This is a genomic window from Spirosoma daeguense (genome assembly GCF_054776875.1).
Genome location: NZ_BAAHBF010000001.1, coordinates 1,210,181 through 1,255,248 on the forward strand (window position 1 = coordinate 1,210,181; position 45,068 = coordinate 1,255,248).

Sequence of the window (45,068 nt, forward strand, 5' to 3'; positions counted from 1 at the left end):
GTACTTATGGTAGTGGTATCCCTAACCGATCCGGCCAGCCAGAAAGCGAATGATACAATTATTGTTGATAAAAGTATGTTTCGGGTAACACCTTCGTTTGTGGTTGGTTCTGTCATAATTTTCAGTATTTTAGGAATATTGTACACCGTTTTCTGGTAATTCCTTATGCCGAGAGTATTCGTAGCAATGCTTCTGTTTCTATCGACTGAGGCCGTCGCACAATTGCAGGTGAAGCTTGATTCATTAATGCAGACCACTACGCAAGCAACACAGCCCGGAGCGGCTTTATTGGTTGAAATAGACGGTAGGATCGTTTACAAAAATGGATACGGCTTGGCGAACGTAGCAACAAAGAAAAACATCAATGCAGAAACGAATTTTCGCATGGCCTCGGTAACGAAGCAGTTTACGGCCATGGGAATTCTATTGCTCGAAAAAGAAGGCAAACTGTCGCTCGATGACCCATTAATACGTTTCTTTCCGGAACTGAATAGTCAGATAGCCCGGAAAGTACAGGTCCGAAACTTATTGACGCATTCGTCGGGTATTCTCGATTACGAATCCCTGATGAATCCGAAGCAGAAAAAGCAACTGCTGGATGAAGACGTATTAACGCTTCTGCAAGACCGGGATTCACTCTATTTTGAACCGGGAAGTCAGTTCCGCTACAGTAATTCCGGTTATTGCTTACTGGCTCTCCTAATCGAACGCGTATCGGGCGATTCGTTTGCTGCGTTCCTCAATGAGCGAATTTTCAAACCGCTGAAAATGACCCAAACAGTTGTTTATGAGTCCGGCAAACCAATCATAAACCGGGCAATGGGTTATCGAAAAAAGGGTGCTAAGTTCGTTTTATTTGACCAGAGCCTGACCAGCGCAACTAAAGGCGATGGTGGTGTTTATACGTCGCTAACCGATTATCAGAAATGGACCGAAGCACTACGTAACAATACGTTGCTTAACCTTAAAACCGTTTTGGCGCGAACGAAGCAAACCATTCCTACAAAGGCCGGTAGTTATTATACCGCTGGCTGGTTTTTTCGTGAGCCTAATAGCCCCGTTTTGTTTCATTCAGGCAGCACCAGCGGTTTTAATAATTTTGTGGTATCAATTCCTGATAAAAAGTTTTTAATGGCTTATTTTTCAAATAAAGCCGATAATAAAGCCAACGCTGCCGCCGTATTAAAACTGCTGGCTGCCAACAACCCGGAACTTGGCGATATACTAGCGTTGGATACGTTGACTCAGTAACAATTTTTCTGGTTGAACCGAAGTCGTATCTTATTGGTTTTCAGCAGTAATTTTAAGAGATTTGTTGCCTAAATTTTATTAACCATGATAAGCGAAACCGCCCCTCTTAGCAGTCTTGATGTATGGGAAGATGATGTATTGAGCCGTTATCCCCAACCCGAACATAAATCGAAGGAAGATTACCGGAACTACGATACGCCAGAACGCGACACGGTTCGGGAATTTTACCGGCTGAATCACACGTATCAGACCTACGATTTCGTGCGGGAGAAAGAACGTGAGTTTCTGAAGTTCGACAAGAAAGAATTACCTGTTTGGGGGGCAATGGAATTCCTGAATACGCTGGTCGATGATTCGGACCCTGACACCGATCTTGATCAGCTTCAGCATTTACTGCAAACCGCTGAATCTATCCGTGCCGACGGTCATCCAGACTGGTTTGTGCTGACAGGTTTCCTGCACGACATGGGTAAAGTACTGTGTCTGTTTGGCGAACCGCAATGGGCTGTAGTAGGGGATACGTTCCCGGTAGGTTGTAAGCATTCCGACAAGATTGTTTATCCTGAGTTCTTCGCCAACAATCCGGATAGTTACGACGAGCGTTATAACACAAAATATGGTGTTTACGAGCCAAACTGCGGTCTACGTAACGTTCATATGTCGTGGGGGCACGATGAGTATCTGTATCAGATCATGAAGCCTTATATGCCAGAACCGGCGCTGTACATGATGCGGTACCACTCCTTCTATTCGCAACACCGCGAAGAGGCCTACAATCACCTGATGGATGAGCACGACCATGAGATGTTCAAATGGGTTCGGAAATTCAATCCATATGATCTGTACTCGAAGAGCCCTAAACCACCGGTTGTAAGCGAACTGAAGCCTTATTACGAAGAGTTGATTGCCAAATATCTGCCTGCTACGTTGAAACTGTAACGGTTTCTCGATAAGATACGTAACGTTCCGTAAGTAGTTGTTTTTCTTTCAGCTACTTACGGAATTTTTATTGCTGGATTATGTAGTTTTGGTTGTACTACGTATCCTTATGCTCCTCTTTTGTATCGCCGTTTATCTTCTATCGAACGTAGCAGTTGGTGTCTGGGCCGCTCGTAAAGTAACTACATCGCAGGATTTTGTGCTAGCCGGGCGCGGATTGCCGCTTTTTCTGGCGGCATCTGTTACGTTCGCCACCTGGTTTGGCTCCGAAACCATTATGGGCGCACCGGCCATGTTTGTTGAAGGTGGGTTTCTAGCCGTAATTGAAGAACCATTTGGTTCGGCCTTATGCCTTTTTCTGGTAGGCGCTTTCTTCGCCCGACCGCTCTACAAACTCAATATCACTACGTTCTGCGATTATTTTCGAATTCGATTTGGGCGTTCGGCTGAATTACTATCCGCGCTGATGGTGATTCCGTCTTACTTTAGTTGGATTGCGGCTCAACTTGTGGCTATTGGCATTGTTCTGAGCGTTGTAACCGACATTCCGCGTGAATACTGCGTTATTGGCAGTGCGGCTATTGTGATGATTTACACGCTGATGGGAGGGATGTGGTCGATTTCAGTAACCGATTTTTTTCATAATCTCATCATCATTATCGCTCTTGCCGTGTTAGCCGTTTTGCTCTGGAATGACGTTGGCGGCTGGCAGGTGATTAAACAGCGAACACCGGATGGTTTTTTCCGACTTCTACCCCATAATACGAGCAAAGACTGGCTTGAATATATTGCCGCCTGGATTACGATTGGACTAGGTTCTATTCCGCAACAGGACGTATTTCAGCGGGTTATGTCGGCCAAAAGCGAAACCATTTCGGTGCGGGCGTCTTATTTAGCGTCGGGCATGTACCTGACCATCGCCATGTTGCCGCTGTTTATTGCACTAAGCGCGAAATTGCTTCACCCCGATTTACCCAAAGATAATCAGCTCATTATTCCAAATATGGTGATGCAACATGGGGGACTGTTTCTGCAAATCCTGTTTTTTGGCGCTGTTACGTCGGCAATTCTAAGCGTATCGAGCGGGGCAATTTTGGCTCCATCGACTGTTTTTGGCGAGAACGTAATGAAATTTTTCCGACCTGATATTAGCGACAAAGACCTGCTAAAAACGATACGTTGGGCCGTAGTTGTGATTACAGTTGTGTGCGTACTGATGAGCACCACTCGTGACACCAATATTTTCGATCTGGTAGGCGAATCATCGGCTTTCAGTCTGGTTTCGCTTTTCGTGCCTCTGGCAACCGGTATTTACTGGAAACGGGCCAATATGACGGGTTGTCTATGGTCGATGGCTATTGGCTTCGGGGTGTGGATCGTTTGTCTGTGGCTGAAAACAGACTACCCAGCCCTTTTATGGGGTTTGTTAGCGAGCCTGATTGGGATGATAGCCGGAAGTTTACTCAGTTCGTCCGCTACGTATCCAGCAACCGACGGTGGTAATTAATCTGACCAAGGTGATACGTTAAGTGGGTGGTTAAATGCGTTAGGAAATAACCTGTCGACGTCGGTTTATCGAAAACCAGCATCGGATATTCTTCATTCAATTGTTCTTCTGTTACGTTCGCCAGACCTTTTGCCACAGCAGCTTTCGTTTCGTCTATTTTGGTTAATAACTCTGCTCGTGGAATATTTTTGAGCGAAAATTCAAGATCACGGTGGCGAACGTAACCCGTTTTGCCAAACTCTCCGCCAATGTATGTGTTCAGATTACCGACCAGATGCAGGCATAAGTTTCCCGCCGAATTGGCAATGTTTTTCTCAACGTACCAGATTTTCTGCTCGTCTTTGTAAAGACTGATTTCCGCTTTCAACTTCTCAAGATCGCGTTGAAATAGCGTGTTCACTACGTCTATCAGCATAATTAATTGCTATGAATACGTTGAATATCTTTATAAATTTTATTGAGAATGAATTTTATATAATGGCTAAAGCCTGTTTATGACTGAAGTACGGCAAATACGCAATTTTCTTTATCATAATACGAACCTTCGAGCCGTCATTCCCTTAATTTTGCTTTTATGCTATTATCCGATACTCCGACATTTACGCGTAAAATTCCCCAGATCTTAAAAGAGTCTGGATATAAAGACGACTGGTTTAAACCTGAATATATTGACATTCTTGAAAGCAAAATCACTGAACATGAAGGGAAAACAGGGAAAATTTCTTACAAGACGTCCTGCCTAATTCGCCAGAAAGAAATTGTTTTAACACCTGAAGAGATAGTTCGGCAACTATTCTTGCTAGTACTTACGAAAGACTATAGTTACCCTAAAGACCGAATTCAGTTAGAGTATCCTGTTACGTTTGGCTCTGATAAACGCCGGGCGGATATTGTTATTTCGCAGCGGGAGCGTATTGATACGCCGTTTATTATCATTGAACTCAAAAAGCCAAAATTCAAAGACGGAAAAGAACAGCTTAAATCATACTGCAACGCTACAGGTGCGCCCATTGGCGTCTGGACGAATGGTGGTCAAATATCCTATTATCACCGCAAAGACCCGAACTATTTTGAGCCAATACCAGACATTCCAAATGCTAACCAGTCGCTAACGGATATTCTGACAGAACGCTGGACAATGGCCGATCTCGTTAAGCATGATAAGCTTGTAAACGAGGGTAGGTCATTAAAAGACCTGATTCTGGAAATGGAAGATGAGGTGTTGGCGAATGCCGGGGTGGACGTATTTGAAGAGCTTTTCAAGCTCATATTTACCAAACTTTATGATGAGCTGGAAAGTGGACGTAATGCCCGGCGATTTCTAGAATTTCGGAATTATGGCGAAACTGATACAGATTTAAAAACCAAAATTGAGAAACTCTTCGAACGGGCCCGCAACCGTTGGGAAGGTGTGTTTCCTGTAGGCGATAAGCTCGAATTAACTCCTTCGCACTTAGCTATTTGCGTAGCAACGCTCGAAGGGGTTAAGCTATTTAACTCAAACCTCGACGTAGTAGATGAGGCTTTCGAGTACCTCATTAATAAAACAAGCAAGGGCGATAAAGGCCAATATTTCACTCCACGCTACGTGATTGACATGTGCGTGAAAATGCTTAACCCGCAAGAGCATGAGTACATTATCGACACGGCGGCTGGGAGTTGTGGTTTCCCTGTGCATACCATTTTCCATGTCTGGAATCAGATTCTGGAAGAGGAAGGTATTCCCAAAAGTCATCTTTTCACGACGGATAAAAAGCCTGCCCGCTGCGAAGACTACGTGAAAGAACGAGTTTTTGCTATTGATTTCGATGAGAGAGCCGTTCGGGTAGGACGCACGCTGAACCTGATTGCAGGTGATGGACAAACCAACGTACTGCACCTTAATACGCTAGACTGGGGCCGATGGAAAGAACGTACTGACGATGACCAGGCCTGGATTGATACGTATTACGAAGGCTGGAAACGACTCAAAAAACTACGACGCGACAGCAACAGCAACAAGGCGTTTAATTTCGACGTATTGATGGCAAACCCACCATTTGCGGGCGATATTAAGGAAACGCAAATGCTGACTAAATACGACCTCGGCAAGAAAGTAGTGTTTGATAAACTCAAACATACACCCGTCTTTGTCGACAAGGTTTTTGGTGGTAAAGACCCAGCGTTCCCCGATTTTCTGGGCATTAAAGGCGAGGAAGTTATTCAGATGGCCGATGGTTCATTCCGCAAGGTAAAATTGAACCAGAATACCTCGATGGGACGCGATGTGCTATTTATCGAGCGGAATCTCGATTTTCTGAAACCCGGCGGACGTATGGCCGTTGTTTTGCCACAGGGCCGATTCAACAACAGTAGCGATAAGTTTCTGCGCGAGTACATTGCCGATCGTTGCCGCATTCTGGCCGTAGTAGGCTTGCACGGCAACGTGTTTAAACCGCATACCGGCACCAAAACCAGCGTACTGTTTCTGCAAAAGTGGAACGACGACCCACAGGCGGGCGTACTCTGCCCCCGCCTAGAAGATTATCCGATTTTCTTTGCTACGATGCAGGAACCCAGCAAAGACAACAGTGGCGACAAAGTCTATCTAAGCAAACCCGACGGCGACGGCCCACTGCTTGACGAACACGGTCATTTAATTGTAAAACATGACCTTTTTAACCACGATGGCTTAACTTCAGATGGCATTGCAGAAGCATTTATTGAGTTTGCCAAAAAAGAAAAACTCCCGTTCTGGCTGGGAAAGGAAGTAGCCCTTTCAATGAAATAACGTACTCACGTTTATTGGAAGGGCTGGAGATATCAGAATTAAGTTTAGGAGAGGTCTTGAAAAGTGCTGAAACTCTGAGATTTGATAGTGATTTTTATGCGAAAGATTACTTACGTATTGCACAATTGATTGAACAGAGAAGCGATGAATTTATCAAGTTTGATAATCTAAAGTTAGTGGTAGATGGAAGTGCATTTTATCCCGCTCTTGAACCTTATTATAACACAGGTAACTATCCTTTTCTCAGAGTAGGGGATGTAAAGCAATACGTTGATTTTGGAGGGTGTGTTAAAATTCCACAGTCAATTCTTCCTGATTTTCCTACTCTCAAGAGCGTAAAGAAAGGCGATATTGTTCTAACTAAAGGAGGAACTATTGGTAATGCTGGTTTAATAACGCAGGATGCTTGCGTAAGCAGAGACCTTATTTTTATAAATTCATCTGTTTTACCAGAGCATGAATATGTGTCATTGTATTTATTCTTCCGCTCTGACTTTGCATATAAACAGTTAGTGAGGTCAAGTTCACAATCTGTACAACCACACTTAACCATAACATTAGTACGGAATCTAGATATTTTTCGCTTTAGCGAGCTATTTAAGCGAAAACTATCCTCTCTTTACGAGCTAGCCACCCAAACACAGGAGGGAAGCAAAGTTGCATACATCCGCGCCGAAAACTTGCTCCTAGATTCTTTAGGCTTGGATGCCGCTACGTTAGCCGAACTACAAGCGCCTTCACAAACGGTAAATGCTAACGTAAAATCATTTGCCAACTCGTTTTTGTCGTCAGGACGTCTGGATTCTGAGTTTTATCAGACGAAGTATGATGCTATTTATGAGATTATTGAGCGATCAAATCCAGAACAGATCGTTCGGCTAAAAGATATTTTACAATTTTTGACCAATGGACAAACTCCTTTACACCATGATCTTAGTATAGGCGAAGTTCCATTCCTTACAGCCGAACACGTATTTGATTTCAGAATTAATTACGATTCTGATAAGCGTATTACGTTAGAGCAACATTTAAAATTTAGAAAGACCGCTTTCAAAAAAAATGACGTATTAGTAACGATTAAAGGAAGAGTTGGCAATGCTGCTGTTGTCGACGAAGAAAACGTAGGTTTCTTTAATATCAACCAAGACGTAGCATTGTTACAGTTAATGCCTGGTATTCATCCCCACTACGTAGCAGGTTTTATAAATTCGCCGATTGGTAAATTACTTACTGAACGTATAAGTACAGGTCAAATAAATCCATTTCTTGGATTAGGTAATTTAGAAAATCTACTAATTCCAATTTATACAAATTCTAATGCTCTTGGAGAGCAAATAAAAACAGTTGTAAACGAAGCCCGCCAAACGGCTGATAAATCAAAATACCTCTTAGACCTTGCCAAACGCGCCATTGAAATTGCTATTGAAGAAGGTGAAGAACAGGCAATGGCACTAATTGACTCGCAAGAATATTAACCAATCAAACGCATGATTACGTCCGTCCAGATTACCAATTTCAAATCGCTGAAAAACGTCCAGTTAGAAACCCGTAACCTGAATCTACTTACGGGCCTAAACGGGTCGGGCAAAAGCTCGTTGATTCAGACACTTTTGCTTCTTCGACAAAGTGCAAGCGAAATTAGGCAAGGACGGCTATTGCTTAAAAATGAAAGTAATGACTTATTCGATGCGGGCGTAGCACAGGATGTGTATTATCAATGGGGTATTGAAAAGGAGATTAACATCGATTTGGAAATTGATCATGAGTCGCGATTAGACTGGCATTTTTTCTGCGATCCAATCGCTGAATCAGACACAAACGTATTAATCGCCCCTGAGCGCTATACAAAAGAAGCACTCGCTACGTGTTCCATCTTTTCTGGAACGGCTTTCCAGTATCTGAAAGCTGAGCGGACGAGTCCACAGAATAGCTATGCCAAAAATATTGATGTAATTGAAAATCAATTAAGTATTGGTACAGCCGGTGAGTATGCCGTACATTTTCTAAATCAGTATGGCAACTGGCAACGTGTTACAGACCCCGCTCTGCAACATCCGCACGCCAAATCAGAATTGCTTATTCATCAGGTAGATGCTTGGATGAGCGAAATTGCTCCCGATGTGCAGATTATTACCGAAGAAATTTCTAATGAAGAAGTTCGTCTAAGCTTCCAATTCGGCACTCGGAATGGAAAAACCACGCCAATAAAGCCAAAAAATGTAGGATTTGGTCTTACTTACGTATTACCAATCATTGTATCGCTACTATCGGCGGCACAAGCTGATAAGCTTATTCTGATTGAAAACCCCGAATCCCACATTCACCCACGCGGGCAGGTGGAACTGGGACGACTATTGGCTGGTTGTGCTCAAAGTGGAGCACAACTGTTTATAGAAACCCATAGCGATCATATTTTGAACGGTTTACGAATAGCCGTCAAAGAAGGGGTAATTGACCACAATAAAGCTGTTGCTTTCTATTTTAAGCGGGATGATGAAGATAATGCATCACAAGTTACACCCATCGTAATAGATACTAAAGGTAAACTCCATCGTCAAACTCAAAACGGCACTACAGCTCAGCTTCCGAAAGGCTTTTTCGATCAGTGGGTTAGTTCTATGGCTAAGCTTTTCTAGCTAAATGGAAGTATTTTTTAACGAATTATCGGTGCGCCCTGCTTCATCTGACGCTGAAGCTCATTACTGGATTGAAGTGTTGGCCGATTTACTTCAATTGTTACAAAAAGTAGTTGAATCTATTAGCGATGATCAATTCACCTTTAGGCGCAATGATGAATTTGGAATATTGCAAATAAGGCCATCGCAAACGATATATGAGTTCGTGCATGAACACTACGAACCACTTGATAAAGAATATGTGCTTTTGATTAGTTTGTTCAGTTCTCCGTGTATATCTGAAGATGACCCGCAACGAAGTGAGTTTGAATATACGTCGCTAGAATTTGCAGGGGAAGAGCAAGGAGTTACAGGTCTAGCAGCAGCTTATTTAAAAAATGCATTAGCTATCAGTTTTGGTAGTGATCCTATTTGGGACAAGTGTCATTATACCGCACAAATTAATCGGCTTGATGCCACTCATACAATAGTTTCAAGTTCAGAGCCAATTTCACACGCCAGCCAGAAACAACATATCTTAGATTGTCATTTAAACCTGTTAGCTAATCTGTTTAATTGGCAGAACCATCATCTTAAGTTCGATAGCACGACCAAAATACAGACTATACTTTCACTTATTGGATTATATAGTCTGCATGTTGAAAGTTGGCCATCATTTTACAACGAGTTATCACAGCTTAATGAAGGAGAAAGAGTAGCGTCCATCAACGTAATAGCAGAAAAAATTGCTAATGTCCAAAGATGGCAGCCAGCTACAGGCGGTTTAAAAAACCAAAACTCTAATCGAACAATTTATACAATTCCGAACTCCGATTTTATTGTCTCTGTAGACACACAACACGGTGAGTTTGAAATCCATAAGAATCAAAAGGGGAATAATCACTTAGGATCACTTTCATTTGATGGGAGAAGATTTAAACCCGCCATCAGTAATCGCTCCTTAAAAATTTAATTCAACAAAAAGCCAGAGCCTGTTTTCGCCCTAGCCAAAATATTGTTGTTCGATACGTCCAACGTAACCTAGATACGTTGCAGAGTTGAACCAAGGCTGAAGTTTGGCACCGATATTCGGATACAGATTCAGGGTATTTAGTTCAGAAACCGGCTTCCAGGCTAGTTCGAGTGCGGTTGTTTCGGCCGGATTCAATGTGGGCGTACCGATTATATTTCGGCCGGCAAAAATTACGTGTAATACGTCGTCGTTACGTTGCGAAAGTAGCATTTCGCCAGCAAGAACCATCTCACCAACCTCAACATCAACACCTAACTCTTCCTGAACTTCCCGGACAATTGTTTCGGGTAAAGTTTCTCCCCGGTCGGGACTGCCTCCGGGCAAGGCAAATACATCTTGTTCACCGTAGTGATAACGCATCAATAAGATTTCTACCTGACTATTGTTTTGTCTCCAAAGGAGAACGGCGGGACGAACTTTCATACTGCCAACTTAAAAAAAGCGGCTGGCTTTCCCAATTGATTTTTGGAAAACCAGCCGATAGATAAATCCAGCTATGTTTAAAGAGCATGTCTGGAGATTGAAATTAATTCAGATCACGCGAAGTTTCGAATAGGAACCAGATACGTTGTTCTGTTTCATCGATAAAGTTTTCGAGTACACTGGCTGTTGCTACGTCTTCTGCATCGTCGGCTAGTTTATGCGCATCACGCAGATGTTTCACCATTTTTCGATTTTCATGCTCCAGCTCTTTGAGCATATCCAACGGTTTTACAAAATCCTCGTCGTTGTCGTTCACCCGCTGTAACTGCGCAACGTGTGCAACAGAACGTAGTGTATTTGCACCTAATTTCCGAACTCGTTCGGCTAATGGATCTATAGTGGCAAAAATCTGTGCTGCCTGTTCATCGAACAGCAAGTGATAATCACGAAAATGTCGACCCGATACGTGCCAATGGAAATTTTTGGTTTTTATATAAAGTGCAAAAGCATCGGCAACTAGCCTGTTCAGTGCTTCTGCAACTTTTTCGCGCTCTTTGCCTTTCAGATCTGATGGGGTCTCGAGCTCTTCGATTTGATTAATAGCTTTCATAAACGGTTTTATTTGAGGTCAAAAGCCCATACCAAAATAACACCCGTTTACAGTCAATTGTTCGCCAAATGTATGCCTAAAAGCGTTTAAACAGTCTTCATTAAATATGATTAGGCCAGATGGCCATATAACCAGAAACGAAACTGTTTTTGCCAGTAATAGAGCCTTAATATAACCGTAAGTGCTACGTTTTTTAGTGGATTTTTCAGATGCCGCGAGCGAATCAGATTAATCTCATTATAAGACTTTTCCGTTGGCCCTGCACTATTGCCGCCAAGCATATAATTCGCAATACGCACTGGTACGTACTTACCGGGAGAACCTTTCAGATAAACAATTAGATTTAGCTCATAATCAGCCTGAATTGGCAATGCTACTTGATCATATTTAAAATCATCGAAGAGCGAGCGGTGATAAAATGTACCCTGATGATGCAAGGTATTTTGCATCAATGTTCGTGAACTAAGAAATGAACGGAATAAGTGGCCATTACTAAACACTACGTCGCCGAACACCACTTTATACGGGGAGGCCAGATGCTGGCTAATTTGAGCTAAAGCATCAGGGTAAAGTGTGTCGTCTGCTCCCAAAAAATAAATCCATTTACCTTTAGAGCGCTCGACACCTTTATTCATGGCATCAAAGATTCCCTTATCCCGTTCGCTTATCCACGTATCAATCTGACTATCGTAGCTTTGAATAATTTCCAAAGATCCATCTTTGCTACCTCCATCAATTACGACATATTCGAAGAGGTTTTTATCCTGATTTACTACGCTCTCGATAGTCGCTTTTAAGGTTGCGGCTGAGTTATAAACAACTGTAATGACAGAAATAAGCGGATTATTCATGTTTACTTCAAAAATTCAGTATTAATACCGGGGCTATTTTAAAAAAATGGAGACCGATTTACCATTATATCAATCTAAATATCAACTATTTACATAGTATTGGAGTTACATATAGAATCTGGCATTTTCTCATTTGTACATGAGCCACTACAATCAACGTTCATTGATCATAGTGGCTCATATAGGTTACCTAGTTCTATATTTTTTAATCTGTAGCAACGCCAAAGTATACGTATTCGAGAGGTGTTGGGCTGGTTGCTTCTAGCCGATGTAGTGTTCCGGCAGGGATACGTACGAATACGCCAGACTCCAATAGAATTTCCTGTTCTCCAACTACGTATCGGCCGGTTCCGCTCAAAAAATAGAAAAACTCTTCCATGGTTGCATGGGCATGCATTTCACAATAATCGCTACTGGAAAATTTGCCATAAGCAACCTGAGTTACATTTGTCGGGGTATCACCATTTGCCAAAAACACTTGCTTTACGCCTTGTGCGTGTGAAGTAAGAATAGGCTCCAGTGTTGCCAGAGATGCAGTTATTCGCTCCATTAAGCTTCGACGGCTTTCAGCGATTTCTCCTGAATTTGCTGAGAAATCCATGCGTAGGTTTGCTCAACACCATCGCGAAGAGGTGTTGTTGGTTGCCAACCCAACTTCTCCTGAATTAGTCGGTTATCTGAATTCCGTCCCCGAACGCCTAACGGACCAGGAATATTATTGATCGTCAGGCTTTTACCCGATATATCAATTACCATTTTGGCAAAATCATTCAGCGAAATCATCTCTTCTGAGCCAAGGTTAACAGGTCCAGAGAAATCAGAACTCATTAACCGGCGAATACCTTCAACACATTCGTCAACAATCAGGAACGAACGTGTTTGCAAACCGTCGCCCCAAATTTCGATCGAACCACCATCTTCGGCTAACGCTACTTTCCGACAAACAGCAGCCGGTGCTTTTTCGCGTCCGCCATCCCAGGTGCCCTGAGGGCCAAAAATGTTGTGGAAACGAGCAATACGAGCTTCTATACCGTGATTTTTCTGATAGGTTAAAAACAAACGCTCTGAAAATAGCTTCTCCCAACCATACTCACTATCAGGAGCAGCCGGATAAGCCGAATCTTCCGAGCATTTTGGGTTATCAGGGTCCATCTGATTGTACTCGGGATACATACAAGCCGAGGATGAATAGAAGATCCGTTTAACACCTTTATTTTTAGCCGCTTCGAGCACGTTCAGGTTGCAAAGCACCGAATTATGCATAATGGCCGCATCGTTCGTTCCTGTAAATACAAAACCAGCCCCGCCCATATCAGCAGCAAGCTGGTAGATTTCATCAAGATCGGCGGTAACAACTTCTTCTGCTATATTCGGATCTCTTAAATCGCCGATGATAAACTCGTCCGCATTATTATTGCCGTACTCATTTTCTTTAATATCAACTCCTCTTACCCAGTATCCTTCCGATTTGAGTCGATTTACCAAGTGGCCTCCTATAAAACCTCCGGCACCGCAAACAAGTGCTTTTTTCATAAATATAATCCGCTATGGAAAATAGTTTTGTACGTCAAAGTTGCCACCAAGATACAGGGATTTATCCAATTTTTGGCTATAACACAGCCTTTTTCGATCTAACTGCCCCAAAATAATCCCTTTACGGCTGTATTCGCCAAGTTGTGTTATATCAGTACATTAGGTGCTAAAACAAATTAAAATCGTGCCAGAACCTTTTCCGAAATAGTCTTCCCGATCGATAATGACGACGTAGCAGCAGGCGATGGCGCATTCACTACGTTAACAGCCTTGTCGGTTTCAAGAATGGCAAAATCGTCGAGCAAGCCACCTGTCCGGTCGCAGGCCTGTGCACGAACGCCAGCACCGCCCGGTTCCAGATCGGCTTCCTGAATATCGGGAATAAGTGCTTGGAGGGCTTTTGTAAATGCTGATTTCGAGAACGAACGGTACATTTCGCCCAAGCCCGTTTCCCAATATTTGGCAGCTACTTTCTGAAATCCCGGCCATGATAGCGTTTCAAACAGCTCTTTCAGGTTAATTGCCGATTTAGTGTATCCTTCGCGTTGAAATGCGAGGACCGCGTTTGGGCCAGCCTCGACGCCACCGTGAACCATACGGGTAAAGTGAACTCCCAGAAATGGAAAATTAGGGTCAGGAACCGGGTAAATGAGATTTTTAACCAGATATTCCTTATGTGGTTTTAGCTTAAAATATTCTCCGCGAAAGGGAACAATCCGCACATTAACACCATCTGGTTGAGTAAGTTGTGCAATTTTATCAGAATACAGTCCGGCACAGTTAACTACCAGTTTGGTTTCGTAACGTCCTTTATCAGTAACGACAATGCTTAGGCTATTACCGGGTGTTACCTGAGTTACCCGTTCATTGAACCGGATTTCTCCCCCTAACTCCTGAAATTTGAGTGCATACTTTTCGGTAACCTGCTTGTAGTCAACAATACCGGTTTGCGGAACAAACATACCGGCAACGCCATTTACGTATGGCTCAATTTCCCGCATTTCGGCTAACGTGAGTTTTTTCAAACCGGTTAAGCCGTTTTGCTGACCACGCTGGTGTAAAGTTTCCAATTGCGGAAGTTCTTCCTGTTTGGTCGCCACAACAATTTTACCACAGAGGTCGTAGGGAATCTGTTCCGCATTGCAGAAATCGATCAGCATCTGATAACCCCGGATACAATTGGTTGCTTTCAGGCTTCCCGGTTTATAATACAGTCCGGAGTGAATTACTCCGCTATTATGGCCTGTTTGATGACGGGCAACTGACGATTCTTTCTCAAGCAGGATGATACGTAAACTGGGGCGTTGTTGTTTCAACTGTAAAGCGGTGGCTAATCCCACAATACCTCCGCCAATAATCACTACGTCTGTCATGTTGGTGTTCGTCAGCGGGTTGCTGGCGGCATATCAAGTATATCTGGTAGCTGTATATTCCATTGCTACGTTCCTACAAAGTTACGGGTAACTACAAAAAAATGGACGTAGCAGAATTATTGCTACGTCCGTTCCTTCCTTTAGCTGTTGTTTACCATTCTGACCAACCCGTTCGCTGAGGTTTTACTCGCAAAAGGTCAATACGGCAGGGATTCTGTCAATTCGGTTGTATTTGTCTGAAAGATGCAGAATCGCTCTGGTCAGTTGGCAGATTGGGATGAAAGGCGTATAGGATAGACGAACGGTTTCTAACGAAGCTGCCCTTCGATCCACTCCAGCCCTCGACCATAGAGCGCATAAGCTAATCGAACCCGATTATCGAAATCATCATTCGCTGTTTTCTCAAATTTCATGTATTGACGTATCAGTCTCGCATTATCAACAGCCAAAGGCTGATCGTATTCAGGTTCTGTTTCAGTGCGGAACGTAGCAAATGCGGATGCATCGGCTTCGAAATGCTGATAAAATAAATGTCCACGAGGAGTTCGAACGGCGCACAAAATACCACTTGCCCGGCTGGTGGATGGTGCCAGACTGCCTTCCTGACCGCGTTTGAGTACAATAACGGCATCGAAACCGGCCATTAAAGCCAGTTCAGCCATCTTCATTTGATACGTAATATGAAAAACCGACGTAACCAGAATCTGGGCGTGGCAGGGATTAAGCACTTTTTCGAGTGTGGCCAGAAAAGGTCGTTTAATCATTATATGCCGTCGGTCGACCCACCGGTTCAGCGAAGGTGACAAAGCTTTCTGATCGAGCACCCAGCCGTACGAATCGAGTGGTGTATCGAGTTCATGATTGCTTTGCAGAAACTGGCAACCCAGATGCAGAAACACATCGAGTGCATTCAGCGTAAACTTTGGTCCACCTGAACGCCCTACCAATGACACCGCCCCATAGCCTTTCTTCTGGAAAAACTGAGCCAGCAAGGGAGTAATCATATAGCTATTCTCAACTCCGTCGAAGGGTTCCGCTAGTTGAACCAACGGTCGGTCGGCGCAACTCATCTGACGGAAACCCGGCGAAAATGTTCGCTCAGCGGCCCGCATTAATCCCAGATATTCGTCGTTGGTTTCGTGACGAACGCGCATAATACTCGCAGCCAGTGCTCGAAACAGCTCGCAATTTTCGTGACTGTATAGGTAATCCCCCAATTGCTCGGCCTCGGTCACTTGCAGATGTCCGCCCCGCACCAGTTTGGTCGCAATGGGCAAGAGTCCGCCAGGTAAATCAGGGCAGAGTTTATTGATAAAAAAAGTTGGGTGTGCGAAAGCACCTTTCCCTATTACATCTTCAAGTGTTCGCTCTTCGGGCGTGGGTCCTTTGGCAATCAACGAGCCCAGAAAAGCCCCTTTTTGAAGCGGATGAGCCGTTGGGTCAGCTAATGCAGTTCGACATTCAGCCAGCAATTCGGGCGTAAGCGGTTTGCTTCCATACTTACCAATACCAATATGTTTGATACCCCGGCCAAGTGGCGTATCGGTAGGAGGTACATCCATCACCATACGAATGACAGGTTTAAAACGGGAGAAAGGGATCTAAGTAAAAGTAACAAAAAGCGGCTATTTACCATCGGGGCAACTAACTCTAAATCAATTTTTTCGGCCACTTTCTTCGGACGTTTATGCCAAATCATGTTAGGGTGCTATAGCGGTTAAGCCAAATTCCGGCTTTCCTTAAAAACTATAGTTGCTACGTTCTGTTTCGACGATTCTGTTACGTACAACCGTCGAAACAGAAAACAATTTATATGCCGATGCACCTTTTTTTACGTTATTAATCCAATGAGGATACGGTTGCGGACTGGTTTATGCGGCTTTGGATAACGTATCGTTACGTAATAACAGCAGTTAAGTTAGCTCCACCGTTTAGGCAATTTCGGTGCCTATCTAGTTAATCCTTTATTTTTGTACTCAAATCAATTGGCTTCGGTTTATATGGCAGAACGTATCGCCTATGGAAAAACCTGGTGGGGTCAGGAGTGGCTCAAAGCCCTGACAAGCATCGACATGGCGAATCGGCTGCCACGTGGAAAAACGTATGCTAATCAGGGAGCCGTTCATAGTTTAACGATCAACCAGAATCAGATTAGTGCGTCGGTTAAAGGCAATGCGCCAAGGCCTTACAAAACCAAGCTTTCGGTACCGTTGCTGACCGATCAGGAGAAAGAATGGCTTTTGACCGAAATCCGCGAGAACCCTGCTACGTTGGCACAGCTTCTAAACCGCCAGCTTCCGCCTGAGTTAACCGAGTTTATGAATCGCCGGGGTATTCAATTGTTTCCCCGTTCGTTTCGCGATTTGTCGATGGGTTGTTCTTGTCCCGACGAAGCCGTACCCTGTAAGCATTTGGCGGCTGTTATCTACATTATAGCGAATGAAATTGATCGAAATCCGTTTCTGGTTTTCCAGGTTAAAGGTCTTGATATTCTGGGTGAACTTCAGAAAAGTCAGCTTGATCGGGTAGGAGGGGCGTTAGATGCGGTTCTATCACTCAAAGAATTAGGTACGGATGAATTGCCCGATGATGAAGACTGGCAACCTGACGAAAAAGCACGTGCTGGTCTCGATTTTGCCACCATTCCACTCCTGACGGAACAACTGCTGGAGCTTCTTTCCCCCGACGTTACGTTCGCTAAGGGCGATTTTCACAAATCACTCACAAAAGCATATAAGCTATTCAGCAAAGCCTCGATTACCGAATCAGCAAAAGAAAAATCGTCAACGGATGACGATGATGAATGGCAGCTCGATTTCAGCGATAGTGTTGAAATGCAACTCGACGAAACGATGTCTGTCAAGAAAATCAGCATGTTCAGCGAACATGGTGAACAACGGTCGTTACGTGGTTTCAGCCTGAGCGATTTAATTGCCTGGCTCGGTACGTTAACTGAAGCCAACTGGCCCGAAATGAGTGATTCGGTACGTGGTCTGTACCTGACTCAGCAATTTTCGGCGGCTTTACTACGTAGGGGAGCAGTTGTGCCTCAGTTGCTTCGTGTTGGCCCCAATGAAGAGTTATACCGGGTTCGATGGATACCTGCTACGTTGAACGAAACCATTAAACGATTGACCAATCTGGTTGCTACCCAGCTTCCTCCGGCGTTGTTAACGATTCGTTGGCAAAAAGAGTGGTTAGCCTTACCCAATGAGCAACAGGTGCTTACGCTGTGTTCACTTTTTTTACGACGGGCTATAAAACCGGCAACTATCGAACTTTGGGAACGCTGGCCGCTTGAAGATGCCGATCGGCTTTTTTTTGGTATTGAAACACTACGTTTCGAAGGATTTGGGCGGAAGGAAATGCCGTTGGCCATGCAGTTGTGGCTCAACGATTTCTTTCTGACTCATAAGCGGTTCGTACCAATTCTGGCGGTAGAAGACACCGAACTTGGTGATGAATTTCACCTGCGTCTACTCGTTCGCGACCGGGAAGCGAAAGCAACCGATGCGCCAATTCCGCTCCCCGATCTATTGACCAAAAAGAAACATGAGCCAATTCGGATGGCTGTTTTACAGGATTTGCTGGTGCTCTCGCGCCATTTTCCTGATCTGGCCCGGCTTACAAAAATGGGTGGACCCTCTTATCTGACTTATTCGCCCAGCTTATTTGTCGATGTGTTGCTCGATACCTTGCCACGAATGCAGTTGTTAGGTATTGCGCTCTGGTTACCTAAGTCACTTCAACACTGGGTACGTCCGCAGGCAGGTGGTCGGTTGAAAGCAAAAGTGACTGCTGAAAATGCTTTTATGCGACTCGACGATATGCTTACTTTCGACTGGCAGGTAGCGCTCGGAGACGAAATGGTTAGTTTGAACGAGTTTCAGCAATTGGTAGGACGTAGCACGGGGCTGGTCAAAATAAAAGATCAGTACGTATTGATTGACCCTAATGAGCTGAACAAACTTTATAAACAACTCGAAAATCCACCTGAGTTAACGGGTTCTGAACTACTCAAAGCAGCTTTATCAGAAGAATACAAAGGTAGCCGTCTGGGTTTATCTGCTGATGTACAGAAGCTTCTGAAACAATTCACCGAAAGTGCTGCGCAACCATTGCCTGAATCACTAAACGCTACGTTACGTCCGTATCAACAGCGGGGTTACGACTGGTTACTCAAAAATACGTCGTTGGGTATGGGAAGCCTTTTGGCCGATGATATGGGATTGGGTAAAACCCTACAGGTTATTTCGGTTCTACTGAAATTCAAGCAGGAAGGTCGCTTCGGTAAACAAAAAGGGCTTATTGTGTTGCCCACCACGTTATTGACGAACTGGCAGAAAGAAATTTCACGGTTTGCCCCGGATTTACAGGCCCGGATTTATCACGGCTCAAACCGAAAACTCCCTGAAGACAAAGCTGATACGTATGATTTGATGCTCACTACGTATGGCATCGTACGTAGCGATCTCGATAAATTGAAGAAACAAAACTGGGCCATCGTAATTATTGATGAAGCACAAAACATCAAAAATTCGGATACTGAGCAAACCAAAGCCGTAAAATCGCTCAAATCGCCGATTCGTATTGCGCTTAGCGGAACACCCGTCGAAAATCGATTGTCAGAGTTCTGGAGCATTATGGATTTTGTGAATAAAGGCTACTTGGGTGGACTTACCAAGTTCAATGAAGAGTTTGGAAAACCAATTCAGCAGGAGCGTGACCACCAGAAACTCGATTTATTCCGGCGTGTAACCAGTCCCTTTTTGCTTCGTCGGCTAAAAACGGACCGTAGTATTATTAGTGATCTGCCCGATAAAATTGAGAATAATCAATTTTGTTCGCTCACTACCGAGCAGGCTGCGCTCTATGAGAGTGTGGTTCAGCAAAGTTTGCGGGCCATTCAGCAAAAAGAGGGTATTACCCGGCGCGGTTTGGTATTAAAGCTAATGACAGCGTTGAAGCAAATCGGGAACCATCCACGTCAATATCTGAAGCAGGGAGCCGATGCGCCTTCGCTTTCCGGAAAGACCACGATGTTACTCAACTTGCTGGAAAATATATATGCCAGCCACGAAAAGGTCCTGATTTTCACGCAGTACTACGAAATGGGTGAATTGTTGAGCCAGATTATTCAACAAACGTTTGGCACGCAGCCGCTCTTTTTACACGGTGGTACGTCGCGCCCGGATCGGGATGAAATGGTGGAACAATTTCAGAAAAACCGTTCCGACCAAACCTTTATTTTATCGCTTAAAGCAGGGGGAACTGGCTTGAATTTAACTCAGGCAAACCACGTAATACATTACGATTTGTGGTGGAATCCGGCCGTTGAAGCCCAGGCAACCGACCGGGCTTTCCGGATTGGTCAAACCAAGAACGTATTGGTTTATCGACTGATCAACCAAGGCACAATGGAAGAAAAAATCGACGCTATGATACGTAGTAAAAAAGAACTGGCCGACCTCAGCGTAAAAACCGGCGAAACATGGCTAGGCGACCTTACCGACGCTGAACTGAAAGAATTAGTAGCGTTAGGGTAACTTTTAATGTAAATCAATTCAGACATTTATTGGTATAAATAGCCAAACCGTCAATCAATCATCCGTCTTAGGCTATCATATTCCGAACGTTCCAGAATATCTATAGCTCCATCAGTAGCCAACCGGATTTGGTCACGACACTTATTAATACGTGATAAAAGTGGTTGAATGATTGTATTGCTGTGGTTAACAAAATCAAAAAGATCACGCTCGCTAGCAGGGAGCTTATATCCTTTTGAACTACTGGCAATTAATACGCCCGCATCACGTAAGGGAGCAATTACGCGTGTCTGAAAGTAGTGCAGCGAAATGGCAACACCGCGTCGGTCTTCAACGTGTTTAATCAACTCTCGACTTGAAATGTAGCGTGTAGGATCAATATGTCGGAAATGAAAAAGCAGGTAAGTTAAACAGGTGAGTTGGTCAATTTCTTGGTGAGAGCGGCTAGTCAGCTTTCGGTGAACAAATTCTTGGGCCAGATTTACGCCTAAATCAGCTAACACAGGATGGTATTGTTCTTGGTTTAGAGAAGTTTTTACCAACGAAGGAGCAAATACATCAGGCCAGTATTTCAATGCAAGCAGTTTCGGACGTAACAATTCAATGAATCCCTGCCGCTGATCAGAAATAACGGTTTCATCATAGCAGCGAGCCAATGTCCCTGCTACAAAATCGGCAGCCTGAACAAGCACACTACCCTTATCGTTGACAAAGCCGAAACTGGATTGATTAAATAAGTTGGGAATATGTTGATCCTGAACGTATCGAATAAAACCATCCATAAAGGTTTCACTACCATGCGTGTCTGCGATTAGCTCCAGATTCGGAAATGTTTTGTATAATTCACGGTCAGCTAAGCCGTGCAAGAATTTATAGAACGATCCTTTGTAACGCAATCCCTCTCCAGTCAATTGACGTTTGTCGACAACCAGAGCAAAAATTTGGAATGGGCTATCTAACAGAGCTGCCAATATCAGCTTTCGCCGTTTGGCGTCATCACCAACTTTAGACGATTTGATTGGGCCATTCTGGAAAAATCGTTTACGAACTGCTTCTATTTTTTCTTCAGCTTCGGGCAATTTATCCTTGGGCAACGTAAGGGCAGCTATAATAAAGTGGGTAGAAACCTGTCGTTTAGTGAAGTCAAGGCCATTATTACCCCATTCGTCCAAAAAGGCAATATGGTTGTGCATAGTTTGTTAGCTTCTATAAATACAATTACTCAATTTAAATCTTTATCGCTAACGTCGTAAAAACGCACGTCGGTCTGTACGGAGTTGAGGAGTTCGCGTGTGCGCTCGGGCCTTGCGTCGGTAATGAACAATTGGCCAAAAGCACCCTCATCCATTTGCTGAATTAGCTTACTGATACGTTTATCGTCGAGCTTATCGAAAATATCGTCCAGCAACAGAATCGGTTTTACCTGCTTTGTAGCCTTCAGTGAATCAAATTGAGCCAGTTTCAGTGCAATCACAAAGGTTTTCTGCTGGCCTTGTGAACCGAATTTTTTCAACTGAACCGATTGGCCGTTTCCATTATCGATCAGAAAGGAATAATCGTCTTTATGAATGCCCATCGTAGTACGTTGCAGCACCGTATCACGACGACGAAAATGTCGGAACTCCTCAACAAAGTTCGGATTACCAACCTCCGATTCATACAGAATATTAACCTCTTCGCGCGAATCGCTCAGGTAGGCGTAGTGCGCGCGGAAACCCGGTAAAAACTCGTTTACGAATTGCTTCCTGCGCTCGTGAATTTTTTGCCCCAGTTCGAGTAAAGGTACATCATACGTATCGAGCAGATCATTATCGACCTGATTACGTTCGGCAAACAGTTTAAGCAGGCTGTTACGTTGCTTTAGAATCTGCTGATACAGTAAATAATTACGTAGGTAATCTGTATCGAGCTGCGACAGAACTCCATCGAAAAAATGCCGCCGGTCTTCGCTATGTTCGCGAACAAGGTCGGTATCGTTTGGAGCAATAAGCACTACCGGAAATCGGCCAATATGGTCACTGATACGTTCATACGGTTTTTTGTCGGCCATCAACACTTTGCGTTGGCCACGCTGTAAACTAATCGTAATCTGCACGCGGGAATGATGGTCACTACGTTCGTGTTCTTCAAATACACCATCAATGATAAAATAATCGGCGTCGTGCAAAATATTGAACGCGTCCTGATTTTGGAAAGCGCTTTTACTTAGAGCCAGAAAATAAATAGCGTCGAGTAAATTGGTTTTTCCGCTGCCATTCGGCCCTACAATCACATTTATCTGCTGTCCGAACACGTACCGGCCATCTTCATAATTTTTAAAATTGGTCAGGCTCAGTTTTTCAAGGTGCATAAGTGTACTGAGTTACGCGATAATGCGTAATTTCGCGAGTCAAACTCTGATGTAGATACGTAATCTGGTCTGCACTAATGGCAACAAAGATACAGGCAGTTTGTTAGTTGTTATGAAGTGCTTTCAGATTGTTGGTATCAAATTTGGCAGCCCGCTGCTACGGCAGGCTGGCTGCAATTGTTAGTTTTATCGAACAGATTCCTCATGGCAAGCGTCAAAGAGAAAACCCCATCGGGTAAATCCAAAAATGGTCAGGCTCCGGCGGCTGAGAAAACTCAGCACCCCAAAGAGCGGTATATGTACTGGTACGAATCCATGCAGTTGCAGCGCAAATTTGAAGAAAAAGCCGGGCAGCTCTATGGTCAGCAAAAAATTCGGGGATTCTGTCACCTCTATATTGGCCAGGAAGCCTGCTCGTCGGGTTCATATACGGCTCTTACCAAAGATGATAAATGGATAACTGCTTATCGCGACCATGGTATTCCATTGGCATTAGGCTCTGATCCAAAAGCAATTATGGCCGAGTTGTTTGCTAAACAAACCGGCTCATCTAAAGGTAAAGGCGGATCGATGCACATTTTCGATAAGTCGGTCAATTTTGTGGGTGGCCATGGCATTGTTGGTGCTCAAATTCCTATGGGAGCGGGTATCGCTTTTGCAGAGAAATACAACAAGACCAATAACCTCTGCATCACGTTTATGGGCGACGGAGCAGTTCGTCAGGGTGCTTTGCATGAAGCATTTAACATGGCTATGCTTTGGAAAATCCCAGTCATTTTCGTTGTTGAAAACAATGGGTATGCGATGGGAACTTCCGTAGCTCGTACATCGAACGTAACGGATTTGTATACGCTGGCTGAAGCTTACGACATGCCTTCTGAGCCTGTAGATGCCATGAGCGTCGAAGCTGTTCATGAGGCCGTTAGTCGGGCTGCAGAACGCGCTCGCGCTGGCGAAGGGCCAACTTTCCTTGAGTTCCGTACGTATCGTTATCGCGGTCACTCAATGTCTGATCCACAAAAATATCGCTCTAAAGATGAGGTTGAGGAGTATAAACAGCGTGATCCGGTTGAGCAGGTGAAAGCTACAATTCTTGAAAAAGGGCTGGCTACTGAAGAAGAGTTGGCAGCTATTGATCAAAAAATAAAAGGAATTGTTGAAGAATCGGTGAAGTTTGCTGAAGAATCACCTTATCCGCCTGCCGAAGAAGCATTTAAAGATGTTTACATGCAGAAAGATTATCCATTCCTCACCGAATAGATGTAGTCATTATATTCTTAGTTAAAAAATGTCCGAGTAGCCAACTCGGACATTTTTTTTTGAACTTTCTATTTATTTTAAATGTATATACATTAAATACAACGACATTTAAATTTAAAAACGGCGAATTCCATCTTTAATCACATAAATAACCATGGAAACCTTGATCAATGGCCTTCACCACGTAACAACACTAGCTGGCGACACACAACGAAACGTTGATTTTTATACGGGAATTTTAGGTCTCCGTTTGGTAAAAAAAACGGTAAATTTCGATGCGCCCGACGTATATCATTTATACTATGGAAATGAAACCGGAGCACCTGGAACCATTCTCACATTCTTTCCTTATGGCAATTTGCCCCGTGGTCGGAAGGGCGTAGGGCAGTTGACTTACACAGCGTTTTCGGCACCAACCTCGTCACTCAGTTTCTGGCTGGATCGTTTGCATGGCCACAATATTCCTTATGCGGGTCCTTACAAACGGTTTTCAGAAACTTATGTCCGATTCGAAGATTTTGATGGAATGGGTATAGAACTCGTTTTTACGGACGACGATTTACGGTCAGGATGGGATAATGGTAAAATTTCTGCAGAATTCTCTATTCGTGGATTTCATACTGTTACGTTAAACGAATTGCGCACCGACCGTACGATAACGCTTCTGACAGACATTATGCAGCATACACTAGTCGGGGAGGAGGAAGGACGCTTCCGGTTTAAAGCAGGTAATGGCGGCCCCGGAAACTTTGTCGACGTACTGCTTTCGCCTAAAGATGTTCATGGTTTACAAGGAGCTGGCTCTGTACACCACGTAGCGTTTTCGACTAACTCCGACGCAACTCAGTTGATCATTCAACAACAATTGGCCGAAGCTGGTTATCATGTTACGCCTGTTCAGGATCGTAATTATTTTAACAGTATTTATTTCCGCGAACCCGGTGGAATTTTATTTGAGGTTGCCACAAACCCTCCTGGTTTTACAGTTGATGAGCCACTAACAGAATTGGGCACTACGTTGAAATTGCCACCACAATATGAAGTACGTCGGACCAAATTAGAAGCTGTGCTTCCTAAGATTGTTTTAAAATAAATTCACTACGTATTAATCGTTACGTATTATCTGAAGCAGTTAATACGTAACGATTGATACGTACTTAGCTTAACTTACTATGATTCATAATCCAGACAATATTCGCACTGCCGGAGTACCACTCGAAGAAGCCTCGAGAGTAATGGTTATGGTACATGGTCGTGGTGGTTCAGCACAGGATATCCTGTCATTATCATCTTATATTACGGATAAAGATTTTGCATTTATTGCACCCGAAGCAAAGGGTAACACGTGGTATCCTTATTCGTTTTTACGCCCTGAACAGGAAAACGAACCTTATCTCTCATCAGCTCTTCAGGTTCTCGCCAGTTTACGGGCTCGCCTTCAGTCAGATTTTAACTTTAAACTGCCTCAGATTTACTGGTTAGGATTTTCGCAGGGCGCTTGTCTTATGCTTGAATTCATAGCACGTAATGCGGCTGAATACGGTGGTATATTTGGTTTAAGCGGTGGCTTGATCGGACCAGATGGCACCCTTCGACAGTATGAAGGAACGTTGGCCAACACGCCTGTTTTTTTAGGTTGTAGCGATATTGATCCTCACATACCCAAACAACGGGTACTCGAATCTGAATCTGTTTTACAGAATTTGGGTGGCAACGTAACGGCTAAATTGTATCCAAATTTTTCACACTCGATTAACGAAGATGAGCTAAACCTTGTTAATTTGCTGATAGCCGGTTCATATTAGTCGGCTTCTACTTAACATGATTGCCTATGAGCCAATACATGGTTGAATTTGACCTTCCGGCCGTAATGGACGAAAATTTCGCGAACCAGATTCCTGCCCAGCGGCTCAAAGTTGAAGAATTGATGGAAAAGGGGTTTTTACTTTCTTACTCTCTTTCCCTTGATCGTCAGAAGCTTTGGTGCATCTTTAAAGCTGACTCAGAGCTCGAAGTTATGGAATCAATTTCAGAATTTCCGCTCATTAAATATATGACTCCAATGATTACCGAGCTTATGTTTCACAATATGATTGCCGCCCGAATTCCGCTATTTTCGTTAAACTAATATCTATAAAAAAGCCTCTTAAATGAGGCTTTTTTCGTTTATAATAATTGTACTTTTGTTTTAGTATTTTACTAAAAACATCTATGTAACCACGTTTTCACTGGTTACATAGACAGCTAAGTACCTGATAATCAAGTTTCACGTGGAACATTTTGCATTATTTGTATCCACTACATTTTATAAGAAATTCATGAAAACAAACGTACTGATAAGCCGTTCAGAAACAGAACTCGAAGACAACTTTGGATACGATTTCATTGCACACATAAACGGCAAAAATACATTAACGCTACGTAAATTCTATGAAGAGATTGCGGATTTATTAGAAATTCCTGATTTCGGTTTTACACTAGATGCACTCAGCGATTCGCTGAATGATCTACAATGGCTTGAAGATTCACGTATCATTTTATACTTTACAAACACCGAAGAATTAATCAGCAAGGAGAGAGATCCAGCAAAAATGGGAGCATTGCTGAGTGTGCTCGACGCAACCGCAGAAGACTGGAAATGGATCGACGAAACAGAAGAACTTGACGCCAAAGAAATAATCATGGTGTTTGAAGATAGCACTCGCATTCGCCAACTACTCGACAACGAGAGTATCGCATATGTAGACGTATCAGAGTTGTGATCTACGTACTGCAACAATTTTGCCAGACCTTCTGTTACGTTAACATGCCGCCGGAAAAAAATTTCCAGCGGCTTTTCGTATTGTTGAACTGAACAAGCAATACACACAAACTTCAACCTGAATTTCGCTTGAAACCAGAAGAATTACTCGGCATATATGCCGACGATAGTTTTATAAAATTACTGGCCGAACCATTCAATCGAAAGCCAGCAACAGAGCCTCAGCGTTTACAGATAAAAGGGTTGTCGGGTAGCCTTGATGCAGTGCTGGCATCCACACTTATTAGGTCAACTAAAGGCCACCATTTATTCATACTGACAGACCGAGATGAGGCTGCATACTTTTTTAACGACTTACAAAATCTACTAAGTCGTGAGGTATTACTATTCCCGATGTCATATAAAAAACCGTATCAGTACGAGGAAGTTGAAAACGCCAACGTATTGATGCGAGCAGAAGTGCTGAACAAATTAAATCCAGCCCCTAAGGATGGATTGTTTGTTGTTACGTATCCTGAAGCACTCTCGGAAAAAGTTATTAATAAACGCTCCTTGCAAGCCAATACGTTGACCATTCGAGTGGGGGAGAAGCTGGATACTCATTTTGTATCGGAGTTGCTTCAAACGTATGAATTTGAAAAAACAGACTTTGTGTACGAAGCGGGGCAGTTTTCAGTAAGAGGTGGAATTATCGACGTTTTTTCATTCGCGAGCGAGTTTCCGTACCGTATAGATTTGTTTGACGATGAGGTAGAAAGCATCCGAAAGTTCAATCCAGAGTCACAACTTTCTACCGATCCGGTTGATTTCATAAATATTATTCCAAACATCCAGACCAAGCTTATCGAAGAAAGCAGAGAGCCTTTTTTCGATTTCTTGCCAGCCGAAACAACTATCTGGGCTAAGGATGTCGAGTTTACACTCGAAATGATTGAAAGCTGTTTCGAAAAAGCAGAACAGAGTTTTACTTCAGTCCTGGCCGGTAGTGGGGGTATTCAGGTTGTTTCAGAACCGACAGATTTGTTCGAAACCCGGCGTACATTTCTGAACGATCTGAAGCGATTTCAAACAGTTGAGTTTGGCCGCAAATTCTATTTTAAAACGGAAGGCAAACAACAATATCAATCAAAAGCGCAACCATCGTTTAATCGGGATTTTAAACGATTAGTTGATACGTTGGGAGAGAATCAGGCTAAAGGTTTTACCAATATTATTGCAGCCGAATCATTTAAACAATTGGACCGTCTCCGAACAATTTTTGAAGAGCTGGACCCATTTGTCAAATTCCAACCCTTGAATATTGGCTTGAAGGAAGGCTTTATTGATGATGCTGTTAAAATTGCCTGTTTTACAGACCACCAGATTTTTGATCGGTACTATAAATATAAAGTCCAGGACAAGTTCTCAAAATCGAAAGCGTTAACGTTACGTGAGCTAAAGACATTACAACCGGGAGACTACGTAACGCACGTAGACCACGGTATTGGACGGTTCGCAGGTTTGGAAAAGGTGGATCATGCGGGTAATGAGCAAGAAGCCATTCGGCTAATATATCGTGACAACGATATATTGTTGGTCAGTATCCATAGCCTGCACAAAATTGCCAAATACAGCGGTAGAGAAGGCGGACCGCCTGTGATGAGTAAACTAGGATCACAGGAATGGGAACAGAAAAAATCGCGTATACGTAAGCAGGTTAAGGACATTGCTCGAGAGTTGATCTCGTTGTATGCGAAACGACGTACTGCTCCAGGATATGCCTACACCCGAGATAGTTTTTTACAAGCCGAGTTAGAATCTTCATTTTTATACGAAGACACACCAGATCAGGCAAAAGCAACCAATGATGTTAAAGACGACATGGAGCGTCCACACCCAATGGACAGATTGGTTTGTGGAGATGTAGGTTTTGGGAAAACGGAGGTAGCCATTCGGGCAGCTTTCAAGGCAGCAACAGATAACAAACAAGTAGCCATGCTGGTGCCAACTACAATTCTGGCGATGCAGCATTTCAAAACATTCAGCGAACGATTAGCTGATTTTCCAGTAAAAATTGCGTACATCAATCGATTCAGAACTACCGCTCAGATTAAAGAAATCCTGAAAGGCGTTGCTTCTGGCGACATTAGTATTCTAATTGGAACCCATCGAATTGTAAATAAAGACATTAAGTTCAAAGATCTTGGGTTGTTAATCATTGATGAAGAACAAAAATTTGGAGTTAAAACGAAGGATCGATTGAAAGAAATGCGGGTAGAGGTCGACGTATTAACACTCACCGCCACTCCAATTCCCAGAACCTTACATTTTTCGTTAATGGGTGCGCGCGATTTATCCGTGATTGCTACGCCACCACCTAATAGACAACCCGTTACTACAGAGATTCATGCCTATAATGAAGCTACGATACGTGATGCGGTGAGTAATGAACTAAGACGGGGAGGACAGGTCTTTTTTGTCCATAACCGGGTAAGTGATATTGAATCAATTGGGAACCTGATTATGCGACTTGTTCCGGAAGCACGCGTTGGCGTTGCACACGGGCAAATGGAAGGAGAACGGCTGGAACGTATCATGACGCGTTTTATAGAAGGAGATTATGATGTATTGATTTCCACCAATATTATTGAGTCAGGTTTGGACATTCCGAATGCGAATACTATACTCATTAATAATGCCCATTACTTTGGTTTATCAGATTTGCACCAGATGCGCGGTCGGGTCGGGCGTTCAAATCGAAAAGCCTTTTGTTATCTGCTGACTCCTCCACCTACACTCTTGACAGCCGATGCTCGAAAACGGCTTCAAACCTTAGAAGATTTCTCGGATCTGGGAGAAGGGTTTAAAATTGCCATGCGCGATCTTGATATACGTGGGGCCGGAAATTTGCTTGGAGCGGAGCAGAGTGGTTTTATTAATGACCTAGGCTTCGAGATGTATCATAAGGTATTGGACGAAGCGGTGCAGGAATTACGCGAAAATGAGTTCAAAGATTTATTCGAAAGCAAACCGGGCGACCTGAAACTGGCTTTACCAGATACGGTCATTGAAACTGATTTACAGGTAGTAATTCCCGAACGATACGTATCCAATATATCTGAACGTCTGGCGTTATATACGCGTCTGGATAGTTTACAGAACCCGGATGAGCTACAGGCATTTAGACAAGAAATTATCGACCGGTTTGGTCCAATGCCTGAAGAAGTCGAAAACCTGATAAAAATGGTAAATGTTCGCTGGAAAGCTGAGCAATTATACCTTGAAAAACTGACGCTTAAGAATAATATCCTGAAAGGGTACTTCGTTTCTAACGGGAACGACGACTTCTTTAGGTCTGACCAGTTTGGCAAGGTAATTGAATACATCAAGCGAAACCCGGCTAAGTGTTCACTAAAAGAATCGAAGGGAAGACCCATTTTTACACATTCAGCCATTTTTTCAGTAGAGCAGTTGGATGAAATTTTGGGAGCGATGACTAATTAAAAGACGAATGAAGTAAGATAGATTATACGTCTATTGGGGTTGATTATAAAGTATTTCCTCAGACGTCTGCCATCTTTTTTCTAATTTTGCACCTACGTTTTTACACAAAAAAGCAATGATTCAAAAGTATCACCTGCAACGAGCGGCTTTTGTGCTCCTGGCAACGGCTGCTCTGGCATCTTGTAAGTCCAAGCACCCGACTAGTGTGCAGCCCGGTAAGAAGAGTACGGCGACGGGAATTGCTTATAACCAGAAGGATGGTTTTCAGGTAAAGAAATTTGCAGGTCAGAAAGCAGGACCTAATCTCGTATTTATTGAAGGTGGCCGGTTTACAATGGGCGCTCTGGAAGAGGACGTAATGAACAGCCGTGACAACCGCGAACGTACTGTATCTATTCAGTCTTTTTATATGGACGAAACGGAAATGGCCAACGTTCACTATCTGGAATATCTAAATGCTATTCAGCGGGATTCGTCTGCTGAAGTTGTTAGTGCTGCATTACCAGATACTACGGTTTGGGCAAATCCGCTTTCATTTAACGATTCATACGTAACACAATATCTACGTTATCCGGCTTTCCGCTATTATCCTGTGGTAGGTGTTTCATGGGTACAAGCTACTGACTATGCTATCTGGCGGTCTAATGCTGTAAACAACGAAATGGCGAAAGGCGGCAGCAAAACTAAAAAAAGTGGTGGTGGCTTTTCTCTAAAACGTAAATCGAAGAAAGAAGCAGAAGAACCTGCTATGGCTGAAGCAACGGCTTCGGCTGCCCCAGCTAAGCCAAGTCTTGAAAGTGGCATGATTTTGCCCGATTATCGGCTTCCTACTGAAGCCGAATGGGAATATGCTGCAAAAGCCCTGATCGGTACACAATACATGGACGAGAACCAAATAAATCAGCGGATTTACCCCTGGGATGGTTCTTCTGTTCGGAATCCGAAAAAAGGCCGTAAACAAGGTCAGATGCTGGCTAACTTCAAACGTGGTCGTGGTGACTATGCTGGTATTGCTGGCCGTTCGAACGATGGTGCTATTATTACGGCTGAGATTTACGCTTATCCAGCGAATGATTTTGGTTTATACAATATGGCGGGTAACGTAAATGAATGGGTTTATGACGTTTATCGCCCACTATCTTATCAGGATGTTAATGACCTGAACCCAATACGTCGGAACGGTTATTTGGACGACGCGAAAAACTATGATTCCAAGAATAAACAATCATTAGTTGATGATAAGCTTCGGGTTTATAAAGGTGGTTCATGGAATGACGTAGCATATTGGTTATCACCTGGAACGCGCCGATTCCTTGATCAAGATTCAGCTACGGCAATGATTGGTTTCCGTTGTGCGATGATTGGCGTAGGACGCAACAAATAAGATTTAAAGCTATATTTAAATAAACGGCTGCTCAATTGGGTAGCCGTTTATTTTTTTCTAGAAAAGTACAGTTATCGAGTTACAGCCAAGGTTATTATACTAACAGACTTACAGCCAGCACGTAGTAATTCAAGTGCACAGGCCTCTAACGTAGCACCCGTTGTCAGTACGTCATCAACAACTAATACGTTAACATTCTGTATTAATTCGGCATTTAACACAGAAAATACTGTTTTTACATTTTGCCATCGTTCCAGCCGATTCATGTGGGTTTGAGATTCTTTAAATTCACTACGTACAAGTATGTTTGTTCGAAAAGGTTTTTCAAGAGCTTCTGCCAGCCCCTCCGCTATCCAGTCTGCCTGATTATATCCACGTTGCATTGAGCGGCTCATATGCAACGGCACGCCAATTATTACGTCTATTTCGACAAGCTGTTTGGTCTCCGACTTTAGTAAAGTGCCATACCAATGAGCAACTTCTTTTGCAGCTTCTTTTTGACCTCTGTACTTAATATTATGTATTAAGTTTTGAATAATACCGCCTTTAGTAAAATAGGTATAAGAAGCTAAAAATTTAATAGGCACTTTTCCGGCAAACTTATTGAGGAGGTTACTGTCATATGGTTCTCGATGTTGCCCCGTTTCGGGTAAATTTATTCGACAAGCTGTGCACAAAACTTTCTCATTTTCACTCATAATACGTTTGCATCCCAGACAAAGGGTAGGGAGGAGCAGGTTAAGAAAATCGGTAGCAAAAAGTTGAATAAACCGAAACATGATAAACATTCGTTAATACATATAAATCGTTGTAATTTAGAGAGAAGAACTATTCAACTGATTGTGGAAAAGGAAAAAAGTATAGATAAATTATGGGAAGAGTTACTTAACCAATTAACAACATTGGTGGGTAAACGCCCTGCCGATCTGAATGCGGTTCTTTTTTTGATTGGCGTGCAGGAATTAGGGAAGGGTCCTAAACGATTTTCTAAAGAAGTAAAACAAGACCTGATGCATATTGGTGTCTGCCGGGTATTAAGTAGCTCAGGTTACTATACATTCGAGGGAATTGATAAGGATGGTTGGCCTCAGTGGACACTTGCCAAACCAATTCCGCATGGAGATTTGCTTGCACAGGAAGAATTTCTTAAGCAACACGTATTAACGTATTTCGAAACACTACTGGTTTAACTCAATCAATCTGAATTGTATGCAATCATCAACCGCTTACACTACGCTGCTTGAGCGCATTGACGAGTACAAGAAACGCTACTTCCAGAACCAGTTGGTGAAAGGAAGTCTGTTTTTTCTAGCTTTATTAGGCAGTGGATACCTGCTCATCAACACAGCAGAGTTCGTTGGCCGATTTGATTCGGTTGGTAGAGGTATGTTATTTTTTGGCTTTTTGTTGACCGTGTTCATCGGCTTTTATCTGCTAGTTGCACGGCCACTAATGAGTTTATATGGACTTAACCGACCTTTAACAAATGACGAAGCTGCCCGGCAGATCGGTACATTTTTTCCGGAAGTAGGGGATAAGTTATTAAACACGCTGCAATTGCAGCGCATCTCTGCCGACCAGAGTGACCTGCTTCAGGCGAGTCTCAATCAGCGTTCTCAACAGCTTTTAATCAATCGATTCGCTAATGCTATTCAGATCAGCAGAAATCGCCAATTTTTAAAATACGCGATTCCCCCCTTGGCGTTAATTCTATTAATTCTATTAGTGAATCCTGCTTTTTTTACGAAATCTTCGACTCGAATCGTAAATTATGATCAGGAGTTTGTGGAGGAAGCTCCGTTTCAGTTTATCGTTCAGAACAAGTCAATGAAGGCGTTTCGAAATGAAGATTTTCCTTTATCTGTTAAACTTTCTGGCGATGCAATTCCACAGGCAGTCTACGTAGTAACTAATGGAACTCGCTTTAAACTTGATCAGACGGGCGATAAATTCACGTATAATTTCGACAATCTACAGCGTGATTTAGACTTCCAGTTAGAAGCTGCGGGCTTCAAATCACCCACGTATAAAGTTTTATTAATCGATCGTCCAGCTGTTCTTTCATTTAATGTTCGTCTCGAATACCCAGCCTATTTAAACAAACCTGCTGAACAATTGACCAATGTTGGTAACCTGCTTGTTCCGCAGGGAACAATAGCAAACTGGGAATTTGCTGCCGATCATACAGACTCTCTTTTATTCCGATTTAACACAGACGCTAAGCCAACTCCAGCACGGTTAGTTGACGATAATACGTTCGTTCTAAATCGTAAAGTCATGCAAAATGCGGTCTACACTGTATCACTGAAAAATGGACAAATTTCATCTCCCTCCACTATTCAATATAATGTGCAGGTAATTCCTGATAGATATCCACAGATATCTGTCGATCGAATTCAGGACAGCATTACATATAATTATATTGCTCTTTCTGGCTTAATTTCTGACGATTACGGCTTTTCAAAACTTAAGCTTAATTACAAAATTATACGTAACGGCAAGTCGTCTTCTTTACACACACAAGATATTCCGGTTAACCGTTCTACTACGTCGCAGAACTTCGTTTATAACTGGACACTCGATAGTTTGAAGCTAGGGCAGGAAGATCGCTTAGAGTACTACGTACAGGTTTGGGACAATGATGGCGTCAACGGGCCTAAGTCGAGCCAGTCGAACCAACTAAATTTTGTGATTCCGTCAAACGCCGAAATTCAGGAGCAAGTTGATAAATCGGCTGAGAAAACAGAGCAACAAATCGACAACGCACTGAGTAAAACCCATGCTATCAAAAAAGAAATTAACCAAATGGAAGAACGGATGCGGACAAAGAAGTCATCCGATTTTCAGGATAAAAAACAGCTTCAGGAAGTGCTTCAAAAGCGCGAAGAACTCTTGAAAGAAATTCAAAAACTTCAGGAGCAATTTCAAAAAACGAACGAAACTCAACAACGCTTTGCCGACAAAAACCAGGCTGTTCAGGATAAGCTTGATCAGTTGCAGAAGTTGTTTAATGAGTTAATGGATCCGGAATCGAAGCAATTGTATGAGCAATTGAAACAGATGTTGGAACGTAAGCAGGACGACAAAGCATCGGATCTACTCAACAAACTCAGCCGTAAAGAAAGAAATCTCGAACGCGATTTAGATCGCGCCCTGAAGCTTTTCAAACAAATGCAGTTAGAGCAGAAGGTTAATAATATTGCGGAGAATCTAGAAAAGCAAGCAGAGAATCTGGAGAAACAGGCAGAAGAAAATAATAAGAAAAACGAGACATCTCATGAGCAGCAAAAACAGCAGGAGAAGTCGCAGGAAGATTTTAAAAAGACACAGGAGCAATTAAAGGAGGTCCAAAAAGAAGCTGAAAAAGAAGACTTGAATAAGCCTGATTCTTCAGAAAAGGAGCAGGAAGACATAGAGAAAAATATGGATGAAGCGACCAAAGACATGAAGAGCAATAAAGGCAAACAGGCCTCTTCTAAGCAACAGAAGTCCGCTAAATCCATGCGAGCAATGAGCAAGTCGATGAAAGAATCTATGGAATCCGCAGAGATGCAGGAAATGCAGGAAAACATGGATGATTTGCGAAATATCCTCGATAACCTTATTACGTTGTCATTCGGTCAGGAGCGCGTGATGAAGGATTTTCGTGGTATGAGCTTGCAGGACCCACGTGTGACAAAGCTTTCGCAGGAGCAACTTAAGTTACAGGACGATGCCAAGATTATTGAAGATAGTTTAAATGCATTGGCGAGTAGGGTAGTGCAAATCCAGTCATTTGTGACTCGAGAACTGACTAATATGAAATCTTACATGGATGAAAGTACTCAACAGTTACGAGAACGTAGGCTAAGTATGGCATCGTCGAAACAGCAGTTTGCCATGACTTCAATTAATAATCTAGCTCTCATGTTGAGCGATGTATTGAAAAATATGCAGCAGCAGATGAATGCTATGGCCATGCCAGGTAAAGGTAAAGGTGGAAAGAAAGGCGATAACCCCGGCGGTATGGGTGAAATGCAAAAGCAATTAAATGGAAAGATGCAGCAACTTCAGAAAGGTGGACAATCGGGTAGGGGACTTTCGGAACAACTCTCTCAGATGGCTGCAGAACAAGCTATGATTCGGCAGATGTTAAAGAAGATGGAGGAGAACGCCAAAGGCACTGAAGCTGGTAAGCAACAAGAAAAACAGATTAAGGATCTGATGGAAAAAATGGATGAATCAGAAACTGATTTAGTTAACAAGCGCGTCAATCAGAATCTTATAAATCGCCAGAACGAAATTCTGACTCGGCTACTTGAATCAGAGAAAGCATTAAAGCAGCAGGAAGAAGACCCAAAACGTCAGGCTGAAACAGCGAAGTCAATGAAACGTAGTACTCCATCATTTTTCGATTCTACTAACTTACAGAATAAAACTAAACAGGTTGAGGTACTACGTTCTGTAACCCCAAATTACAATCTCTTTTATAAGAAAGAAGCTAATCAGTATTTACAGAAAGTGAGTAAGTAGCACGCCCACATTTTTTTAAAAAACCGCAGAGTTGGCACAAAGCTCTGCGGTTTTTTGTTGCAACCTTATCTAGTTTTTATCTTTTCTTCAACTTTCAACAATTTTGCAAAAAGTTTCACGTGGAAACTTTTTGCAAAAGCTATCAAAATGTACTCTTCTTACGATGTCATTGTGGTTGGGGCTGGGCATGCTGGTTGTGAAGCCGCACATGCTGCTGCAACTATGGGTTCAAAAGTTTTACTGATTACAATGAATATGCAAACTATAGCTCAAATGTCGTGTAACCCAGCGATGGGTGGCGTTGCAAAAGGACAAATAGTTCGCGAAGTAGACGCACTGGGGGGAATGTCGGGAATTATAAGTGACAAAAGCATGATACAATTTCGTATGCTGAATCGTTCGAAAGGTCCAGCCATGTGGAGTCCTCGTTGCCAAAGTGATCGAAATGTTTTTGCCTGGGAGTGGCGAAAAGCATTAGAAGAGAATCGAAACATCGATTTCTGGCAGGATACAGTAAAAGAAGTTGTTGTTAGAGACAGAAAAGTAAGTGGTGTGATAACCAGTCTTGGTGTAGAATTTCAGGCTAAAGCAGTTGTACTGACAAATGGTACGTTTCTGAATGGTCAAATGTTTATTGGCGAAAAAGTATTCGGTGGTGGACGTACAGCCGAACGATCAGCAACAGGCTTAACTGAACAACTCGTACAATTAGGCTTTGAATCAGGTCGAATGAAAACGGGAACACCACCACGCGTAGATGGCCGTAGTTTAAATTATGAAGTGATGGAAGAACAGCTTGGCGACGAAAAGCCCGGCAAATTTTCCTACACAAATACACCAACATTAACCCAACAACGTAGCTGTTGGATTACATACACGAACCAAGCTGTTCATGATGAACTAAAAACAGGCTTCGAAAAATCGCCAATGTTTACAGGACGTATCAAAGGATTAGGCCCAAGATATTGTCCGTCGGTGGAAGACAAAATCAATCGATTTGCAGATAAAGACCGTCATCAAATTTTCGTAGAGCCAGAAGGTTGGGATACTGTAGAGGTGTATGTAAATGGTTTTTCAACTTCATTACCCGAAACCGTTCAGTATAATGCACTACGTAAAATACCGGGGTTTGAAAATGTTCGTATGTTCCGGCCAGGATATGCGGTGGAATATGATTTTTTTCCGCCAACACAACTTAAACCAACCCTCGAAACCCAATTAGTCGAGCATCTATTTTTCGCTGGTCAAATAAATGGAACTACCGGATATGAAGAAGCCGCCTGTCAGGGATTACTAGCTGGTATTAATGCACACCGTAAAGTGAACGAAGAAAATGAGTTTACTATAAAAAGATCGGAAGGATATATTGGTGTATTGGTTGACGACCTTATTACTAAAGGTACGGAAGAACCTTATCGAATGTTTACGTCGAGAGCTGAATACAGAACGCTACTTCGGCAGGATAATGCCGATTTAAGACTAACGGAAAAAGGATATGCTATTGGTCTTGCCTCACAGGATCGATATGATGCAATGATTGTTAAACGTAATGGGGTTGCTGAATTAACCGAAGCAATCCGCAAAACGAAAGTAAAACCAGAAGAGATAAACGGCTGGCTTACAAATAAGAATAGTGCTCCAATACGCGAGAAAGGCAGTTTGTATACATTGTTGAAACGCCCAGAAGTTGACCAAAGTGACGTTAGCGAGCTGTTTAATCTAATTCAAGAATTACCGGCAGTGGGGGAGGAGGTAATAGAGCAGACAGTCATCGAAATTAAATATGAGGACTACCTCAATCGTGAAAAGCAAAACGCAGAGAAGCTCGACAAATGGGAAAACTTATCGATAAATCCCGCTTTCGACTATGACCGATTGAAAGCACTTTCATTTGAAGGGCGAGAAAAATTAAAGCGTTTACGCCCATCAACTATTGGCCAGGCATCACGCATTAGCGGGGTTAGCCCATCAGACGTATCAATTTTACTCGTTTACATGGGTCGATAATAAATCTACTCATGGGCTGGAAATACGTATATTTCCAGCCTTTTTTTTTCAACTTATCAAAATTTTCGTCTTGGAAACTATAGATCAGTGCCCTGTGTGTGGCAATACTACGTTTAAATCATTCTTAGTTTGTAAAGATTATTTAGTCAGTCAAAAAGATTTTTCGATTCAAGAATGTGGCCAATGTAGTTTCCGATTGACCAATCCTCGTCCAGATGAAAATTCGATTGGCGCGTATTATAAATCCGAACAATACGTATCACACAACGACGAAAGCACAGGACTAATTAACACAGCTTATCGTTTGGTACGAAAATATACGCTACGTTCGAAAGTAAGCTTAATCAATAAACTGACTGGAAAACAGGGGATAATTCTGGATGTGGGCTGTGGTACAGGAGCATTCCTAGAAAGTTGTCAACAAGACGGATGGAAAGTAGTGGGAATGGAACCAGATTCTGATGCTAGAGAAATAGCAGAAGAAAAATTAAAATCAGTAATAAAACCAAATCTTGACGAGCTAACTGGAACAGGCCCGTTCAACATTATTTCTCTGTGGCACGTACTTGAACATATTCCTGATTTAAACATAGCTATTCCAAAACTTCATAAACTGTTGGATGCAAATGGTACGTTACTTATTGCCGTACCAAATTCAGACTCTTACGATGCAACCTATTTCAAGCAGTTCTGGGCTGCCTATGACGTACCACGTCATCTTCATCATTTCACGCCCAAAACAATAAAGCCATTATTTCAGAAACATGGTTTCGAGTTAGCCGATACTAAGCCAATGGTATTTGACGCATTTTACATTGCGATGTTGAGTACAGGCTATAAATCTGGAAGAACAGACTATTTGAAAAGCGTGCGTATCGGTATGGAATCAAATAGACAAGCCAATCGTACCGGCAATTCATCTAGCTTGATCTATCTATTACGGAAGGCATTATAGTTGTAACAATTGTGGATAACAAGCCTTTTCAAATGATTTCAGGAAAACAGGTCTATTCTAAATTAAAAAAGTTAAATTTTTCTGTGTATAACTATGTGTATAAATAGTTCATACAGGTGGAAAACATGTTTATAAGCCGCATCGTTATTGTGGAAGAAATGCGAAGTAATCCACATTGCTTTTTTGCCAACTCTTTTCTGTGGAGAAACTGAAACATATCAAGCTTAATTCCACATATTTTCCCCATCAGAAACTGTGTATAAATTTTATTCACAAATCCACATTAGATAAACACACTATTTGTGGATAAAATGTTATTATCTTAAAAATGAATATATTAGAAGTGGATAACCAAATTGGGAAGAGTGGATAACTCAATATAATTATCCACAGATTAAACTTCGTGACGTGGACAACTTAGTTGTTCACATATCCACATGGCTAATGATTATAATAAAGTCTTTTTTAAAAAGAATATTTATAAAATGTTAATAAGGTCAAAAGTAATTATTGGGTTGTTATGGATGTCTTCAATCGGAATGGCTTGGGGGCAGGGAGGAGCTACGTTGGCTGAGGAATATTACAAAGCAGGCGAATTTGAAAAAGCTGCCAATGAATATGCCAAGTTGCTGAAAACCGAAGTGACTTGGACGCGACTGACACGATACGTAACAAGTCTACAAAAAATTAACAAAGCCGATGAAGCTGCGAAATACTTGAAGAAGCAACAACGCAGCGATGAGCCAAACCGAGCGTATTACGAATTGCTGACCGGACAACTTGCCGCTCAGCAAGGTGACACTACGATAGCGAAAACACAATACGCGGCAGCCTTGCAGACGAGCAAAGGATCAGTGGCCAAGCTCGAAAAGATTGCAACAGCCTTTAACGAGGCTTCAGAGACGCGCTGGGCGATTCGCGCACTTGAATCGGCACGAGAGGTCGGAAAAGACCCAACGGCGTACAGTGAGGATTTAATGGGCCTTTACAGGGCTACTGGCCAAACCGAAAAAACAATAGAAGAAATAATAACAACCAGTAAACAATCTGAGAAGAAAGAAGCTGTATTTGCCGCATTACAGGGGTTTATCAACACAAAAGATGAATCACTTGTGGAAAAAGCACTGTACACACGTATTCAGCAAGAACCAAATGAATTGGCCTACAATGAAGTACTGATTTGGTATTTTGTGCAAAAACAGAAATTCAGCCGAGCCTTGTTACAGGAAAAAGCAACCGATAAACGCCTAAAGCTAAACGGTAGCAGAGTGTATGAGCTGGGCATGCTAGCGCTTAACAACAAAGAATATAAAATCGCTGCTGACGCATTTGAGTACGTAACACTGACTTATCCACAAGGACAGCTTTATCCATTTGCACGTCGACTGGTTATTAACGCACGTGAAGAGCAGGTTAAAAATACGTATCCTGTTGATAAGTTGGAAATACGCAAACTAATCAGTGATTATCAACGAATGCTGCAGGAGATTGGCACAAATGTAAAAACCTTAGAAGCGCTACGTAGTACAGCAAATCTATATGGCAATTATCTAGATAGTAAAGACACCGCATTAGCAGTTCTTGATCTGGCGATTGATTTAGGGAAAACCGATAAAAACTTCGTGGATCGCTGTAAACTCGATAAAGGAGATATTTATCTGCTCAAGGGTGAACCGTGGGAATCGACTTTATTATATTCACAAGTTGAGAAATCGCAAAAAGAAGAACTACTAGGCTATGAAGCGAAACTGAAAAATGCGAAACTCCATTACTACAGCGGTACGTTTGCCGTAGCGAAGGATTTGCTTGATGTATTGAAATTAGCTACCTCACGTGAGATAGCGAATGACGCAGAGCAGTTAAGCCTCTTGATCATCGATAACACAGGCATGGATAGTACCGAAGCAGCCATGCGGGAATATGCATCGATTGATTTGCTTCTTTTCCAAAACAAAACGGACGAAGCAATTACGGCCTTGAACGAAATGGGAAAAAAGTACACAGATCATACAATTGCCGATGAGGTATTGTGGTTACGTGCTAACACGTACATGAAGCAGGGGAAAAATACAGAAGCTCTAGAGGACTTAAAAAAGATAACATCAGCATATCCAAACGATATTCTGGGTGATGACGCACTTTTTACGCAGGGGAAAATCTATGAAGAGCGACTAAAAGATAAACAAGCCGCCATGGACGCCTATCAAAAAGTGCTGACTCAATATCCAGGAAGTATTTATGGAGCCGAAGCAAGAAAACGTTTTCGGTTGCTTCGAGGAGATACCGTAAACTAGTATGAAATTTCAATAAAAGTTATCCACAAAAATGCCCTGTTCGCGTGAACAGGGCATTTTTGTGTGGATAAGTATGTGGGTAATTATGTTGAATATTACACAATTGTTGATAAAAATGATTCCTTAAATACCGAATATTCGGCAGGAATGTGGATACTTTGCTTGGTACGTTGGGCTAGAATAGCCAATCTTTCTGGAACATCAACTGATTGCTCAAGAACGGATTCTACAAGGGGTTTAAACTTAGAAGGATGAGCTGTAGCCAGAGCAATACCAGTTACATCTTTCTCAGTTGATTGTATATAAGCCTGTAAACCCATGATGCCAATAGCAGTGTGTGGGCATGCTACATAGTCATAAAGTTCGTTAATACGTTTCATGCCAGCACGCGTCTGGTCATCATCAAAAAAATACCCAGAAACATTAGTCTGAAGGCGCTCATAATTATCATCATAAAGATGCTTCAGGCGGACAAAGTTGCTTGGATTCCCGACATCCATAGCATTTGAAATAGTTGCTACGGAGGGCTGTGGAGTATAAACACCCGTTTCGAGATAGGAGGGTACTACGTGGTTACTGTTTGTGGCTGCAACAAAATGAGCAATTGGCAAACCCATTTTCTGCACCATAACGCCAGCGCTTAAATTACCGAAGTTGCCGCTCGGGGTGGAAAAAACAACTGGTTTGTTAAAATGTCTAACCTGACCGTAGGCACGAACGTAGTAAAAGCCCTGAGGAATAAGTCGGAAAATATTAATAGAATTGGCCGATGAAAGCGATAATTGAGCATTAAGTTTATTATCAACAAAGGCTTGTTTTACAATAGCCTGACAATCATCAAAAGAACCGTCAATTTCAAAAGCCTGAACGTTTCCACCAAGCGTTGTTAATTGCTTTTCCTGCAAATCACTAACCCGACCGCTAGGGTAAAGAATAGAAACCCGAACTCCAGGAACATTGTGAAAACCCATTGCGACAGCCCCGCCAGTATCGCCAGACGTAGCAACCAGAATATTCACCTCTTTGTCATTACGTTTAGAAAAATAAGACATCAGAGCCGCCATATATCGGGCACCTACATCTTTAAACGCTAGAGAAGGACCATGAAATAACTCCAGAACACTAACACGACCTGACTCAAGTTCGAATACAGGCGTGTCGAAAGGAAAAGCTTTATGAGTTAACTCTTCTAATTCTGCTTGACTTATTTCAGAGCCAAACAATTGTTTGCTTAGTTGAAAACCAATGTCGGCCAAAGAACCACCTGCAATTTTTTCAAAGAAATCCACTCCTAAATTAGGTAAAGGGGTGGGCATATATAAGCCTTTGTCAATGGGCATACTATGAAATAATGCTTCTTGACTGGATACTGTGGATAACGGACTGTTTGTACTATAAAAACGCATACGATAAAGCCAGAGTGAGTTACAAAGTACGGGAAATCAAGCCAATGAATCGAAAAAGGATGAACGAATTGTGGAAAACTCACCTTAATTAGTGGATAAGTAGGGCAATACGTAATTTTGTCAGAGTGAGCACTTCATAACAGCGTATTAGCTACGCACAAAAATAAACCAACTATGTCTTTCGGAATTTTCAACGTACCGACTCCAATTAATGAACCCGTTAAAGAATATCGGCCAGGCTCTCCTGAACGAGAATCACTTAAACAGGCTCTACTTGATTTTCGATCTGAGGAAACAGATATACCCATGTATATAGGAGGTAAAGAAGTTCGTACCGAAAATAAGCTTCGAATTGCCCCCCCCCATGACCATCAGCACACACTAGGCTATTTTTATGAAGGTAGTTCCGAACATGTTCAACAAGCTATCGATGCTGCATTATCAGCTAAAGAAGCTTGGGCAAGCTTACCATGGGAATACAGAGCTGGAATATTTTTGAAGGCAGCAGAATTAATAGCTGGCCCATATAGAGCGCGTATAAATGCAGCTACAATGCTCGGGCAATCGAAAAATGCCTATCAGGCAGAAATTGATTCAGCTTGCGAGTTAATCGACTTCCTACGTTTCAATGTACATTATGCCGATGAAATTTACCGGCAACAGCCTAATTCTTCGCCAGGTGTATGGAATAGACTAGAATATCGACCATTAGAAGGATTCGTTTTTGCGTTAACGCCTTTCAACTTTACAGCTATTGCAGGAAATCTGCCTACATCAGCAGCCTTAATGGGAAATACAGTTGTTTGGAAGCCTGCTTATACACAAGTGTTATCGGCAAAGGTCATAATGGAAGTGTTGCAAGAAGCAGGTTTGCCAGATGGCGTTATTAATCTGATTTATACGGATGGTCCCGTTACAGGCGAAGTTATTTTCGATCATCCAGATTTTGCAGGTATCCATTTTACTGGTAGTACAGGAGTATTTCAACAAATATGGGCAACAATTGGCGCGAATATCCACAAATACAAAAGTTATCCACGTATTGTAGGGGAAACCGGTGGAAAAGATTTCGTATTGGTACATGAATCGGCAAATGTGGATGAAGTTGCTGTTGGACTAGTCCGGGGAGCTTTTGAATATCAGGGACAAAAATGCTCGGCCGCTTCACGAGCCTATATTCCAACAACGCTTTGGCCAGCAATTGAGGCTAAAATCAAACAGTTTCTCTCAGAGGTTAAAATGGGAGGGACTGAAGATTTTAGCAACTTCATTAATGCAGTCATTGATGAGCGAGCATTCAAAAAAATAACAGCCTATATCGACGAGGCTAAAAAAAGTAATCAGGTAGAGATAGTTGCAGGTGGGAACTACGACGGTTCAAAAGGCTACTTTATTGAACCAACAGTTTTATTGGTCAATAAACCAGACTATCGAACAATGTGCGAAGAAATCTTTGGGCCGATACTATCTATATATATATATGAGCCTAAAGAGTTCGATACTATTATCAACGTAGTAAATACTACGTCTCCTTACGCATTAACAGGGTCAATTTTTGCAAAGGATCGATACGTTGTTGAGCAGGTCAGTAAACAGCTACAGAACGCGGCTGGTAACTTTTATATTAATGATAAGCCAACTGGAGCAGTAGTTGGTCAACAACCTTTTGGAGGAGCCAGAGCTTCGGGCACAAATGATAAGGCAGGGTCAGCATTAAACTTATATCGCTGGGTTTCAGCCAGAACAATCAAGGAAACCTTTGTCTCACCGAAGCATTTCAAATATCCTTTTTTACTGGAAGAATAAATTTTTAAAAAAAGTTTTAAAAATGATTTGCGAGAAGAAATAAAAAAGCATAATTTTGCACTCCCAAATCGAAAGAAAGGGTTGGCCAAACGAGGCTAATCTACTTTTATTCAATAAGTTAGAATTGGGAAATGTAAAAAGTTGCTAAAAATATTTTTCAACTTTTTCTTGATAAAACGAAAAGAGTGCTGTACCTTTGCACTCCCAAATATAAAGAAGGCCGACAACGGTTGGCCACCATCTCGAAAGAGAGACCGTTCTTTGACGTATTGATATCTTACAAGTAGCACTAATAAGGCTAAAACATAGTGAAAGCTTCGGTTTTCACGCAAATATTTACGATGGAGAGTTTGATCCTGGCTCAGGATGAACGCTAGCGGCAGGCCTAATACATGCAAG

The 45,068-nt window shown here is 42.5% G+C and carries 35 protein-coding genes (1 of these 35 cut by a window edge); 22 read left to right on the forward strand and 13 right to left on the reverse strand.

The features are described from left to right. The 4 genes from ACYVD4_RS04720 to ACYVD4_RS04735 all read left to right on the forward strand — a co-directional run. Positions 1-159 carry the final stretch of a sodium/sugar symporter gene (locus ACYVD4_RS04720; RefSeq protein ID WP_460942890.1) on the forward strand. The gene continues 1,479 nt to the left of window position 1, outside the view, so the window shows 159 of its 1,638 coding nt (coding positions 1,480-1,638); its start codon lies off the left edge, out of view; it ends in the stop codon at positions 157-159. Positions 160-165: 6 nt separating this feature from the next. Next, positions 166-1,251, forward strand: a complete 1,086-nt coding sequence (locus tag ACYVD4_RS04725; RefSeq protein ID WP_460942892.1) for a serine hydrolase domain-containing protein — start codon at positions 166-168, stop codon at positions 1,249-1,251. A gap of 84 nt (positions 1,252-1,335) precedes the next feature. Further along, positions 1,336-2,190 (forward strand): inositol oxygenase family protein, encoded by an 855-nt coding sequence (locus tag ACYVD4_RS04730; protein ID WP_460942894.1) that lies wholly within the window; start codon positions 1,336-1,338, stop codon positions 2,188-2,190. Between the two features lie 109 nt (positions 2,191-2,299). Further along, positions 2,300-3,697 carry a high affinity choline transporter 1 gene (locus tag ACYVD4_RS04735; protein WP_460942896.1) on the forward strand — a complete coding sequence of 466 codons (1,398 nt, stop codon included), beginning with the start codon at positions 2,300-2,302 and terminating at the stop codon, positions 3,695-3,697. Here ACYVD4_RS04735 and ACYVD4_RS04740 read toward each other — a convergent pair. After that, positions 3,666-4,112 (reverse strand): DinB family protein, encoded by a 447-nt coding sequence (locus ACYVD4_RS04740; RefSeq protein ID WP_460942898.1) that lies wholly within the window; start codon positions 4,110-4,112, stop codon positions 3,666-3,668. The genes ACYVD4_RS04735 and ACYVD4_RS04740 overlap by 32 nt on opposite strands. A gap of 159 nt (positions 4,113-4,271) precedes the next feature. Here ACYVD4_RS04740 and ACYVD4_RS04745 point away from each other — a divergent pair, with 159 nt between their 5' ends. The 4 genes from ACYVD4_RS04745 to ACYVD4_RS04760 are packed head-to-tail and all read left to right on the forward strand — an operon-like array spanning position 4,272 to position 10,055. Further along, positions 4,272-6,467, forward strand: a complete 2,196-nt coding sequence (locus ACYVD4_RS04745) for a type I restriction enzyme HsdR N-terminal domain-containing protein (RefSeq protein WP_460942900.1) — start codon at positions 4,272-4,274, stop codon at positions 6,465-6,467. A gap of 14 nt (positions 6,468-6,481) precedes the next feature. Beyond that, complete coding sequence (locus ACYVD4_RS04750) at positions 6,482-7,942, forward strand: restriction endonuclease subunit S (RefSeq protein WP_460942902.1); 1,461 nt, start codon at positions 6,482-6,484, stop codon at positions 7,940-7,942. A gap of 12 nt (positions 7,943-7,954) precedes the next feature. Next, positions 7,955-9,103 carry an AAA family ATPase gene (locus ACYVD4_RS04755; RefSeq protein WP_460942904.1) on the forward strand — a complete coding sequence of 383 codons (1,149 nt, stop codon included), beginning with the start codon at positions 7,955-7,957 and terminating at the stop codon, positions 9,101-9,103. 4 nt (positions 9,104-9,107) lie between these two features. Then, positions 9,108-10,055 (forward strand): hypothetical protein, encoded by a 948-nt coding sequence (locus ACYVD4_RS04760; RefSeq protein ID WP_460942906.1) that lies wholly within the window; start codon positions 9,108-9,110, stop codon positions 10,053-10,055. Positions 10,056-10,085: 30 nt separating this feature from the next. On the opposite strand, the gene ACYVD4_RS04765 is transcribed toward ACYVD4_RS04760, so the two are convergent. From ACYVD4_RS04765 to ACYVD4_RS04795, 7 genes are all read right to left on the reverse strand, one after another. Beyond that, the gene (locus tag ACYVD4_RS04765) at positions 10,086-10,538 is read right to left on the reverse strand and encodes an NUDIX domain-containing protein (protein ID WP_460942908.1); all 453 of its coding nucleotides are present in this window, start codon (positions 10,536-10,538) and stop codon (positions 10,086-10,088) included. A 103-nt stretch (positions 10,539-10,641) separates the two neighbouring features. Continuing rightward, positions 10,642-11,148, reverse strand: coding sequence for a Dps family protein (locus ACYVD4_RS04770; RefSeq protein WP_460942910.1), 507 nt, complete (start codon positions 11,146-11,148; stop codon positions 10,642-10,644). Positions 11,149-11,258: 110 nt separating this feature from the next. Next, entirely contained in the window at positions 11,259-11,999 is a 741-nt protein-coding gene (locus ACYVD4_RS04775) for a glycosyltransferase family 2 protein (RefSeq protein WP_460942912.1), read from the reverse strand. Positions 12,000-12,204: 205 nt separating this feature from the next. Then, positions 12,205-12,549, reverse strand: coding sequence for a cupin domain-containing protein (locus tag ACYVD4_RS04780; RefSeq protein WP_460942915.1), 345 nt, complete (start codon positions 12,547-12,549; stop codon positions 12,205-12,207). Beyond that, on the reverse strand, positions 12,549-13,532 hold the full coding sequence (locus ACYVD4_RS04785) for an NAD-dependent epimerase/dehydratase family protein (RefSeq protein ID WP_460942917.1): 984 nt from the start codon (positions 13,530-13,532) through the stop codon (positions 12,549-12,551). The genes ACYVD4_RS04780 and ACYVD4_RS04785 overlap by 1 nt, the downstream gene beginning before the upstream one ends. Before the next feature lie 176 nt (positions 13,533-13,708). Further along, positions 13,709-14,905: an L-2-hydroxyglutarate oxidase gene (lhgO, locus tag ACYVD4_RS04790; RefSeq protein WP_460942919.1), complete on the reverse strand. Its 1,197-nt coding sequence runs from the start codon at positions 14,903-14,905 to the stop codon at positions 13,709-13,711. 308 nt (positions 14,906-15,213) lie between these two features. Continuing rightward, positions 15,214-16,473: an anthranilate phosphoribosyltransferase gene (locus tag ACYVD4_RS04795; RefSeq protein ID WP_460942921.1), complete on the reverse strand. Its 1,260-nt coding sequence runs from the start codon at positions 16,471-16,473 to the stop codon at positions 15,214-15,216. A gap of 432 nt (positions 16,474-16,905) precedes the next feature. Here ACYVD4_RS04795 and ACYVD4_RS04800 point away from each other — a divergent pair, with 432 nt between their 5' ends. Continuing rightward, on the forward strand, positions 16,906-20,451 hold the full coding sequence (locus tag ACYVD4_RS04800; RefSeq protein WP_460942923.1) for an SNF2-related protein: 3,546 nt from the start codon (positions 16,906-16,908) through the stop codon (positions 20,449-20,451). A 50-nt stretch (positions 20,452-20,501) separates the two neighbouring features. On the opposite strand, the gene ACYVD4_RS04805 is transcribed toward ACYVD4_RS04800, so the two are convergent. Both ACYVD4_RS04805 and recF read right to left on the reverse strand, forming a co-directional pair. Beyond that, positions 20,502-21,644, reverse strand: a complete 1,143-nt coding sequence (locus ACYVD4_RS04805; RefSeq protein ID WP_460942925.1) for a DUF3800 domain-containing protein — start codon at positions 21,642-21,644, stop codon at positions 20,502-20,504. A 29-nt stretch (positions 21,645-21,673) separates the two neighbouring features. Next, complete coding sequence (gene recF, locus ACYVD4_RS04810; protein WP_460942927.1) at positions 21,674-22,801, reverse strand: DNA replication/repair protein RecF; 1,128 nt, start codon at positions 22,799-22,801, stop codon at positions 21,674-21,676. A 204-nt stretch (positions 22,802-23,005) separates the two neighbouring features. Here recF and pdhA point away from each other — a divergent pair, with 204 nt between their 5' ends. From pdhA to ACYVD4_RS04845, 7 genes are all read left to right on the forward strand, one after another. Next, positions 23,006-24,061 (forward strand): pyruvate dehydrogenase (acetyl-transferring) E1 component subunit alpha, encoded by a 1,056-nt coding sequence (gene pdhA, locus ACYVD4_RS04815; RefSeq protein WP_460942929.1) that lies wholly within the window; start codon positions 23,006-23,008, stop codon positions 24,059-24,061. A 154-nt stretch (positions 24,062-24,215) separates the two neighbouring features. Beyond that, positions 24,216-25,154 (forward strand): ring-cleaving dioxygenase, encoded by a 939-nt coding sequence (locus ACYVD4_RS04820; protein WP_460942931.1) that lies wholly within the window; start codon positions 24,216-24,218, stop codon positions 25,152-25,154. Positions 25,155-25,233: 79 nt separating this feature from the next. Continuing rightward, complete coding sequence (locus ACYVD4_RS04825) at positions 25,234-25,866, forward strand: alpha/beta hydrolase (RefSeq protein WP_460942933.1); 633 nt, start codon at positions 25,234-25,236, stop codon at positions 25,864-25,866. A 26-nt stretch (positions 25,867-25,892) separates the two neighbouring features. After that, positions 25,893-26,189 (forward strand): muconolactone Delta-isomerase family protein, encoded by a 297-nt coding sequence (locus tag ACYVD4_RS04830; protein WP_460942935.1) that lies wholly within the window; start codon positions 25,893-25,895, stop codon positions 26,187-26,189. Between the two features lie 190 nt (positions 26,190-26,379). Further along, complete coding sequence (locus tag ACYVD4_RS04835; protein ID WP_460942937.1) at positions 26,380-26,823, forward strand: barstar family protein; 444 nt, start codon at positions 26,380-26,382, stop codon at positions 26,821-26,823. Positions 26,824-26,951: 128 nt separating this feature from the next. After that, positions 26,952-30,305 carry a transcription-repair coupling factor gene (gene mfd, locus ACYVD4_RS04840; RefSeq protein ID WP_460942939.1) on the forward strand — a complete coding sequence of 1,118 codons (3,354 nt, stop codon included), beginning with the start codon at positions 26,952-26,954 and terminating at the stop codon, positions 30,303-30,305. A 115-nt stretch (positions 30,306-30,420) separates the two neighbouring features. Further along, positions 30,421-31,689, forward strand: coding sequence for an SUMF1/EgtB/PvdO family nonheme iron enzyme (locus ACYVD4_RS04845; protein WP_460942941.1), 1,269 nt, complete (start codon positions 30,421-30,423; stop codon positions 31,687-31,689). Positions 31,690-31,760: 71 nt separating this feature from the next. Here the strand turns inward: ACYVD4_RS04845 and ACYVD4_RS04850 are convergent, their stop codons facing one another. Further along, positions 31,761-32,468 carry a ComF family protein gene (locus ACYVD4_RS04850; RefSeq protein ID WP_460942943.1) on the reverse strand — a complete coding sequence of 236 codons (708 nt, stop codon included), beginning with the start codon at positions 32,466-32,468 and terminating at the stop codon, positions 31,761-31,763. A 60-nt stretch (positions 32,469-32,528) separates the two neighbouring features. Between ACYVD4_RS04850 and ACYVD4_RS04855 the strand changes: the two genes are divergently transcribed. The 5 genes from ACYVD4_RS04855 (at position 32,529) to ACYVD4_RS04875 (ending at position 41,457) form a co-directional block, all read left to right on the forward strand. Continuing rightward, positions 32,529-32,879 carry a hypothetical protein gene (locus ACYVD4_RS04855; protein WP_460943008.1) on the forward strand — a complete coding sequence of 117 codons (351 nt, stop codon included), beginning with the start codon at positions 32,529-32,531 and terminating at the stop codon, positions 32,877-32,879. 19 nt (positions 32,880-32,898) lie between these two features. Beyond that, positions 32,899-36,201 (forward strand): DUF4175 family protein, encoded by a 3,303-nt coding sequence (locus tag ACYVD4_RS04860; RefSeq protein WP_460942945.1) that lies wholly within the window; start codon positions 32,899-32,901, stop codon positions 36,199-36,201. Positions 36,202-36,348: 147 nt separating this feature from the next. Next, positions 36,349-38,208 (forward strand): tRNA uridine-5-carboxymethylaminomethyl(34) synthesis enzyme MnmG, encoded by a 1,860-nt coding sequence (gene mnmG / locus ACYVD4_RS04865; RefSeq protein ID WP_460943009.1) that lies wholly within the window; start codon positions 36,349-36,351, stop codon positions 38,206-38,208. Positions 38,209-38,278: 70 nt separating this feature from the next. Beyond that, positions 38,279-39,163, forward strand: coding sequence for a class I SAM-dependent methyltransferase (locus ACYVD4_RS04870; RefSeq protein WP_460942947.1), 885 nt, complete (start codon positions 38,279-38,281; stop codon positions 39,161-39,163). Positions 39,164-39,687: 524 nt separating this feature from the next. Continuing rightward, entirely contained in the window at positions 39,688-41,457 is a 1,770-nt protein-coding gene (locus ACYVD4_RS04875) for a tetratricopeptide repeat protein (protein ID WP_460942949.1), read from the forward strand. Positions 41,458-41,552: 95 nt separating this feature from the next. Here ACYVD4_RS04875 and thrC read toward each other — a convergent pair whose 3' ends face one another. Continuing rightward, on the reverse strand, positions 41,553-42,863 hold the full coding sequence (gene thrC / locus ACYVD4_RS04880; RefSeq protein ID WP_460942951.1) for a threonine synthase: 1,311 nt from the start codon (positions 42,861-42,863) through the stop codon (positions 41,553-41,555). Between the two features lie 174 nt (positions 42,864-43,037). On the opposite strand from thrC, the gene pruA reads away from it, so the two are divergent. After that, positions 43,038-44,669, forward strand: coding sequence for an L-glutamate gamma-semialdehyde dehydrogenase (gene pruA / locus ACYVD4_RS04885; protein WP_460942953.1), 1,632 nt, complete (start codon positions 43,038-43,040; stop codon positions 44,667-44,669). Positions 44,670-44,779: 110 nt separating this feature from the next. Here pruA and ACYVD4_RS04890 read toward each other — a convergent pair. Beyond that, positions 44,780-45,068 (reverse strand): hypothetical protein (locus tag ACYVD4_RS04890; RefSeq protein WP_460942954.1); only part of this gene is annotated, 289 nt, incomplete at its 5' end.

Coding starts and splice junctions, on each gene's coding strand:
- ACYVD4_RS04875 (WP_460942949.1), top strand. CDS start 39,688: ATGTCTTCAATCGGAATGGCTTGGGGGCAGGGAGGAGCTACGTTGGCT.
- ACYVD4_RS04835 (WP_460942937.1), top strand. CDS start 26,380: ATGAAAACAAACGTACTGATAAGCCGTTCAGAAACAGAACTCGAAGAC.
- ACYVD4_RS04770 (WP_460942910.1), bottom strand. CDS start 11,148: ATGAAAGCTATTAATCAAATCGAAGAGCTCGAGACCCCATCAGATCTG.
- ACYVD4_RS04745 (WP_460942900.1), top strand. CDS start 4,272: ATGCTATTATCCGATACTCCGACATTTACGCGTAAAATTCCCCAGATC.
- ACYVD4_RS04735 (WP_460942896.1), top strand. CDS start 2,300: ATGCTCCTCTTTTGTATCGCCGTTTATCTTCTATCGAACGTAGCAGTT.
- ACYVD4_RS04820 (WP_460942931.1), top strand. CDS start 24,216: ATGGAAACCTTGATCAATGGCCTTCACCACGTAACAACACTAGCTGGC.
- ACYVD4_RS04755 (WP_460942904.1), top strand. CDS start 7,955: ATGATTACGTCCGTCCAGATTACCAATTTCAAATCGCTGAAAAACGTC.
- ACYVD4_RS04805 (WP_460942925.1), bottom strand. CDS start 21,644: ATGCACAACCATATTGCCTTTTTGGACGAATGGGGTAATAATGGCCTT.
- ACYVD4_RS04740 (WP_460942898.1), bottom strand. CDS start 4,112: ATGCTGATAGACGTAGTGAACACGCTATTTCAACGCGATCTTGAGAAG.
- thrC (WP_460942951.1), bottom strand. CDS start 42,863: ATGCGTTTTTATAGTACAAACAGTCCGTTATCCACAGTATCCAGTCAA.
- ACYVD4_RS04850 (WP_460942943.1), bottom strand. CDS start 32,468: ATGTTTCGGTTTATTCAACTTTTTGCTACCGATTTTCTTAACCTGCTC.
- ACYVD4_RS04830 (WP_460942935.1), top strand. CDS start 25,893: ATGAGCCAATACATGGTTGAATTTGACCTTCCGGCCGTAATGGACGAA.
- pdhA (WP_460942929.1), top strand. CDS start 23,006: ATGGCAAGCGTCAAAGAGAAAACCCCATCGGGTAAATCCAAAAATGGT.
- ACYVD4_RS04760 (WP_460942906.1), top strand. CDS start 9,108: ATGGAAGTATTTTTTAACGAATTATCGGTGCGCCCTGCTTCATCTGAC.
- ACYVD4_RS04775 (WP_460942912.1), bottom strand. CDS start 11,999: ATGAATAATCCGCTTATTTCTGTCATTACAGTTGTTTATAACTCAGCC.
- ACYVD4_RS04795 (WP_460942921.1), bottom strand. CDS start 16,473: ATGGTGATGGATGTACCTCCTACCGATACGCCACTTGGCCGGGGTATC.
- recF (WP_460942927.1), bottom strand. CDS start 22,801: ATGCACCTTGAAAAACTGAGCCTGACCAATTTTAAAAATTATGAAGAT.
- ACYVD4_RS04800 (WP_460942923.1), top strand. CDS start 16,906: ATGGCAGAACGTATCGCCTATGGAAAAACCTGGTGGGGTCAGGAGTGG.
- ACYVD4_RS04730 (WP_460942894.1), top strand. CDS start 1,336: ATGATAAGCGAAACCGCCCCTCTTAGCAGTCTTGATGTATGGGAAGAT.
- ACYVD4_RS04725 (WP_460942892.1), top strand. CDS start 166: ATGCCGAGAGTATTCGTAGCAATGCTTCTGTTTCTATCGACTGAGGCC.
- ACYVD4_RS04825 (WP_460942933.1), top strand. CDS start 25,234: ATGATTCATAATCCAGACAATATTCGCACTGCCGGAGTACCACTCGAA.
- mnmG (WP_460943009.1), top strand. CDS start 36,349: ATGTACTCTTCTTACGATGTCATTGTGGTTGGGGCTGGGCATGCTGGT.
- lhgO (WP_460942919.1), bottom strand. CDS start 14,905: ATGACAGACGTAGTGATTATTGGCGGAGGTATTGTGGGATTAGCCACC.
- ACYVD4_RS04765 (WP_460942908.1), bottom strand. CDS start 10,538: ATGAAAGTTCGTCCCGCCGTTCTCCTTTGGAGACAAAACAATAGTCAG.
- ACYVD4_RS04780 (WP_460942915.1), bottom strand. CDS start 12,549: ATGGAGCGAATAACTGCATCTCTGGCAACACTGGAGCCTATTCTTACT.
- ACYVD4_RS04860 (WP_460942945.1), top strand. CDS start 32,899: ATGCAATCATCAACCGCTTACACTACGCTGCTTGAGCGCATTGACGAG.
- ACYVD4_RS04785 (WP_460942917.1), bottom strand. CDS start 13,532: ATGAAAAAAGCACTTGTTTGCGGTGCCGGAGGTTTTATAGGAGGCCAC.
- pruA (WP_460942953.1), top strand. CDS start 43,038: ATGTCTTTCGGAATTTTCAACGTACCGACTCCAATTAATGAACCCGTT.
- ACYVD4_RS04845 (WP_460942941.1), top strand. CDS start 30,421: ATGATTCAAAAGTATCACCTGCAACGAGCGGCTTTTGTGCTCCTGGCA.